Origin of the sequence: [Clostridium] aminophilum (assembly GCF_900101295.1) — a bacterium.
GTDB classification, from domain to species: Bacteria; Bacillota; Clostridia; order Lachnospirales; family Lachnospiraceae; genus Clostridium_R; species Clostridium_R aminophilum_A.
Genome location: NZ_FOIL01000015.1, coordinates 1 through 57,671, shown reverse-complemented (window position 1 = coordinate 57,671; position 57,671 = coordinate 1). Strand labels below are relative to the sequence as shown.

Here is a 57,671-nt window from a genome sequence, read left to right as displayed (position 1 = left end):
TAAAGAGTTTATCAAATTGCATCGTTTGATTGATTTTAAACTTGAGAATCTGCAAAGTGAAATCAGAAATGCTGTCAATAGATATATTAAAGATATCGTTATCAACGCACCTGCAAAGAATGATATTCCCCTGATTCAAATTGAAAGTAAAATTGCACAGATAAACGATGAGATTGAATATGTCATTACCGAAAGATTCAGGGAATCATTTGGAATCGAAGTATCCGATTTAGATATTAGTAATATTGAGATTGATAAAACAAGTCTCGGCTACAAACAGTTGATGGAAGTCACAAAGGATGTCACTATTGCTACCCTTAATGCTGAAAAAGAGGCAAAAGTTAAAAACATTCGTGATATGCAGCAAATAGAAATTGAAAACCTTGAGGAAACATTAAGAATACAGCGTGAAGAAGATCAATATGCTCGGCATAAACAAACTCAAAGCGCAAATATGGATGCTTTCCAGACTGAGAAACAGGCAGATGTTGGTATTGCAGGCGCAAATGCTTTAGGTCAGATGGGTTCGAACGGCGCCGGCGATATAAATCTTGGTGGAAGCTCATGCTCAGACAATGGTGTAAATATGGCCTCAATAATGGCAAGTATGACATTAGGCAGCGTTGTTGGTCAAAATCTTGCCAATACAATGAATAGTGCCATGTCTCAAATGAACAGTTCCAAAATGCCTGGAAATACAAATCCGTCCAATATTTCTTCAGTTTGTTACAATGTAGCAGTTAATGGACAGGCAACTGGCCCTTATGATTTAATCACACTTGCTAAAATGATTGGAGCAGGCGAAATAAATAAAGAAACACTGGTATGGAAATCAGGAATGGTAAATTGGATTAAAGCCGGGGACGTTCCTGCCCTGTTCGGTCTTTTTAATAATGGAACTAATACAGGTAACGGTACCGAAATGCCCCCGATTCCAACTGAGAACAAATAAAGCATTTGTTTCATATCAAGGCACCTACATCAAATATTTTTTTATTATATTAAGAGGTCAAAATGGCTGAAGAACGAGAAATACAATTCCTTGGGAAAATCTATAAATGTCCAAACTGTGGGGCTCATCTGGAATCGTTTTGTGCTTTCTGTCCTGCCTGCGGTTTTGAAATAAGAGAAAATAACACCACCAATTCAATAAATGACTTTATCAAAGAGTTAAACAAGAAATCCGAAATAGACGAAAAAACCTCATTCATAGAGAACTATCACATCCAAAATACCAAAGAAGATATTTTGGAATTTCTTATTCTTGCTAATAAGCAGATAGTAAACTATGACAAAAACGGTGATGGTGAATTGCAGGAAGATGAACTGAAACTTGCAAAAGCCTATAAAGTTTTAGCTGACGACTGTTATGAAAGGGCTAAAGCGCTCGGTATCTCTGATCAACGTATAGAAGAAGTATATGGAAGAATTACAGCGGTAGATAACTTTCTAACCAAAACTGTGGCGGCTGAAAAAATGAACACCTCAATAAAAGAGATACGTAAATCATTTCAAAAATCCCAAGTATTGGAAATAGACATTGCCTTAATAGTTATTCTTATAATAATCTTTGCGTTAGCGAAAATATTTGGAAGCCCCATTGCGATGGTCTTGAGCATCCTTGCCATTTTATTATGTCTTTCGTCAGTGTTGGCTGGATTCAGAATAGTAAGATTTTTTCGTTCGTCAGGGAGTATTCTTTTTCTTATTCTGAGCCTTTTTATGACTGCTGGTTCTGTATACTTCATGTGCAGAATCAACTATAAGGAAAAAATCACGGAGTTAAAATATGGAAAATATATTGAATGGGATAACCTTGGAGTATTATCGAAGTATGTTCCGAAATTTGACCCAATCAATGGTGTCCTGTACAGCGATACTAGCGACCTCTTGCAATTTGGATTCGAGTATGAGTCCGATAAAGACTATGGTTCTTGGATAGACAAAATAAAGAAAAAAGGCTTCACTATAGAAAGCGAAGATCATGGACGAAGTTATAAAGCATTTAACCAAGGTGGATATTTTGCCAAAATAGTCCAAGGAGACAAGTATATTGAAACCACTATAGTTCCCCCATTTGCATGGAATAGCCTGTTCTTATCAAATTGTATTCCCACCGGATATTTTTATTCCGGAATAACTCATATCAATACAGATGAAGCTTTTAATGTAACTCTTAAGTATTCCGAAGACAGTTACATAAACGAATACATTGATAGTTGCGTAGAATTCGGTTACAACAAAAATGTTATTCAAAGCAAAAACAGTTTTATTGGATACAACAAAGACGGAATGAGGTTATCTGTTTTCTGTGATGCAGATGAGGTGACCATAGATTTCCAGAAAAGCTTTGATTGGTCTGAATTATTACTTTCAGAGGTTTTTCCACAAATATATGAGAGCGGTGGCAAAGTATTAATAAACGAAGAAAATCGAAATACTGTTTCATTCGACAAAGTATCTTCAACACGTTTCGAGGCTTACACAAAACAATGCCAAGAATCAGGATATCGTTGCAATATATTTAGCAATACCGCTTTTTTTAGAGCCACAAATGAAAGCAACTTAATTGTGGCTCGGAATTCAAACTGTCTAGAAGCCTCGGTAATATGTAGCACATTTGAGTGGACAACCCCAAGCATGACTTCAGTGCTTCCTGAAATGGATGGAATAGGAGGAACAGTTTACGGCTTCTTAACAAAAGATGAAAATAAATCTTTTGAAGCAACGGTTTATGGCTTGACGAAGAGCGAAATTGAGGACTATATCATGAAATGCAAGGAAAAGGGATTTACTACAGATGTTGTTAGTAATGATAAACAGTTTAAAGCTACGTGGGAACGGAACTTTTTCCATGGCGGAGATGTATTCTTAACCATAAACTACGACAGCTTTGATCATATTATTATAAAAGTGGAGAAATAACCATAAATGGATCTCTCGGCATTTTTTTCGTAACACGAAGACCTTAAAAATGGGTATGCGCTTAATCTCTGGGAAAGCGTTCGTAGATCGCTCTCGATATTGAGTCACGCCTCAGGACGAACAAGCTAATTCCTAAGAATCCGAGATAATCAAGGACCACTACCATGTAATGACCTCCATGCGTTAGATTTTTGTTCTAACAATTATGGAAACGTTCATTGGTAGTGGTCCTTACTTTCTAAACTCCTATCAAATATTCAATTCTTTCCTGTCAAATCAGCTACTTTACAAAAGAAGATTGCTTCCCTTGCAAGGCAATACATGCAGTTCCTTTCAAGCAATTATTTTTGCTGAAATCGCCGTCATCACACAAAAAAACAGCAGCACGAAGCGTTATCGCCTCATGCCGCTGTTCATGGTTATGCTTATCTCTTTTTTACAGAAGCGTTACTTCGTCTCAAACCAGGACTGTCCCTCGGACATGCTGATCTCCAGCGATACCGGAAGATCAGCCGCATGCTTCATTTCCTCGGAAAGAATGTTCCGCACCGCTTCCGCCTCGTCTTTCCTGGTCTCAATCAGAAGTTCATCGTGGATCTGGAGAACCAGACGCGACTTCAGTCCCTCCCTGCGAAGTCTCCGGTCGACGCGGATCATTGCAATCTTGATGATATCGGCCGCCGTCCCCTGAATGGGGGCGTTCATCGCCACACGCTCACCGAACTGGCGCTGCATGAAATTGCCGCTCTCCAGCTCCGGAATCGGGCGTCTTCTGCCGAACAGCGTCTCCGAATAGTGTTTTTCCTTCGCATCGCTGACCAGACGGTCGATAAACTGCTTTACGCCCGGGTATGCCTCAAAATACCGCTCAATGTACCCGGCAGCCTCCTGTCTGGAGATGCTGAGGTTGTTGCTGAGGCCGAAATTGCTGATGCCGTAGACGATACCGAAATTTACGGCTTTCGCGTTGCGCCGGAGCTCCGGCGTCACCTCGGAAAGCGGAACATGGAAGACCTGGGATGCCGTGATGGCATGAATGTCTTCCGCATCACGGTACGCTGCGATCAGATTCTCATCCCCCGACATGCCCGCCAGAACGCGGAGCTCGATCTGGGAATAATCCGCATCGGTAAAAATGCAGCCTTCCTGCGGTACAAAGAGTTTTCGCAGTTCCCGTCCGAGTTCCATGCGAACCGGAATATTCTGGAGATTCGGCTCCGTGCTGCTGATTCGTCCGGTCGCCGTGATCGTCTGGTTAAACGTGCCGTGAATCCTGCCGTCCTCGCGGATGTACTGCTGGAGTCCTTCCGCATAGGTCGATTTCAGCTTGGTATACTGGCGGTAGTCCAGAACCTTCTGGACAAAGGGATAATCCGGCGCGAGTTTGTCGAGAACCGCCGCCGCGGTGGAATAACCGGTCTTCGTCTTCTTTCCGCCCGGGAGATTCATCTCGCCGAACAGAATCTCGCCAAGCTGTTTCGGTGAATTGATATTAAACTCGCGGCCGGTCTCGGCATAAATCTCCTTTTCCAGTTCATCGATCCGCACCTGAAGTTTTGCGGCATACGCTTTCAGTTCCTCCGGAAGAACGATAATTCCCTCTTCTTCCATATGATAAAGCGTATATACCGTCGGCATCTCGATATCATAGAAAAGATCGAGCATGCCGGTCTCCCGCATCTTGTCTTCGAGCACCTCTCTCGACTTCCAGGCGATATAAGCATCATAGCCGATTACCTCGAAAGCCTTCTTCCGAAGCTCCTCCGGGGCTGTATCCCCATCGCTTTCTTTCTTTGATTTTCTGCCGGTTTCCGCGATTCCGGAAAGCGCCTGCGCAAGGGTGCATTTTCCGAGAAGTTCCTCTTTTGCCGGAATGGTCATTCCAAGGTAATCTCTGGCGATATCGTCATAGCCGTATGTGTCCTTCAGCGGGTTCAGAAGATATCCCGCGATTCCGGCATCCATCACCGCGCGGTTTCCGCCGTCATTGCGTCCGCCGTCCACGACCGTCCGGTCCGTATTCTTCAGAAAAGGAAGCTGTCCCTTCAGATCCATCACGGTCAGTTTCGGATGAACGCGGAAGAGCTCCTCCGCTTTTTCCGCAAGATACCGTGCATTCAGCGCATTGTCCCGGCCATCCGATGCCGGTTTATCCGGATCGGCATTGCGTCCCGAAAGCTCCGGGAACATCTCGAGCTGGGTGCAGGTCTCCTCTTCCTGTTTTTCCTGCTCCGCGACCAGAACGAACGCCTCTTCCAGACCAAAGGCAAGTCCGCAGGCAAGAATCTGTCCGTCCGCAATCTCAAGCTGAATGCCGGCCGATGAAGCCTTTTTTGCCTTTGCAAAAAGATCATCCGCCTTCTTCCGTTCCGTCACTGCCGTAAATGTCACAGAAGGTTCCGTCTCCCCCGCATCCGCGCCCGCAAAACGCTGTGCAAGCGCGCGGAACTCGAGGTCTTTCATCCACTGATATCCTTCCGGGCTGAACATATTGCCCACATGCGCGTCTTCAAACGAGAACGGAATCTCCACATGAATGTTGATCGTGGCAAGCTGTTTGCTCATCACGGCCATATCCCAGTGTTCCCGCAGCGCCTTCTGTGCACGCGGCGGCTTCAGCTCATCCACATGCTCATACGCTTCTTCGATGGTATGATAGGCGCTGATAATTGCCGTCGCCGTCTTCTCGCCCACCGACGGCACACCCGGGATATTATCGGACGAATCACCCATAAGAGCCTTCAGGTCAATGACCTCGATCGGGGCGATTCCGTACTCTCTCTTTACATCCTCCGGATAGTAGTAATGCACTTCCGTCACACGCTTTACGGTCTTCGGCAGGCAGATCTTGATGTGCTCGTCGGAGAGCTGCAGAAGATCCCGGTCTCCCGAGAGGATGGAAACTTCTTTTCCTTCCGCCTGCATTCGCTTCGCGACCGTTCCGAGAATATCATCCGCCTCAAACCCTTCCATCGAAAGAATCGGAATATTCATCGCCTTCAGGACATCCTTGATCACCGGGATCTGCTCCCGAAGTTCCTCCGGCATCGGCTTTCTGGTCCCCTTATATTCGGAGAACATTTTATGGCGAAATGTCGGCGCGGACAGATCAAACGCCACCGCCAGGTGATCCGCCTGTTCCTCCTCGATCACCTTCAGCATGATATTCAGGAAACCGTACACCGCATTGGTATGCAGCCCCTTGGAATTGGTCAGTTCCGGAACGCCGTAGAACGCGCGGTTCATAATACTATGTCCGTCGATCAGAAGTATTTTATCCAAAGTACACCTCACTTAAAGATCCAAACCCGAATCTGCAGAAGCATCGTCATCACGATCGCCATCACCGTCAGTGTGTAGACGGCGACGCTTCCGATATACAGATTCCTGAGAAAATGCATTTTCGCATGGGACGCAGCCACTTTCTGTTTCAGGCTCCCGGCGATATTCATCGGTCCGAGATCGCCGGAGCGGTCCAGCTGTTTCAGACCGGTATCGATCATATAATATATTTCCAGTTCCTCCCGACAGGACTCACAGGAGTCGAGATGTTTGAGAAATGCGGAAAGCTTTGCGCCCCGGAGCTGATCGCGGATGTAAGGTTCCACAAGGCGTTCCTCCTCCGCGCAGCTGAGTTTTTCCACAGAATCTCTTGTCATAATATGAGTCATCCGATACCTCCGCCGAAAAAGGCCAGTTCATCCGTTGTACAGTTTTTTGCCGGGAACGGTTCCATCCGCTCTCCCCTTTTGGTTTTGTCCCGGCACTGACTGCCTGAATTTATGCAAACAGCACCCGGAAATAATCCTGCAATTCTTCCAGAGAAGTCAGGATAATCTCACTTTTTTCTTCCATCTCTTCCGTCGGCGGCATCATGTCCGGAACCATGACCGGATGCATCCCGGCCGCATACGCTGAACGGATTCCGTTATAGGAATCCTCCACCGCATATGCCTCCTTCGGATCAACGCCGATCCGCTCGCAGGCCATGAGATAAATATCCGGCTCCGGTTTGCTGCGCTGCAGCATGTCGCCGCATACCACCTCATCGAAGAACTCCAGCAGTCCCGCATCGCGAAGTTCCGCGACAACCACCTCTTCTCTGGTGGAGGATGCCAGCGCAATCTTCCGCTTTTCCTCCCTCAGAAACCCAAGGAGTTCTCTCACACCGCGCATGAGCGGAAGCTTTCCGCCGTCGGCCATCCGGTGGTAGATCCCGGCCGCCTCCTGTTTCAGTGTATCATATGGAAAGTCTTCTCCATAGGCTTCGAGAAAAATTCTTCGGGACACTTCCCGGTTCGTGCCGAGACACTTCCGGACAGTTTCCTCAATCTCCGGGATGTTTTCGCGATCCGCCACCATTTTCCAGCTATTCAGAACAAGACGCTCCGAATCAAAGATCACGCCGTCCATATCGAACACCACGGCTTTGACAAGCCGATATGGCTTCAGTCGTGCGGCCTTGGCCCGGGGAGTTTCTTCCGCGCGAAGGGCCAGATACCGCGCGTGCTCGTTCAGCGACATGCACATCGGTCCGATGTCGGTCCGATAGGTTTTCCGGTTCAAAAGTTCGTCTGTCATCGTTTCTCCGTTTTCCGAATGTCTGGAATGTATCAATCAAACATCATTCTGAGGAAGCGCATTGATCCGCTTTTCCCTGATGCAAGATTTTATTTTACCTTCTTCCGGAGCATTTGTCCATCGCGGCGGGACAACCCTGACTGATACTCCGACCTCGGTTTTGTCTTTCACTTCTCCCCGGTCTGACGGCAACTCCACGGCTCTGACGGCAGCTCCCCGCTTCTGACGGCAGCTCCAATCACAGCTTTGACTGCCGCGCCGGACACAAATCAGGCCTTCTATGATTTGAAATCATAGAAGGCCCGAGACAATTCCTCGCGTGTTTCATTCCGACACGGATCCGGCAGACTCCTTTTTCTGCCTTCTTCCGTTCATCCTCCGGACAATAATCCTGTGGTCTTATTCGTCCTTTTTGATGTGCTTGGCAACGGAGATGGTATATCCGGTTGGGGAAACCATCATGGTTGCCACCGAAGATCCGGTATCGGTGATCTTGTCACCCTGCACGTTCGTAAATCCCTTTGCTTTCAGCATTTCATATGTTTCATCGAAGTCACTGACATTCATGCGGATCGATGTTATCGTCTGCGGAACGTCTGCCGACGTCACATCGACGTGAAATACCTTTCCTTCTTCATTGGTGTATCTCATTCGAACGCTGGTAAAGGCCTTGTCGTCAATACCGGTTTTTGTGTGACGTTTCTCAAAGCCCAGTGCTTCAAACAACGCGATCACTTCATCAGCCTTATCGGTAATAATCAGCGGGTTAAACGATGTGATGTTCATGGTATTGCTCCTTTCCTGATTTCAGTCAGCAGATTCTCTCCATTCAGCGTTTTTCCTGCGGAACATTTCCCGGTGATTCCGAAAAATGAACACGCAACTTCATTGGTGATATTTCCTTCGTGAACTGCGTGAAGTTTTCTGTCTTCTTTTAGTATTATATTTTAAATTTTGTACTATTTCAAGAACAATCGAACAAATTCCGTTTCACTTAATGAAAGGCCGAAATTACTGCTATAGACATTGCAATCACGCACTTCTTGATATGCTAACGTCAGTTGCTGTTGTAATGACAGCTCATATAAGGAAAAACCGCCCAGCCATGAGAATATCTCACAGCTGAGCGGTCCGTATTGCCCCTGCCAAGGATGCCGGCGGCGGGACTCGAACCCGCACGTTGTTTCCAACAAGAGATTTTGAGTCTCCCTCGTCTGCCATTCCGACACGCCGGCGCTTCGTGTCACGAGAAACATTTTACTAAAATTGTGTATAAATTGCAACCAATAATTCTTACAGCACAGACAAGGAACGTATGTACCGTATTGGGCGGTGCCCGGTTCTTCGAATAATCGTCGCTTCCCCGAGCGGGCCCGACCTCCGACCGGCGCGGCTTACTTTTTCTCCGTCTGCCGAAAAAAAACAGAAGGCGCCGTCTGCTTCCCGGCTCCCAGGCTCTTAGAGAGATCCGTCAACCGCACCTTCTGATTTCATTTTTTTCTCCGTCGGTCACGATCCGTCAGCCGTCAGAACGGACGGTCATAACCTCGGCTCAGTGATGGAACAGTCTCATTCCGGTGAACGCGATCACCATTCCATACTTGTCCGCCGTCTCGATGACATGATCGTCACGGATCGAGCCGCCCGGTTCCGCCACATACTGAACGCCGGACTTGTGTGCTCTCTCGATATTGTCTCCGAACGGGAAGAACGCGTCGGATCCGAGGGTGACATCCTTCAGCTGATCCAGCCATGCTCTCTGCTCTTCCTTTGTGAACACCTCCGGCTTTACCTTGAAGATCTTCTCCCATGCGCCGTCTGCAAGCACATCCTCGTACTCATCCCCGATGTAGAGGTCGATCGCATTGTCGCGGTCGGCACGCTTGATGCCGTCCACAAACTGAAGGCCCAGCACCTGCGGAGACTGACGCTTCCACCAGTTGTCCGCCTTCTGTCCAGCCAGTCTCGTGCAGTGAATTCTCGACTGCTGACCCGCGCCGATGCCGATGGCCTGTCCGTCCTTCACATAGCACACCGAGTTGGACTGGGTGTATTTCAGAACAATCAGGGAAATGATCATATCGGTCTTTGCGCTGTCCGGAATCTCATGGTTCTTCGTGACGATATTTTCCAGCAGTTCCTCGCCGATATGGAAATTCTGGCGTCCCTGTTCAAAGGTCACGCCGAACACCTGCTTCCGCTCGATTGCCTCCGGGACATAGGAAGAATCAATCTGAATCACGTTATAATTGCCGTTCTTCTTCGCATTCAGGATCTCCAGCGCCTCCGGCTCATATCCCGGGGCAATGACACCGTCCGAAACCTCACGCTTGATCAGTTTTGCCGTGGCGGCATCACACGGGTCCGAAAGCGCGATAAAATCGCCAAAAGAAGACATGCGGTCCGCTCCTCTCGCACGTGCATAGGCACAGGCAAGCGGAGAAAGGTCGCCCTGATCATCCACCCAGTAAATCTTTTTCAGCGTATCCGAGAGCGGAAGTCCGACTGCCGCGCCGGCCGGAGAAACATGTTTAAAGGATGTCGCTGCCGGAAGACCGGTCGCCTCTTTCAGCTCTTTGACCAGCTGCCAGCCGTTCAGCGCATCCAGAAAATTGATATATCCCGGTCTGCCGCTGAGAACGGTAACCGGAAGATCGCCGCCATTTTCCATAAAGATGCGGGACGGTTTCTGATTCGGGTTGCATCCGTATTTTAAAGCAATTTCATTCATCGTTTGTGCCCTCATTTATTCTTATTTATAATGCGTGTCTCATAAGTTCCGTTTTCGATGTTAATATAGCGGACAAACAGGGAGACTTTGTTCTCCTCGTTGAGACTCTTCCACAGAAGCTCCGCAAAGGCATCGATATCATCCGGAACGGCGATGCGCTTCGGCTCGCCCTCAAAACTCGGAAGCGGATTCCCGTCATGCTGATAGGTGCTGATAAAATGTCCCTCGCCGTCCTCAACAAATACACGGTTGCGGCTGTTGGAGCTTCTGCCCATGATGAAATATGCCGCTGCCGCATGTCTGCCATCCGGCGTCATTCCGAGGATGATTCCTCTGCCCGGGTAAGAGTTATTCCGCAGTTCCTGCTCAATCGAAATCATTTCCATGATTTTCTCCTTTTCTGTGTTCTGTGATGTTCTTTTGTCATCAAAGACTTGCATGTAATCTCACACTGCCTATTCATACCACGATTTCGCCCGAAATCTCTTGATCGAAATCAATTTTTGATTCACTGTTGTGACAACAGAACCGCCTATAACTCATTATATACAAAATTCTTATACAAAGAATACAAGGATTGCAAATTTTTCGTTCCGATTCCCTACCACTGTTATTTCACGAAGAATTATTGTATAATGTGTAAGGTTATGGGATATTATCCGGCCGATGCCGGTTTTACACTGCCAATGATCAATATAGAAAAAGGAGTAAATCAATGACTAACGTAACAATTCTGGATCACCCGCTGCTGCAGCACAAAATCTCCCTTCTTCGCGATAAGGCTACCGGAACACAGGAGTTCCGTTCTCTGATTGAGGAAATTGCAATGCTGATGGGCTACGAGGCTCTCCGCGATCTTCCGGTTGAAGATAAGGAGATCGAGACTCCGATCGAGACATGCATGACTCCGATGCTTGCCGGCAAGAAGCTGGCGGTTGTACCGATCCTGCGCGCTGGTCTCGGAATGACCGGCGGTATCCTCGCTCTCGTTCCGTCCGCAAAGGTTGGCCACATCGGTCTTTACCGCGATCCGGAGACTCATGAGCCGCACGAGTATTACTGCAAGCTGCCGAATCCGATTGAGCAGCGTACCATCGTAGTCACCGATCCGATGCTTGCAACCGGCGGTTCCGCTGCCGATGCGATCACCATGATCAAGAACCACGGCGGAAAGAAGATCAAGTTCATGGCTATCATTGCTGCTCCGGAAGGTCTGAAGAGACTTCACGAGGCTCATCCGGATGTTCAGATCTACGTTGGTCATGTAGACAGATGCCTGAACGAGAACGCTTACATCTGCCCGGGTCTGGGCGATGCCGGCGACCGTATCTTTGGCACAAAGTAATTTACCGGCAACCTGGCAATTCACCGGCAACCGGCGGCTGTCCCTCGGATTTCCGCCGGAGAGCCGAAATGATATGTGAATACGGATAGAAAAACGGGAGGAAAGCAAACGTCTTTCCTCCCGTTTTTTTAGAACAAAGTCCGCGGAGCGTTTTTGTTTCATAGGGAATTTCGGAGAAATGTCCTATGAAACGAAAACAGTATACCGGCAGTCCTGCCGGGATTCTCCGGAATTCATTCGGCACTCTCTCCCCTTCTTCCATGCCGGATCCAGAAATACAGCACCTCCAGAATGCAGCAGGTAATCCAGCCGAAGGGATAACCGAATGCCACCAGAGACGGGATATTGGCAATATATCTCGTCACCACAAACAGATAGATCTGACGGAACAGGACAAAGGTGATCAGCATGATCATCATCGGTCCCGTCGAATCACCGCGCCCTCTCATGGCCGCCGCAAGCACCTGATTGACGGAGTTGAACATCAGAAAGAACACATTCTGCCGAAGCGCAAACGTGCCGAAGGCGATGACGCCCTCGTCCTGCGTAAACATGCTGATGGTTCTCTCCGCAAAGATCCAGATCATAAGCGCGATCATGCCGGTGATGGACAGGGTGAGCATAATCGAAGTCCGTGTGCCTTCATCGGCTCTCCGGAATTTTTTTGCGCCCACATTCTGGCTGACAAAGGTGGTCGCCGCCATCGCGACGCTGGCCATCGGCAGCATGATAAACTGATCGATTTTATTGTAGCAGCCCCATCCGGCCATGGCGATGGATCCGAAGAAATTGATATACGACTGCACAAACACGTTGGAAAATGCCGTAATCACCGACTGAATCCCGTTGGGAAGGCCGATGGAAAAGATCTCTCTCAGACGGGCGCGGTCAAGCGTCAGATCGCGGATCACGAGCCGGTAAATGTCATGTGTGCGGATCAGCAGAAGAAGGGTCAGAGCCGCGGAGATAAACTGGGAGAGAATGGTCGCGTACGCCACCCCTGCGATACCCATGTGAAGCGGAATGACAAACAAAAGGTCCAGAATGATATTCATCACGCTCGTCAGGATCAGAAACATCAGCGGCCGGGTCGTATCTCCCACCGCACGGAGAATGCCGCTTCCGATATTATAAATCAGAAGTCCCGAGATTCCTCCGAAGTAGATTCTCAGGTAAACAGCCGCCTCATGAAAGACGTCCGCCGGCGTGTCCATGAACTTCAGCATAAAATCCACCGCTGAGATAAAGCCGACGGTAAACAGGACGCATAAAAGAAAGGTCGACGCCATCGTCGTTTCAATGGCGAGATGAAGTTTTTTCATATCTTTTGCGCCGAAATACCGTCCGATGACAACCCCCGCTCCCACCGAAAATCCGTTGAAGAAAAAGACGGCCATGTTGGTAATCATCGTCGTTGAACCGACGGCGGCAAGCGCCTCCGTGCCGACAAACTGTCCGACTACAATCGAATCCACTGTATTGTACAGCATCTGAAAAATATTGCCGAACATCAGCGGAAGCGCAAACATCAGTATCTGTTTCAGAATATTTCCTTCAGTCAGGTCCCTGGCTGTCGATCTCATAATTATTTCCTCCACCCATTCAGTATAATGCATTTTTATACAAAACAGCCAAACCCGATGCTGACTTCCGCATTTTTTGCATCATTTGAATAAATAAATGCCCAACTATATATAATAGCACCTTTTCCGGCACATAATCATGAAAAAATTTCATACCATCATGAGAGTTTCCTTTGCTATAATAAGTTCGATAAATTTTCAACAATCTTTTAGGAGGAAGTATGAGAAAGAACTTCATGACAAAGTCCGGTCTTGCACTTGCAGCTGCCGGCACCTTACTGTTTGCCTCTCTGACCGGCTGCAGTAAGTCCGGAGCAGCAGCTACTACCGCTGCCGCTGCAGAAGCATCCGCAGCAGGTGTTTCCGGCACATTTGAGGGCTCCGCGGCAGGTATGGCCGGCGAGAGCAACCCGGTAAAGGTAAGCTTAACGCTGAAAGACGGTGTTATCACCGATGTCAAAGTAGAAGGCCCGGGCGAGACACAGGGAATCGGAACAAAGGCGATCGACGAACTGCCGGGTGCCATGGTTTCCGCAAACTCTGTTGAGGTCGACGGCATTTCCGGCGCTACGATCACTTCCGATGCGATCAAGGCTGCTGCGGTTGCCGCTCTCGCATCAGCAGGCATGAAGCCGGAAGATCTCCAGTCCAAGGCAGCAGGCGAAGCAGCTCCGGCTCAGGATGAGACGGTTGATGCAGACGTTGCCATCATCGGTATGGGCGGTGCCGGTATGACTGCTGCCATCACTGCTGCCGATGCAGGAAAGAGCGTTGTCATCCTTGAGTCCCAGGCCATGGGCGGCGGAAACTCTGTTCGCGCTACCGGCGGTATGAATGCCGCTGCGACTCCGGAGCAGACTAAGAACAAGTTCACCGAGGAGGCAGGCGTAAACGCAACTCTCGAGAAGGCAAAGAAGGATTTTGCCGATAACGAGGCAATCACAAAACTCGCTGCTACAGTTCAGGAACAGTGGGATGCTTATCAGGCAAAACCGGAAGGTTACTTCGATACCGCTGAGCTGATGGCTCTCGATACCATGATCGGCGGACACGGCACCAACGATCCGGAACTTGTCATGACTCTGACCAAAAACTCTGCGGATTCCATCCAGTGGCTCCACGATCACGGCGCTGATCTCAGCTCCGTAGGTGCAGCAGGCGGCGCTTCCGTCAAGAGAATCCACCGTCCGGTCAATGCAGAGGGCAAGACCACTGCAGTCGGAGCTTACATCGTTCCGATCCTTACCAAGAACGTAGAAGACCGCGGCGTAAAAGTATTCTACAACACCACTGCTGAGAAGATCCTCATGAAAGACGGCGCTGCTGTCGGCGTTGAGGGTAAGGGAACCAGCGGCAACACCATCACCGTAAACGCAAAGGCAGTTATTCTCGCTTCCGGCGGCTTCGGTGCAAATGCAGAGATGGTTGAGAAATATCGTCCGGACCTGAAGGGCTTTGTTACCACCAATGCGGATGGTGCTCTCGGACAGGGTATCAAGATGGCTGAGGATGCCGGTGCTGCTCTTGTCGATATGGATCAGATCCAGATTCACCCGACCGTTCACGTGGACGAAAAGGGCAATGCTCACCTGATCACCGAGGGCGTTCGCGGCGACGGTGCGATCCTTGTAAATAAGGACGGAAACCGTTTCTACGATGAAGTTTCCACCAGAGACAAGGTATCTGCTGCCGAGATGGAGCAGAAAGACGGTTCTGTATGGCTGATCCTTGACCAGGCAATGATGGACGGCTCCGCTGTATATCAGGGTTATGTGGATGCAGGCTATGCGGTCACCGGCCAGACCTTTGAGGAGCTCGCAAAGGCAATGAACGTTCCGGCTGAGAACTTCACAAAGACCATGGAGAGCTGGGCAAAGATCTATGCAGACCGCAAGGACGAAGAGTTCGGACGTACTTCCTTCTCCAACGAGAATGATCTGTCCAAGGCTCCGTTCTACGCAATCCTTGTTGCTCCGGGAATCCACCACACCATGGGCGGTGTAAAAATCAACACCAACACGGAGGTTCTGGATACCAACAGCAAGACCATCTCCGGTCTCTTCGCTGCTGGTGAGGTAACCGGCGGAATCCACGGCGGCAACCGTCTCGGCGGAACCGCAGTATCCGACTTCACCGTTATGGGACGTATCGCAGGCCAGGCTGCTGTAGATTACATCAAGTAATTGAGCAACGGTTTGTTGTGAGATTTCGAGGCGGATGATTCGTTCATCCGTCTCAAAAAAAGAACGAAAAACAGGCACAACGCAGATTTCTGTGATGTGCCTGTTTTTTTATTACTGTTATTTCATTGTATACCGCTCCGGAATTGCGCCGCTCCGGTATGCCGCAAGCAGTTCTTCCAGATCTTTTATCTTGTCCTTCAGATCCCGTCCTATATCGGTATCGCTCACGCGCTGACGGTGATCCACCCTCGCCACGATCCGGCGGTCCGAATGGATGTCGCTCTCATTGGCGATCGCCGCCTCCGTCGATTCAAACGGATCGTGCGCCGCAAGGATCAGTCCGTAGGAATTGTAGATCAGTGTATATCCGGCAATTCCGGTCTCCTTCTGATATGCCTTGGAGAATCCGCCGTCGATGACGAGAAGCTTTCCGCCGCACTTGATCGGACTCTCCCCCTTCATCGTCTTGACCGGAACATGGCCGTTGATGATATGCGCTCCCGCCGGATCCAGTCCGAATTCGCGCAGGATCATATCCACCACTTCTTCCTTCTCGTAGAGCTTATAATACGGGTTCTTCTTCTCCTCGTGCGTGTCCTTCTCCGCGAGATAATACCGCTCAAAGGTAGCCATCTTTGTCTTTCCGAACAGCGGAGATCCCGGATTCAGCCAGATCCACCACATCAGATCCCGGCCAAGCTCCCGCTCTTCCTTCGTGCCGGCGACAAAACCCTTGCGGATATAATTTTCCAGCACATCATAGAGTGCTTTTCCCTTATACCGCTGTCCGGCAATCTCCACCACCATAAAGGAACCGTCCGGATTCAGCGGAACGCATCCGTGATACAGGAGATTGCCGTTGTAAACCTTGTAGAGGGAACCCTTTGCCAGAAGGAACTTCATGTGCTGCTGAAGTTTATCGCAGCCGCGGAACGCATGCACCAGACGATCGATGATGTCCTTCTCCTCATCGGTAAATGCGTACGGATCCTTCGGATCCACGGTCGGAAAACGGCAGTCCAGCATTTTCAGCTTCCTGCCCTCATACTCGATGGTTCCGTCCTCAAAATTCACGCGGTGAAGAAGGTTCCGGTCATCCATATGGAATTCCGGATGGCGTTTGATGATCTGTCCCTCCGCCTTCCACTGCAGAATGGATACCGCCTTGTGAATCCGCTGATTGAGATCATGTTCCTGCGGATTATTCGTATTGTCCGCCTTCAGGGCAAAACACTTGCACGGATCATCCGAATAATAAGTATTCGCGTACGTCGCCAGCGGCAGCATATTGATGCCGTAGCCGTCCTCAAGGATGTCCATGTTGCCGTAACGCGCGCAGATTCGAATGACGTTGCAGATGCATCCGACCTGACCGGCCGCCGCCCCCATCCAGAGCACATCGTGGTTTCCCCACTGAATGTCGACGGAGTGATAGTTCATCAGTTTGTCCATGATGATATGCGGGCCCGGGCCTCGGTCATAGATATCTCCCACAAGATGAAGATGATCGATGACCAGACGCTGGATCAGCTCGCTCAGCGCGATGATGAACTCTCTCGCTCTCTTGACCTTGATGATCGTGGAAATGATCGCGTCATAGTAATCTTCTTTATCCATAACGCCGCTCTGCTCGGAAAGAAGCTCTTCCATGATATAGGCAAATTCCTTCGGGAGAGCCTTTCTCACCTTGCTTCTGGTGTATTTGCTGGTGGATCGTCTGGCGATGGCGATCAGCCGGTAGAGCGTGATCTTGAACCAGTCATCCGGATTCGGCTCATTCTGAAGAATCAGGCGCATTTTCTCCGCAGGATAATAGATCAGCGTCGCCAGCGACTGTTTATCGTTCTTGCTGAGTGTGTTGCCGAACACGTCGTCGATCTTGCGCCGAACCGATCCGGAGCCGTTCTTCAGCACATGATTGAACGCCTCATATTCTCCGTGAACATCCGTCAGGAAGTTCTCGGTTCCCTTCGGAAGGTTCAGTATCGAATTCAGATTGATGATTTCCGTCGAGACGGACGCAATCGTCGGATACAATTCCGCAAGACGGTACAGATATCTCTCTTCCAGAGATTTCATGGTTTTCCCCCTTTTCATTCCGGAAACATGCCGTTCCGCATTTCACGAAACAGATCATTCCATATTTCACGATATTTCAGCCGGCAGCATTTCCGCCACCGTCCACTGTTTCCGATTCTCTCCCGTCACAACACGTCCGGATGCGGTTTTCTCAATCAGCGGCGTCACCGTGTGATTTCCCTTTTCCAGCGCCACCGTATATTCGGCCCGATACCGGTAGGATGACTCTTGGCCCGTCTCCGTGCCGTCAGAAGACGGATCCTCCTCCAGTTCCACCCCGCGGACGAACACTCGCTGAGCGCCTTCCTCCCCGCGGAGAAAATCCGGAACGGGCTTTTCCGCAGAATAGGTGTAATACTCCCGGACCGCCCTCTCCGCCTGCTGCTTCGGAGAAAAGATCCATGAACCGTAAAGAGCCGCAGAAAGCGCAAAAAGACAGGCCGCCGCTGCCACCGGGATATATCTCCTGTTCGGTTTTCGCATTGGCGCCTGTCTGTACATCTCATGCCCTCCGGTTCATCAGAAAAGAATCTGATAACTTAAGTGAAAATTCTTTTTTCATTGTAAATTAAAGGGGCGTTAATTGCAAGTATGCAAAGCGGTACAAAACCCGGCCGTCAACACCGCGGTTATACCGCAAGAATGATGTCGGCCGCCACTGCCGTCCAGGTCATGAGTATGGCATTGATCACCGCTCCGGTGTGATAACCGCCGGTCTTTTTATAGCAAAAGGTCGTGACTTTACAGGTGATAAAATAGGTTAAAATCGTGTTCAGCAGAGTTCCGTTGGCCCGGGACATCTGAACATTGGTGATGGCGGTGTAACCTGTAATCCACAGTTTCCCGTATGCATAGATCAGAAATGCCGCCGATGGAATGGTGCTGGTCAGCCATACGAGGAAGGTAAACCGGCCTTCCGACTGTCCCTTTATCTTAAGGCCGATGGTCTGGCTGAAATTAAACACGCCGAAAAACAGCAGATACAGCGGAAAATACGTCAGGAATACACCGATCCGTCTCGCATCCAGCGTGTTCAGCTGAACCTTCCAGATTCTTGGATCAAGTCCGAACAAAACCTCTGCAAGATAAGTAAGTCCAAACACCACTCCGACCGCCATCACTCCCAGAAGCAGCGACTTGAAGAAATTGGGCCATGTGGTTTTTGCGTGCGTCAGGATCCTTTCTCTGTCAATGGTTCCGTCCCATCGAAATCGGATCGCGAGAATTACTACCGTCAGCATTGCGCTGCAGGCAAACCAGAATACAAATCCGTTGGTGTTGTTGATACGAAGAACTCTGTTGAATCCTCCAAGAAAATTCTGCCCGTTGTATATTGCCCACTTGCACAGAAGGGTGTTAATGACCGCCGGCATGATACAGTAAAACAGGAACGGTGCATTCACTCCGGACACCGGTTCCGGCATCGGTCTTTTCACGCTCTCGAAAAACGGCATATCAAAGAGAATGGACAGCACCGGAAACATCATCATCAGAATACCGATGATTCCCAGCGCGGTTCCGAACTCCTTCCACGGATAGATCAGTCCTTTTGCCTCCAGAAGCGGCGCATGAAGGGCCTGGGAGAAGAAGTCCGTCATGATCAGGATCGGCTGAGGCAAAACCAGAGCGCTGGGATGTCCGGAATTACCGGTGTAGAACACTCTCGCATTGCCCTCGGTCAGGTCTCCGTACCATTTTCCAAATTCGATTCGATCTACACCGAGTGCCGTCGTAAAACTCTCCGCCGTATCCAGCTCTCTTGCTGAAAGATGCGCGCCTCCCGCCGGATACGTATTATCCCAACTGCCGATATATATTCCGTGATTGACGCCCTCCAGGTCAAATTGTCCCGCTGCCAGATAGAACACTGCCTTTATTCCTTCTGCGACGTGTTTCTGCTCCCCGTCGTCGGTAACCGCCCATCTGGCTCTCCCGGTGCCGGCGGAATGACCGAATGCACCGATATTTTCATTGTCGACAAACGCAAGCGACCTCATATACTTCATCGCTTCTCTGGCTCCGTTGTCGGGAGCGCTCACCGAATCGGAACGGCCGATGGTATATGGATCAAAAGCCATAACCACAAAGCCTCTTCTCGACAGCTCAATGCATGGATCACTCAGGTTTTCCAGATTGGCGTTTCCGCCCGGCGCAGCCAGAATGGCAGGAGCCGGATCATCCGCCGTGGCATTCTCTGGTATATACAGTTTTGCGCTCATTCTGTGCCCATCGGACGTCATGAATTCCGTTCGTCTGACGTCCACCATACCCGCTCCGGATTCCGCGTACTTTGCCATACAGAATCCGACCGTAATCAGGACTGCGGCGATGATCGCCGCAAGTCCCCTTCTGCTCAACTTAGACATGATTTCTCATCCTCCGTTCCGTTTCTTTTACTGCTCAGCCGGAATCAGTGCCCAGTCATGGAACAGATCATCATAAATTTTATACTCATATCCCTTCTTACTGCTGTCGGCGGCCTTGCCTCTAGCCGGGAGTACATACGTGTCGCCGTCTTTCAGCTTCGTGTTGTACTGAATTTCTCCGTTCTCATCGATGGTAAGATCCGGCCCGTAGTATGCCTGATCATCAAAATACCAGCCGTTCATTCTGGTTACGGAGTGATCGGTCTCGCCCCATGCATAGAAAATGTCGGAGGTATAGCCGGTGAGACGGACATTTTCTTCAATCCAGGCGTCGGATCGGCCCGCTTTTTTCAGTTCTTCCTTATATCGGGCAACAGTCTCTATGTTGTTGGTGTCCTGCTCGCCGTCAAATGCCCATACTTTCAGTCCGGTAGCCGCAACCTTCTCCCATGCGTCATCGTTAAACTGGGGAAGTCCCGTGTTGCCGATATTGCCGCCGAATGTGCCGTTCTGACAGATATAGCAGTCAATGTCAAAGTCATATACCGACTTATCCAGTTCGTAAGTCAGCTCACCTTCCCATCCTGCGCCCTGCTGTGCCGGATTATACTTTGCGCCGGCCAGTGCCTTGATCACCGCATCGCTCGCCATGGTACCGCGCGAATTCCCCTGAATGGCAATATTTCCGGTAATCTTATAGGTATCTATAAAGTACTTCATTACGTTGACGTCATCCGTCACAAAATCGTATTTCTCCTCATAACCGCCGTGACTGGCTGTGGACCGGTCATGAATATTCACCACAATCGCGCCCGTATCCGCCCAGGATGTCGTTGCGGTATCATACTTGATGCCGGTTCCTTTGTCGTCACATCCGTCGGCCAGCTTCCAATACGAAATCCCCTGACCCTGAAGGGTAAAAATGATGCCGTTTTCCGGTTTATAGTTCTCCGGAACATAATAGTATCCCTGAACATACGGATCTCCGGTTCCGTCGGACGCATCCGCACCCGTAGAAGGAATCTTCAGATCATAGAGATCTTTAAATCCTTTTTCTCCAAACTGGCGGTCAACGGTCCTGAGCCACTTTGATCCGGAATTGTACTCACCCTTTTCATCTGCCAGGCACTCCGCCTCTTCCGCCGGCTCTCCCGCATGGCGAAGTTTCAGTTCCAGCGAATGTCTTGCCTGATACCCCATCTTTGTTTCATTCGCAAGATACTCTCCGGAGTTTTCCTTACCGTAGTGAATCGCACCGTTTTCATCGCGGTACCAGTCTCCCGTGCAGTAGATTCCGAACGCATTGCGTTCGCGGTTTCCTTCTTTTGCGTCACCTGAATAAACGAGTTTATTCGCTGCCGTCGCCTGACTTGCACCGGATACCTTCAATGTGACAACCTGACCGTTTACCGCCACATTGTCAATCAAAATCTGTCCATATTCCGGATTGAGCGATCCTCTGTCCTCCAGCACATAACTGTCCGGCGTAATCTTTGAGAGATCAACGCCATCGTCATATGTGATTTCCACTTCCACAAGACCGGTTCCGTACAACGTACCGTCGGTGTATGCCTGAATGCTCCTGACATGATCCATGTCCGGTGCCGCATTCGCTGCTGCGGTTTCCTGAACACTCTCCGTTGACTTTGCCTCCTCTGTGTTCCGGACTCCGCTGCCGGAGCCGCAGGCTGCAAGTCCGAGTACCATCGCTGCCGTCGTTGCTGTCAGAAAAACTTTTCGCTTCCCGTCTTTCCCTTTTTCGTTAAACATAAAAAATGTCCTCCTTTGATGGTTAATCTCAACGAGGACATCTTAACGGCAATTTTATTCTTTTCACAGACAAAGATTTTGCCCGAAATTAGCGTTTTTTCGCAATATGTAAAAAAATGTTCAGGATTCCAAAAATTATTCTCTGCCCGCATTTTCCTTCAGAAATGCTTCTTTCAGTTCCTCATCCACAAGATCCAGAATCTCCTTTCGGATCGGCTCCGCCGCCTCTTTCAGCGTTTCCATGTCTTCCCGGCCAAACGAGACAAATTCCATGCCATCCGGAACGGTTTCGGCCATTCTTTCCTCCTCTTTCGTCATCAGTTCCAGAAGTGTGTTTTTTAACACCTTCCGGTATTCATCGGGGAGCGATTCATACGCCTCAAGGTTCATCGTAATCGAACTGCTCATATGAAAAAACGGGACATTAAGTCCGTAGGGCTGCTTCTCAACCAGTCCCTGTGTGCGCAGAATCTCATAGGTCGTCTCAATCCCATCCACTTTCCCGTCATCCAGCAGATACGTCAGTCCGCCAAGGCTGATATCCTCAACCCGTTTCATCCCCAGCGCATCATAGAGACGGTTGTGCCACCGGCTTCCCGAAGTACGGACCGTCATCCCGCGAAGTTCCGACAGACGCTCCGTCTTCCTGCCGGAAGAGATGATCCACGGTTCTCCCGTCCGCAGTCCCAGCAGTTCAAGTCCCTGTGCCTCATAGAATTCATTCAGTTTTTCAAAGAACTCTCCCGAATAGACCCTGTGCGGAACACTGTACGCCGGAAAGCAGCCGGGAATATCCATAATCGCCGCCTCCGGAACAATATCCGTCGTGGCCGATGTGCTGGATGCGACAACCGTGAGCGTTCCCTTTTGCACTGCACGGCACATCGCAGAACCGGCCCCCAGAATATTACCGCCAAAAAGTTCCAGTTCGACATCCCCTCCGGTTTCCTGAAACACTTTCTCTTTCCAGTCTTTCAAAAAGACGGCGTATCCATCACCGGAGAAACCGATGCCAAAGCGGAAAACCGGTTCTTTTGCTCCGGTTTCCTGCTTTTCCGGAGCCGATGTCTGAGCCGTGTCGAAACGGTCACTTTTGCCACAGCCGCCTGTCGCGGTTAAAACAAGGCAAATAAGCCATGCAAATAATCTGTTTCTCATATTCTCCTCCTGGCTCCGGCAGACGCCGGATGATTCCTCGCCGATATCGCAGCTGCCGGTAAAAAACAGATTTCCTCTCCGGCTTAAACCCTCACGCCGGGTCCGCCTCCGTCATTTGTTTCCGGTAAGCCCCCGGAGTCATTCCGTTTATCTTTTTGAAGACCCTTGTATAGTTCTGAACCGAATTAAAACCGCACCGGAATCCGATCTCCTCGACCGACACGCTGGATTCCGACAGCATTTTCATACTCTCACTGACACGGCAGCCGTTCAGATAATTCACAAAGCTTGTGTCGTTGTATTCCTTGAAAAGCCGGCTCAGATATGCACTGTTAATGCCAAGATTCTGGGCAACCGCGTCCTGGGAAAGTGTCCGGTCGCTGTAGTGTTCCTGCAGATATTCCTTTGCCCGGATCACATACTTGTTCTGATTTTTCTGCCTTCCGTCCGAGAGAATCTGAATAGCAAACATCCCCGCTTCTTCGAGAATTCTCCGGATCTGCTCCGCCCCCGTCTCCGTGTCCTGACGTTCCATCCGGTGGTAGCAGACATTCAGTTTCTCCATATCGTCGGACTTTACTCCATTGGCCAGAAGTTCACCCATCAGCGTATCGACAAACATCATTCCCTCATCCGGGTCCGACACGTCGGAAATATATCCCCCCAGCATGGTTTTTGCACTTTCCACATCGCCTTCCGCCGCTGCCTTCGCCACTCTCACGCTGCGCAGCCGGATTGAATCATCGCAGCGGTCCGCACAGTCGGAATCGGTCTTGTTATAGATTCTGTAGTTTAATTCTTCCCGGGCATCCGCGTAAGAATAATTCAAATTCTCGATGCCGACGTAACTTCCCCCGTGGCTCACAATAAGTTTTGCCTTTGTCTTCTCTCCCGCGTAAGCCTCCAAAAGCGATTCCGTGAGACGGTTTTCCTCCTTTTTGACAGCCGAAACCGATACGGTCTTCGGACAGCCCATGATGATCACCAGAATATAATCATCGGTTAAAAATCCCTCCCTGCAGATTGTGCCGTCGTCGCTTCTTCCGCTTCCAAAGTATCGGTAAAGAGAGCTCATCTTCTCCTCTGCGGTTGGTTCATCCCGGTTTTCCGGTGCCGCCATGATGACCCGGAAAACATATTCCATACGGAACGGACTCTCCAGAAATGCCAGCCGCTCTCTCAGATATTCCGCATCATACTCACGGCCCCGAAGCAGTCCTCCGTAAAGTCTTTCCCGGACAAACGGCGCCATCTCCGAAACCTTGTCGGCCAGATTCCGTTTTTCTTTCACCGTATCCTCATAGACGGTCCGGACAAGATCCAGCTCATTTCCCTTATCCGGTTCTTTCAGCACCGCCCTGCTGAGTGTTCCGATCGGCCGGTAGATCCAGCCGGATATGACCGGCACCACCGTCATGCCGATCACCGCAAAAAGGATGATCCAAAAACCGATCATCCGGATCACATATTCTGCGGAAATCCCGGATGTGTCGCTGCTCTGCCGTATACTGTAGATCCACCCGGTCTGTCCGGTCAGGGTCTGTCTCTCGGGAAGTGTTCCGTCAATTGCTCCCAGAACACTCAGTATGTGCCCGCTGCCGTCCCACACCTCCAGAAAATCCTCACTCTCTTCGATCGCCGCGCGAACCGGTTCCAGCAAGGCCTCCTCGTTCAGCTCCACCACCAGTGCCCCGTTTCTCTCGGGCGTTGGAAAATCCTGCCATAACGCTGCGCGCCCGTTGTTTGTGCAGACTGTGGTGGCGATTCCTTTTCCCCTCAAGGTTTTTCCCATAGCAGAATCATTGTATTCCGGAAAAAACTGCGCCGCCGGTGACTCTCCGATGGCGCAGACGGTTCCGTCGGATCCGTAGCACATATCATTGGGATAGGTAAAGAGCCAGGTTCTTGCTGCGATCGTGTGTTCTCTTTCATAATTCGAGAGAATTTTCGCGATCTCCTGTTTTTGATACGGACTCATTTCATCCGCAAGCAGAATGGCCTCGGTCATGGTATCGTTCCACATGGTCTGCTGCATGGCCTGCCCCTCCGACAGAAGATTCTGGGCGATGAATTCGTCCGCAGTGACCAGAATGTCGTTCAGTGCATCTTCGGTCCTCTCATTGTATTCTTTTGCAAGAAGAGACTTTAAAAAGAAAAAGTTGATTCCAAACATGATGACTGTCATCGCGGACAGCAAAAGAAGGATCCGGCGGAATACCGGACTGGTCCTGATTTTTTTAATGAATCCACGCATCGTTCTCTACCTGATTGATCGCCGTCTGATCCGGCACACTGTGCATAATTATTCGCAATATTTTAACAATAACGAATATTTACAATATTTTCAAGTCAAAATTGGGAGTTTCCTCCATGGCAAAGCTTATCTCAGAATTTGTTCTTTCACAGCAAAAGCCCCGCGTACCGTTACCGGCACACGGGGCTCTCTCTCTGTTTTTTTCATTGCAGACCATCTCACGCAAACAGCGCGATCATGGCAATGCTCATCGCGGCAAACACCACCGCATTGATAACGAGAAGCAGGATGAGGACGATCTTCACCGCCATGGCAAAGAATCGCTTCAGCTCGTCCTCATCATTTCGATACTTCTCAAAATACCCTTTCTTTTTCAAAAAGTAAAGAGCGGCTGCACAGCCGATCGTCATCACGAGGGACGCAGCCATCGTGCCGAATGCGATGGCAAACACCGCAAACAAGATCGGCATAACAACACACAGCACCAGAATAATACTGCAGCCGGCCAATGTACTTTCCTCCTTACTCGCACGGAATCTCCAGCTTCTTCAGATGCCAGATATCCTGTACATATTCTTCAATGGTCCGGTCCGAAGAGAACTTTCCGGAATGAGCGATGTTGAGAATCGCGGCTCTCGCCCACCAGTCCCTGTCCTTATACTTTTCCGCCGCAAACCGTCTCGCCTGATCATAGGACCGGAAATCCTTCAGAATGAAGAACCGGTCTGCCGGATTGCCGCCGTTGGAACTCAACAGCGAGTTGTAGATTCTGCGGAACTGTTCCGGATTTCTCGGCGAGAATGTTCCGTTGATCAGCTGCATCAGAACGCGGCGGATATCGGCATTGTCGTTAAAGATCAGCTTCGGATCATAGGAACCGTTGTGTTCAAGTTCGATGACTTCCTGTGCGGAAAGTCCGAAGATAAATGCATTCTCACTGCCCACTTCTTCGACAATCTCAACATTTGCTCCGTCCATGGTTCCGAGTGTCAGCGCACCGTTCAGCATGAATTTCATATTGCCGGTGCCCGACGCCTCCTTGCTTGCGGTGGAAATCTGCTCGGAGATATCCGCCGCCGCAAAGAGAAGTTCCGCATTACTCACACGGTAATCCTCGATGAAGACAACCCTGATCCGTCCCGCGATGGCCGGGTCATTGTTCACAATATCCGCCACCGAGTTGATCAGTTTGATCGTCTCCTTGGCAATGGCATATCCCGCAGCCGCCTTCGCTCCGAAGATAAAGGTTCTCGGAACAAATTCCATCTCCGGGTTGTCCTTCAGCTGATTGTACAGATAAATGACATTCAGGATGTTCAGAAGCTGTCTCTTGTATTCATGGAGGCGTTTCACCTGAACATCAAAGATCGAATTCGGATCCACCTCGATGCCGTTGTGTTTCCGGATATACTCCGCAAGGCGAACCTTGTTCTCATACTTGATCTTCAGGAACTCCTCCCGCGCCGCCGGATCGTCGGCGTACGGAATCAGTCCTTTCAGTTTGGAGAGATCGGTGATCCACCCGTCTCCCACTTTCTTTGTGCACCAGTCAGCAAGAAGCGGGTTTGCGTGAAGAAGGAATCTCCTCTGGGTAATGCCATTGGTCTTGTTGTTGAACTTCTCCGGGAACATCTCATAGAAATCATGCAGTTCCTGATTCTTCAGAATCTCGGTATGAAGTCTCGCCACACCGTTCACCGAAAAGCCTGCCACGATGGCCAGATGCGCCATCTTGACCTGTCCGTCATTGATGATTGCCATCTTCCGGACTTTATCCATATCCCCCGGGAATTTCTGCATCACCTGCAGAAGGAAACGGCGGTTGATCTCCTCCACGATCTGGTATACACGCGGAAGAAGGCGCGCAAACAGCTCCAGCGGCCATTTTTCCAATGCTTCGTTCATGATCGTGTGATTTGTATATGCGCAGCAGTGCGAGGTAATCTCCCACGCCTCGTCCCAACCAAGTCCCTCATCATCAAGAAGGATTCGCATCAGCTCCGCCACCGCAACCGTCGGATGGGTGTCGTTCATCTGAAAGACCGCCTTGTCCGGAAGTCTGTGAATGTCGTCGTTGTGCTCCTTAAACTTCTTCACAGCCGTCTGGAGAGAAGCCGACACGAAGAAATACTGCTGTTTCAGCCGAAGTTCCTTGCCGGCATAGTGGTTGTCGTTCGGATAGAGGACCTCCACCAGATTCTTGGCCAGATCCTGCTGTTCCACCGCGCCGACGTAATCCCCCCGGTCAAACGCCTCCAGATTGAACTTGGCAAGCGGCTCTGCGTCCCAGATCCGGAGCGTATCCACCACATGGTTTCCGTAACCGACGATCGGCATGTCATACGGAACCGCGCGCACTGCCTGATAACCCTCGTGCACAAAGATGCTCTTGCCGCCGACCCACTCAGTGTTGACATAACCGCCGAAACGAACCTCCACCGCATATTCCGGCCGGCGAAGTTCAAACGGATATCCGTCTTTCAGCCAGTCATCCGGCGCCTCAACCTGATATCCGTCGACGATTTTCTGACGGAACATACCGTAACGGTAGCGGATGCCGCAGCCGTACGCCGGATATCCGAGGGTCGCCAGAGAATCCAGGAAGCAAGCGGCAAGACGGCCGAGGCCGCCGTTACCGAGAGCCGGATCCGGCTCCTTGTCCTCGATAGAATTCAGATCGAAGCCGATCTCATCCAGCACCTCACGAATCTCTTTCTGCGCACCGAGATTCAGAATGTTGTTTCCGAGTGCGCGGCCCATCAGGAATTCCATGGACAGATAGTAGACGCGCTTGGCGTTTTCTTTTCGAAGTTCCTCCTGTGTCTCCATCCAGTCGTCTGCGATCAGAGCGTTTACGGCATACGCCACCGCGTGATAGATCATTTGCGGTGTCGCCTCATCGATCCTGCGGCGGAATTTCACTTTCAGAGCTTCCTCAATGTTGGCACGAAATGCTTCTTTGCTGATTTTACGCATAACCCTACGTCGTCTCCTTCCTGATAAGGCTGATCCCCTTCCCTACCCGGCAACTCGAAACTACTCCCCGGGCAAATCCGGTTCTCATGATCCGATGCACCAAAGGAGGCGCATGAAAACGCCCCCCTGATACGAATTATCCGTTAACTTTCGCAACGCCGAGCATGGTCTTCTCGCCGTTGATATCCCACTCTTTCGCGACGCCCTTCATCTCACCGAGAACGATAAGGTCCGCCATAACGTCATGTTTGATCTCATCAGAATACTTCTGGAAGATCTGCGCAATCCTCTCATTGGCATCCTGATATACACAGATGTGATCGGTCACCTCAAATCCGGCTTCCTTACGCATCGTCTGAATCTTGCTGACAAGCTCACGCATGAAGCCTTCCTCGATCAGCTCCGGTGTCAGTTTCGTGGAGAGGATGACGACAACCTTGCTGTCGGCCTCGGTCACAAAACCTTCTACCTGCGCGGTTGCGATCAGGAGATCCTCCTTGGTCAGCTCCACCGTCTCGCCGTCATAGTCAAAGGTCAGCTTTCCTTCGCTGTTCAGCTGATCCATCGCCGCACTTCCGTCGAGCTCCTCAAGGCTCTTTTTGATCTTTCCGAGGAGTTTTCCGTACTTCGGGCCAACCGTCTTCAGCTGCGGCTTGAAGGTATAATTCGTGTACTCGCGCACATCATCGCGGAACTCGATCTTCTTGACATTCAGCTCCTCACGGATGATCTCGCAGAAATACTCCGGAAGCTCACGCTCCGCCTTGACATACATCTCGGCAAGCGGCTGACGGTTCTTCATGTTGGACTCATTTCTGCCCGCACGGCCGAGCACAACGATCTTCAGAGCCTCATCCATCTGTGCTTCGAGCTCCGTGTCGATCATCTTCTCGTCCACAGCCGGGAAATCGCACAGATGTACGCTGATCGGCGCGGTCGGATCCTGATTCTTCACGAGGTTCAGGTAAATGTCATCTGCCATGAACGGAACCATCGGAGCCGCCGCTTTTGCGGTGGTCACAAGCGCGGTATACAGCGTCATGTAAGCATTGATCTTGTCCTGCTCCATGCCCTTGCCCCAGAATCTTGAGCGGCATCTTCTGACATACCAGTTGGACATGTCATCGACAAAGTCCTCCAGTGCCTTTCCTGCCTCCGGAATCCTGTACTGCTCCAGATTCTTGTCCACAGCGCCGACCATGGAGTTCAGCTTGGAGAGGAGCCAGCGGTCCATGACCGGAAGTTTGTCGTATTCCAGCTTGTAATCCTGCGCGCTGAAGCCGTCAATATTTGCATACAGAACGAAGAATGCATAGGTATTCCACAGCGTTCCGAGGAACTTTCTCTGACCCTCGGTAACCGCCTTGTCGTGGAAACGGTTCGGCAGCCACGGAGAGGAGTTGGTATAGAAGTACCAGCGGATCGCGTCAGCGCCGAATTTGCCCAGCGCCTCCATCGGATCGACTGCATTTCCCTTGGACTTGGACATCTTGTTGCCGTCCTTGTCGAGAACGTGTCCGAGTACCAGAACGTTCTTGTAAGCCGGCTTATTGAAGAGAAGGGTCGACTCCGCATGCAGGGAGTAGAACCATCCTCTGGTCTGGTCCACCGCCTCGGAAATGAACTCAGCCGGGAACTGCTTCTCAAAGAGTTCCTTGTTCTCAAACGGGTAGTGAAGCTGTGCGTACGGCATCGCGCCGGAGTCAAACCAGCAGTCGATTACTTCCGGTACGCGGTGCATCATTTTGCCGCACTCCGGGCACTTGATCTCATACTGATCGACATACGGACGGTGAAGTTCGGTCTTCTCCGCATCGGCGATTCCGGTCAGCTCGGCAAGTTCCTTTCTGGAGCCGACCGACAGCTGATGTCCGCAGTCCGGGCATTCCCAGATGTTGAGCGGAGTACCCCAGTAACGGTTTCTCGAGATACCCCAGTCCTGAATGTTCTCCAGCCAGTTTCCGAATCTTCCCTCTCCCATGGTTTTCGGGATCCAGTTGATCTTCTTGTTGTTGGCTACCAGGTCATCCTTGACCGCCGTCATCTTGATGAACCAGGATTCGCGTGCATAATAGATCAGCGGAGTATCACATCTCCAGCAGTGCGGATAATCATGCTCGAACTTCGGAGCATCGAAGAGAATTCCTCTCTCCGCGAGATCCTTGAGAACCGCCGGGTCGGCGCTGACTGCGCCCTTCTCCATCTCTGCCTTGGTCGGCTTGCAGCGCATGCCGGCAAATTTTCCCGTCTCCGGTCTCATGCAGCCGTGGTCATCCACCATCTGTACAAACGGAGCATCATATTTTCTTCCGACACGGGCATCGTCTTCACCGAATGCCGGTGCGATATGAACGATACCGGTACCGTCGGTCATGGTTACATAATCGTCGCAGTATACAAAGAACGCCTTCTTGTGCTGCTTCTCCACGGAATCCGCAGCGCACTGATAGAGCGGCTCGTATTCCTTGTGTTCCAGCTCGATACCCTTCATCTCTTCCAGGATCTCATACGCCTTCTCGCCCTCTTCCTTTGCCAGAGAACCGAGAACCTTGTCCAGAAGCGCCTTTGCCATATAATAGGTAAATCCGTCGGCTGCCTTAACCTTCGCGTAGGTCTCCTCCGGGTTTACGCAGAGCGCGATGTTGGACGGAAGAGTCCACGGTGTGGTCGTCCACGCAAGGAAGTAAGCGTCTTCGCCGGACACCTTAAAGCGGACGATGGCGGATTTTTCTTTTAATGTCTTATATCCCTGTGCCACCTCATGGGAGGAAAGCGGGGTTCCGCAGCTCGGGCAGTACGGAACAACCTTGAATCCCTTGTAGAGAAGGCCCTTGTCCCAGATCGTCTTGAGTGCCCACCACTCGGACTCGATGAAATCATCATAATAGGTTACATACGGGTTGTCCATGTCCGCCCAGAAACCAACGGTTCCGGAGAACTGCTCCCACATCCCCTTGTACTTCCATACGGAATCCTTGCACTTTTTGATGAACGGCTCAATTCCGTACTTCTCGATCTCGTCTTTTCCCTCGATGCCGATCTCTTTCTCGACTTCCAGCTCAACCGGAAGTCCGTGTGTGTCCCAGCCGGCCTTTCTCGGAACCATATATCCCTTCATGGTGCGGTATCTCGGAATCATATCCTTGATTACGCGGGTCAGAACGTGACCGATATGCGGTTTGCCGTTTGCGGTCGGCGGTCCGTCGTAGAACATGTAGGTCGGATTTCCTTCCCGCTCTTCAATGCTCTTCTCGAAAACATGATTCTCCTGCCAGTACTCGAGAACCTTTTTCTCTTCCTCGACGAAATTTCTGTTCGCAGAGACTTTGCTGTACATAGTGTCCTCCTAAAAATTGATCATGTACCCAGTCATCGATGGAAAGGATCTTTTATGTTATGGAACCGAATGGAATGGTTTTTCTCACTCTCACATCCATAATATAAAAAAAACTCTCATCCGTAACAGGACAAGAGTTCTTGCTATACCACCTATTACTGCATACAAACATATGCGCACCGTTTAACGGGGGTAACCGTCCAGGCTTACGCGTCACACAGTTTCGGAATCTTTCCGAATCATCTGAAAAATGAAACATGCGTGATTTCAGCAGGCAACTCCGGAGTGATCTTCGCGATCCGGCTTACTTGCGGCAGGTTTCCACCATCCCCGTCTCTCTCTTGCGTTCCGCCGGTGCTACTGTCTCCTTCACAGTCTTTCTCTCTTATTTTATAAACCGCTCTCTGAATTGTCAAGACAATTGGAACTTCTTGTTTGATATTTATTTAACAGGCAATTGTGTTTTTTGCCGCATTTTGTTATACTGACACAAGCACTTTCTGTGAGAAAATGCTAAAACTTCAAGGAAGTGATAAGTAGAAGGAGAACAGCTGTTATGGATAAACGGCACTTTACTCTGCTCACCGATCTCTATGAGCTGACGATGATGCAGGGTTACCACGAGATCAAAGACGCAAACCGCACCGTTGTGTTTGACGCCTTTTATCGCGTCAATCCGCACGGCAACGGATTTGCCATTGCTGCGGGACTGGATCAGGTCATTGAGTATGTCAAAGGCCTGACATTCAATGAGGAGGACATCGAGTACCTCCGGAGCACACACATTTTCAACGATGCATTTGTCGACAGTCTTCGCGATTTCCGCTTTACCGGCGACATCTACGCGATCCCGGAAGGATCCGTTGTATTTCCGCGTGAACCGCTGGTAAAAGTCATTGCCCCGATCATGCAGGCGCAGCTGATGGAGACTGCCATCTTAAATATTATCAACCACCAGTCTCTGATCGCGACCAAAACCGCCCGCATCGTCCATGCTGCCCAGGGGGACGGCATCATGGAATTCGGACTCCGCAGAGCCCAGGGACCGGACGCCGGCACATACGGCGCAAGAGCGGCCATGATCGGCGGCTGTGTCGGAACATCGAATGTTCTGACCGGACAGCTCTTTGACGTTCCGGTCAAGGGAACCCATGCGCACAGTTGGATCATGAGTTTCCCGGATGAACTGACCGCGTTCCGCAACTATGCGAAAATGTATCCCAATGCCTGTATTCTGCTGGTCGACACTTACGACACCCTCGAATCCGGCGTTCCGAACGCGATTCAGGTATTCCGCGAGATGCGCGAGCAGGGCATTCCGTTAAAGGGCTACGGCATCCGTCTCGACTCCGGCGACCTTGCCTACCTCTCCAAAAAGGCAAGAAAAATGCTGGATGCGGCAGGTTTTCCGGATGCAATCATCTCCGCTTCCAACGACCTCGATGAGTATCTGATCAACTCGCTGAAGATGCAGGGTGCGGCGATCACCTCCTGGGGTGTCGGAACCAACCTGATCACCTCCAAGGACTGCCCGTCCTTCGGCGGCGTATACAAACTGGCCGGCGTCCGCGATGACGAGACCGGCGAGTGGATGCCGAAGATCAAGCTGTCCGAGAACACCGAGAAGGTGACCAACCCGGGCAACAAGACCGTTCAGCGAATCTATGACAAATTCACCGGAAAGATCGTGGCGGACCTCATCTGCTTTGCCGATGAGACCTTCCCGGATACCGAACCGCTGACGCTCTTCGATCCGCAGGAGACCTGGAAAAAGACCAGACTTGCACCGGGCACCTACACCACACGTGAAATGCTGGTTCCGGTATTTAAAAACGGCGAGTGCATCTATGAGAGTCCGAAAGTCATGGACATCCGTGAATACTGCAAGCGTGAACAGGAAACTCTCTGGGATGAGTCCCGCCGACTGGTCAATCCGCAGGAAGTTCACGTTGACCTCTCCAAAAAACTGTGGGAGTGCAAGCGCGATCTGCTCGCCGAGTTCCACAAAGAATAAAACGAGAAGAATCCAAAAAAGAGAACTTCCGGCCACGGCCGGAAGTTCTCTTTTTTTAGCTTTCCTTTTCTTTGCGCTCTTTTTCTTATGCGCTCTTTTTTCCAGGAAGTAATCCGCGTTTCCGAATGAAACAAAAGACACTCCCCAGGGATGCGTGTCGACGCGAATCACCTTGCGGTGACCAGCTTCGACGCGCATATTTCTTTTCCCGCTCCTCGCATCACATCGGAGCGAAACGTCGCAATGTTTACGCCTCAAATTCCTGAGCAAGTTCCAGAGTATGCTCTCTGTTCAGTCTCTTGCAGACTTCCACAAAGGTCGTCAGCGGAACATCATGAACCTGCTTGTTGTTTCCGCGGATGTTGATGGAAACGGTATTCTCTTCCGCCTCCTTGTCACCGAGAACGAGGATGTACGGATCCTTGTAGTTCTTGAAGCCCTTGATCTTGGTCTTCATGTTGTTGTCGGAATAGTCCGCCTCCACGCGGATACCGGCATCTTCCAGAGCCTTCACAACCTTCTTGGCGTACTCGTTGTGCTCCTCACGGATCGGAACAACGGCAACCTGATACGGGTTCAGCCAGAACGGGAACATGCCCTTGAAGTTCTCGATGACGATTCCGAGGAAACGCTCCAGCGAACCGTAGATTGCGCGGTGAAGAACAACCGGCATCTCCTGCTCACCCTTCTCGTTGATGTAAGTCAGACCGAAGTTGTGCGGAAGCTGGAAGTCGAGCTGAACGGTACCGCACTGCCACTCTCTTCCAAGTGCATCCTTGATCTGAAGGTCGATCTTCGGGCCGTAGAACGCACCGTCGCCCTCATTGATCTCATAGCCGCCCTCGCCATACTTCTCGTCGAGAATGGACTTCAGGTCAGCCTCTGCCTTGTTCCAAACTTCGATGTCACCCATGAAATCATCCGGACGGGTGGAAAGCTCGGCGCGGTAGGTTACACCGAAGGTGGAGTAGATCTCATCTGCGATGGAAATGATGTCTGCGATCTCATCCTTGATCTGGGAATCCATGACAAAGGTGTGATCATCATCCTGACGGAACTCCTGTACGCGGAAGAGACCGTTCATCTGACCGGACTTCTCCTTGCGGTGAAGCACATCATACTCGCTGTAGCGGATCGGAAGCTCCTTGTAGGAATGGGTGGTTCTCTTGAAGGTCATCATCGCATTCGGACAGTTCATCGGCTTCGCCGCCATGGTGTCGATCTCGTCACGGTTGTAGATGGCGGAACCTGCTCTCATCTTAACGGTCTTGGTCGGTGCATTCTCATCGGTTGCGCTCTCAGCGATCTCCGCCATATCCGCGTCGGCTCTCAGATAACCGGAAACGCCCGGTACCATGAACATGTTGTTGATGTAGTGAGCCCAGTGGCCGGAAATGAGCCAGAGTTTCTTGTTGTTGATGAGCGGAGCGGAGATCTCGGTGTAACCGTGTCTCTCCTGAATCTCACGGGAGTATTTCAGCAGCGCCTGATACATTTTCCAGCCGCGCGGCAGCCAGTACGGCATACCCGGAGCAGTCTCGTCGAACATGAAGAGATCGAGAGCCGCGCCGATCTTCTTGTGATCGCGCTCAAGCGCTTCCTTGATCATATCGAGGTGAGCCTTGAGTTCCTCTTTGGTCGGGAATGCGTATACATAGACACGCTGAAGAACGATGCCTCTCTTCTCATCGCCTCTCCAGTATGCGGAGGATACGGATTTTACCTTGAATGCAGCGCTGGAGAGATCCGCGGAATTGTCAACGTGCGGGCCTCTGCACAGGTCAATGTAGTCGTCACCGGTATTGTAGACGGTGATCATCTCGTCTTCCGGAAGGTCCTGGATCAGCTCAGTCTTGAACTTCTGATCCTTGAAGATCTCCAGTGCCTCGGCTCTGGAAACCTCTTTTCTTACCCAGTCCTCTTTTCTCTTGATGATCTCGTGCATCTTCTGCTCGATCTGCGCGAAATCATCCGTGGAAACGGTTCTCGGAAGAACAAAATCATAGTAGAAACCATCGTCAATCTGCGGTCCGATGGCATACTGAACTTCCTTGCCGAAAATCTCGATCATCGCCTTTGCCAGAATGTGGCTCAGGGAGTGACGATAGCGGTCCATAAACTCTTCTTTAATCATGGCTTTTCTCCTTTTTAAAAATTATAAAATCGATGTCCGCAGGCGGACTTCGATTCATCCATCTTTGTATTCCCGGGGGAGCCCCGCGGACTTCGGCTCCCCCATCCCCTCAGTCCTGAGGGGAGCCCCGCGGACTTTGCGCGCCGCCGCTGGTCACCGTTAGGTGACAGCTTCCTTGCAGCGGCGTGCGCATCCTCGCGGAGCGTTTTGTTTCATAGGGAATTTCGGAGAAATTTCCTATGAAACAAAAAAATCCCCGATCCGATCTCCCGATCGGACCAGGGACGTAAGATACGCGGTTCCACCCTGATTACCGCAAAAATGCGGTCTCTCATTGTGATGATAACGGAATCACCGGACTTTATTGGAGTCTCTCCGAGGTGGCCGTGAACCTGTCCCGGCAGAGCGCTTTCAGCACCGGAATCCGGGCGCTCCTCTCTTTGCCGTTCGTATGAACACTAATCCTCATCTGCAATTTCAGTGATATATTGAAATGCGTTTTCCGCATTTCCTTCAGGCATTCGGTATTATATACCGCCTCCGGAAAAAAATCAATCCTCGTCTGCGTTCTCCCAGTTGTTGTGAACGGCCTGAACGTCGTCGTCCTCATCCAGAAGATCCAGAATACGATTGAGTTTCTTCTTTGCATCCTCGTCGGAGACATTGACCCAGGTCTGCGGAATCATGGTGATGTCTGCTTCCACCATCGCGATGCCTTCCTTCTCAAGTGCCTCGCGAACCTCGGAGAAATTCTCCGGATCGGTGATCACTTCGAAATCATCCTCATTCTCGGTGAAGTCCTCTGCACCTGCGTCGAGCGCGAGCATCATGAGCTCGTCCGCATCCATCTCGCACTCTTCCTTGTCGATGATGATCTGACCCTTGCGGTCAAACATGAAAGAAACGCTTCCCTGTGCGCCGACATTGCCGTCGCCCTTGGAGAATGCCGCGCGAACGTTTGCCGCGGTACGGTTCTTGTTGTCGGTCAGAGTCTCAACGATGATCGCAACGCCTGCCGGACCGTAACCCTCATATACCAGGTTCTCGTAGTTTACGGATGCCGCATCACCGGCCGCTTTCTTGATACCGCGGTCAATGGTGTCGTTCGGCATGTTTGCCGCCTTTGCCTTCGCGATGACATCACGGAGCTTGCTGTTGTTTGCCGGGTCTGCTCCGCCTTCTTTTACTGCAACGGCGATCTCACGTCCGATGACAGTGAAGATTTTTCCCTTAGCCGCATCGTTTTTCTCTTTTTTGTGTTTGATATTCGCAAATTTTGAATGTCCTGACATAACAGCACTCCTCTGTATTTTTTCTTTGTTCCATGTTAGGAAACTTAACAATCAATTATTCTAACACTCGGTTCCGGTCCTGACAAGCGGTTATTTTAACGGTCTTTGCCGACTGTTTTTCAGCAGTCTGCCCAATCATCCGAATCGTGATCCGATGGTCCGGCCGCATCGCCGCTGCTCTCCCCGAAGGATTTTCCGTCACTCCCCGGCCTGCGCGTTTTCCGGGATCCGATCCGCGGCCGCCTCCGCCGCCTGCGCACCGCCTGCGGCCGCATTTGCCCCCGGCTTCAGGGCGTAAATCAGATGAAGCGTTCTGCGGCGCACATCGCGGACACGGAAGGTCCATCCGCAGGAGCGGATGATGGGCTTTTCATGTTCCTCCGGGATGCGTCCAAGCTGACCGATCAGGTAACCGCTGATCGTCTCGAAAGACTCCAGTGTTTTCTCGTCAAACTCAATGTCCAGCGCACGGGCCACATCCTCCAACGGCGTATCGCCGGCGAGAAGAAAGCTTCCGTCTCCTCTCCGGGTAATTCTCTCCTCATCCTCATCGTACTCATCTTCGATGTTGCCGACGATCTCTTCGAGGATATCTTCCATCGTGATCAGGCCGGCCGTCTGTCCGTACTCATCGATCACAACCGCCATGTGCACCTTCTTGGTCTGCATCTGATGGAACAGCTGGTCAATGCTGGCAATCTCGGGAATAAAATAGGGTTCCCGGATCAGTCCCTTGAGTTCCTTCAGCTTCCTCTGCCGGTTTTTATTCTCCTCCGAAAACTGCAGCACATCGCGGATATGGATCACGCCGATGATGCGGTCGATGGTATCCAGATACACCGGGAAGCGGGAGTTTGCCGCCTCATTCAGGATAAAATCCACGGCGTCGTGAAGAATCATTTCCCCGTCCAGCGCGACGATGCCGGACCGGTGCGTCATGATATCTCCGGCGGATTTCTTGCCGAGTTCGAACACATTGTTCACCATCTCGGCTTCCTGCGCCTTGAGAACACCGTTTTCATGTCCCTCTGTCACCAGATATTTCAGATCGTCACGGGTTACCTGCTCATGGTCCACCGCCGGATCCGTGCCGATCAGACGAAGCAGCGGATAGGACAGCCAACGAATCACCGCGCGGAACGGCGAGAGAATCGCAATCACCGCGGAAACGGGATGCAGAAGGCGTTTCGCCCAGATCTCCGGATAATCCGCTCCCCTTTTCCGCGGAATGACAATGCCGAACACCACCGTGAACAGCGCTGTACCGAGGATCGCCGCCGGAATCGCCGCCCAGGGAAGGTCCCGAAGCAGCAGATAGCCGGTCACGCCCTCCGTCATGCAAAGTACCTGTTCAATCAGATGCAGGGAGGAAATGAAACCTTTCGGCTCATCGATGAGTTCCATGAGTGCTTTCGCGTCCGGATCCCCGTCCTCGCTCTGGTCTTCCAGTTCCGTCTGATTCAGATTCTGGATTGCCGATCCGAAGCCGTAGAATACGGCAAGAATAACGCTCACCGCAAGAATCGTCAGAATCCCCGCCGGCCAATATTGGTGTATGTCCATTTCCATATCCCGTCCTTTGTCTGTCATCCCCCGCCGTCTTCACTGCCTGAAAACGCGGCGTTTCTTTGAAATCAGTTCTTTCAGATGATCTTCATCATTTCATCAGCCGGTCCGCAATCTCCGACGCAAGCACCGAGTGCTCTCCTTTTTCGATTCCGGCGAGAGTTCCGGCTTTTCCGTGTATATATACTCCAAGGCAGGCGGCATCGTCAAGTTCCAGATCAAGAGCCGTAAGCCCCGCAATGGTTCCCGCAAGCACGTCGCCGCTGCCGCCCTTTGCCATGGCCCCGCTGCCGCTGTCCCCGAGGAAAACGGTTCCGTCATGCCGGGCAACCACCGTCACGGAATCCTTCAGCACACAGATCACCCCGTGCTCCTCGCTGTACTCTTTCGCGCATTTAACCGGATCCCGCTTGATCTCCGCGGCGTCCAGATCGGTGAGGCGCGTCATCTCGCCGATATGGGGCGTGATGATGACATTTTCCGTAAAATAGCCGGCCAGATGCGGATATTCCGCCACCGCATTCAGACCGTCGGCGTCAAGAATAATCGGAACATATGCGCTCAGAAGAATATGCTGAAGAAGTTTCTCCACATGTCTTCCGGTTCCGAGTCCCGGGCCAAGAACGATCACGGTTGCCCACTCGCAGGCTTCTTCCGCCATCTCCTTGAAATTCTCCGGCTCCTCCATCGCCTCTTCCGGATCATAAGCGGTAATGATCGCCTCCGGAAGAAGGGTCTGCAGAACCGGGACATTGGCCCGCACCGTAAAGAGGCGGACGAGCCCCGCGCCGGTCCGATAGGCCGCAAGGGCCGCAAAATATGCTGCCCCGCACATTCCCTCCGATCCGGCCGCAATCAAAACCTTTCCGTATGTTCCCTTGTGGGAATCCGCTTTTCTCGGCGGAATCCGTTTCAGATCCTCCGCATCGTACGCAAAGAAGCATTCTCCGGAATAACCGTTATATTCCGGAAATCCGATGTCCGCAATCTCGATCCGGCCGCAGAGTTCGTGTCCCGGATAGAATACCATTCCGGTCTTCTCAAGTCCGAACGTGACGGTAAGATCGGCGCGGACCGCGCTGCCGAGTACGGCTCCGGTTCTGCTGTCCACGCCGCTCGGCAGGTCCACGGCGACAACCGTCCCGCCGCTTCGCGCGTTCAGATATGAAACCGCATCCGCAAAGTCTCCCTCCACATCCCGTGAAAGACCGACACCGAAAAGCGCGTCCACGGCAAGAACAAATTCTCCGCCCTCAAAATCATTCCATGCAGTAACCGGAATGCCGAGCCGGTCCGCAATGTCCAGCTGTTCCTGCATCTCCCCGGTATACCGGGCCGGATCGCCCACTGTGACGATGATGGTCTCGTACCCCCGAAGCGACCAGATCCGTGCCATCGCCGCGCCGTCCGCGCCGTTATTGCCGGTTCCCGCAAGGATCACAATCGGCTGTTTTTGCTCTCTCCGGAAGCATTCCGGAAAGATCCTCTCCGCGCAGTCACAGCAGGAAAGGGCGGCCCGCTCCATCAGAACCAGCGAAGGGATTCCGATGGTGCGGATCGCATGCGCGTCAATTTCTTTCATCTGAGCACCGGTAACAAGATGTCTCATGGCTGATCCTGCCTTTCTGCAACCGCAAATGCAGTCGCCTCCGTCTTTGTATTGGTAATAGAAACATGAATCCGGACAATACCGAGACTGTCCGCCCGCTCTTTCGCTTTGCCGTAGAGAACGCAGTACGGTGCGCCGAGTTCGTCGCGAAGCGCTTCGATGTCCGTCGGACCGAAATCCCGAAATCCGGTTCCCAGCGCCTTGGAAACCGCTTCTTTAACCGCAAAATCGCCGGCAAGCCGCGAGCTGCTGCCCCCGGCCTGTCGGCGCTCATTCTCCGTAAAGACACGCAAAACAAAGGTCTCCCTCCGGCAGGCATGTTCCATACGTTCTATCTCTGTTGTATCGATTCCGATTCCAGCAATCATTGATTTTCCATCTCTCGAAGCTTTTCGGCTTCCTGCTTCATCCTGTCCTGAAGCGAACAGACACGATAGGACAGACGCATCAGGCTCTCTGACAAGTGAACATTCTCCACAACAACATCATCCGGAACCTGAAGATCCACATGGGCAAAATTCCAGATTGCCTTAATGCCCGAATTCACCAGTCTCTGTGCAATCTCCGCCGCTTTTGATTTCGGAATCGTGAGCGCTGCAATCTGCACGTTATTCTCATGAATAAAGTTTTCCAGATCATCGATTCCGCGAATTTCCACGCCGCGGACCACAAGACCCACCAGACGGGGGTTTACGTCAAACATTCCCTTCAGCACAAAACCCCGTTTTTCAAAGTTCGCGTAATTGGCAATTGCCTGACCGAGATTCCCGGCACCGATAATGATCAGATTGTGCTGACGGTCAATTCCCAGAATCTTGGCAATCTCCGAGTACAGATATTTTACATTGTACCCGTATCCCTGCTGCCCGAATCCGCCGAAATTGTTAAGATCCTGACGGATCTGGGAAGCCGTAACTTTCATCCGCACACTGAGATCATTGGAAGAAATCCGCTCAACGCCTTCTTCAATCAGTTCTCCAAGATACCGGTAATACCGCGGAAGTCTAGTGATTACCGCCTTTGAAATTGTCTTCTGCTGCTCCACTTTTAAAACCTTCTCTCTGTCAAAATCCATCTATGACATACAGACTTTGATTTACGCGTACCGGCCTGCCGGCCCTCGTCCTTTACGATACAAGGCCCTGACGGCTGACGCCAAACGCCCGGCACCCCGCAAAGCGGGACCCGTCTCTGATTAGTCAGTTTTGATTATAACATACGTCAAATTCTTGTCAATCAGATATGATTTCAACAAATTTACACCGCAATATTCACTCCGCACCGTATTTTTGTACAGTTTGCAGCGGAAATATAACCTGTTTCGGTCAGAAACCGCCGTTGATCAGATAGTAGAGAATGAATGCCACGGCCAGACCGATCAGAATCGCGGCTGCGACGCGAAGAGCCGAAACCGGCGTATCGCCGCTGACGCGGCCCGTCTGTCCGTTGACCACAAAGCGGTATACTTTATCGCCGTAGCGGAAGGATGACATCCAGACCGGAAGCAGAATATAACGGTAGCCGATCCCGGAATAATCCGTCCGGATCGAGGTGACCTCCGCACGGTCACAGACATGCTGGCTCCGGATCCGCCCAGCCGCTTCACTCCGCATTCTTGATTCAAGGATATCCTTTGCCTCAGTCCATGCATCCTTCATGCGGACGGTATAACGCTCCGCCGTAAATCCCGCAAGATAATCCGGCTTGTAAACCACCGCCTCTTCCATCCGGAACGGTTCTACCCCGCGGATCATCGCCTGACTGTTTTTGGTCGATGCGCAGACGATCTGATCCCGGACCGGGAGGGAGAATTCGCCGCGTGTCGAATGCCAGTCCACCACAACCTGTGTCTTTTTTCCGTCCGAGCTATGCACGGTCCGCTCTCTCCCGTATCGGCCGGTATAAACTGAGTGAGAATCGGCGTCAAAAGACCAGTACGGAAGATAGACGCCCTGAAATGCGTCCGGCCGCGCGCTCTGCTTCGCCTGCGACGGGCAGAACAGTTTTCCGTTAATCCACCGCGTAAACCGTCCTGCCGCTTCCTTCCGGGCGACGGCGAAAGGAATCACGCCCCCCGGCGCCATGACGTTCTGCTCCGCATCGCCGGCTTCCACAATCTGCGTGCTTCCGCAGTACGGGCAGACCTGCGCGATGGCATTGACATCGTAGACGCTTCTGGCACCGCAGGAACGGCAGACAACCGTTCTTGTCTCCAGTCCCCAGTCCGTGGATGCCGTCTCCTCTGAATGCTCGTAATCCAGCACCTCCGGCCGGTCCGGTTCCCGGTCTTCCTCGATCTCTTCTTCATACCCGCAGAACTCACATTTCAGCCGGGAGCTCTTCGGATCAAAGATCAGAGGAGCTCCGCACTGCGGACACTTTTTATTCGACTCTTCGACCTGTCTGGCCTCCTTCGGCTCTTCCAATCCCGCATCCGGGTATCCGCCGGAGGTCTCCGTCGTCTTTGTGGTCTCGTCCATTGGTTTCCTCCTGTCTCAGACACGGAATGTATGATTCAAGGCACGTATCCGAAGTATCAAAGAGAGTTTGAACATAATTCTTCCCAGGTTTGCCTCATCCGATCATCTGACAATGTCTCCGTCATCAAACGGGTCGCCGCAGTTCGGGCAGAACTTCGGCGGTCTGGCCGGATCTTCCGGCTCCCAGCCGCATTTATCACAGCGGTACTGCGGTATTCCGGCCGGTTTCGCCTTTCCGCACTCGGAGCAGAATTTGCCCTTGTTTTTTGCGCCGCAGGAACAGGTCCAGAACAGGTCTCCCGTCTGCGGTCTCTCTTTTCCGCATTCCGAGCAGAATTTACCGGTGTTGCCCTTATGTCCGCAGGCACAGTCCCAGGCGGCCGAAGCGGATGCTGCCGGTGCACCGGCCATCCCCGCCGGCGCGCTCTGCGCTGCCTGCTGTGCCGCTGCCTGCTGTGCCGCCATTCCAAACAGATTTCCCGCGTTCATTCCGCCGGCCATATTGGCCATGTTCATCCCGGCAAAGGCCATCATCGGTCCCGCGGACGTGTTGGCGGCGGCTGCCTTCATGGCGTCTGCCTGTGCTGCCGTCAGATGTGCCGCCGCCATCGCCGGATTGGAGAGAACCGCGTTCTTCTGCAGTTCCTTGATGGTCTTCTCGTCCTCCTCGGAAGCCGTGATGGAATTGACGCCGATTGCCGTGATGGAGATTCCGTAATGTCCGCCCCAATTCTCCGTCAGTTCCTGATCCAGCGCCCTTCCAAGTTCCATGGAATGTGCCGGAACGGCACTGTAGCGGACGCCCATCTCCGAAATCTTTGCAAATGCCGGCTGAAGCGCAGTCAGGAGTTCGCTGCGCATCTGGGATTCAATCCGGTCTTTCGTATAATCATTCTCCACATTGCCGCAGATGTTCTTATAAAAGAGGATCGGGTCCGTAATGCGGAACGCGTATTCGCCGTGACAGCGGATCGCGATATCCATATCCAGTCCGATGTTGCGGTCCACCACGCGGAACGGGATCGGTGTCGCCGTGCCGTATTTGTTTCCGATAATATCTTTTGTGTTGAAATAATACACTCTCTGATCATTGCCCGTATCGCCGCCGAAGCCGACGCGGTGTGCAAAGCGCCGAAAGCTCTCCTTGACGCTCTCTTTCAGGTCCCCGTAAAAGATACTCGGCTCGGTGGACTGATCATACTGAAATGCGCCCGGCTCCGCGCAGATCTCCACGATCTCACCCTGATCGACGATGATCATGCACTGGCCGTCATTGACCGTGACAATGGATCCCTGTGAAATGATATTGTCGGTTCGTTTGGTGTTGAATGCCCTCTTCTGCTGTCTGACCTGTCCCTTTACCGCCAGTGTATCATTGTCCAGCGACGGGCAGTAGAAATACTCTTTCCACTGGTCAGCCAGCACTGTTCCGGCCGAAGCTGCCGCAACCTGAATCAGTCCCATAATGTCCTCCTTCTTCTGCGGATAAGCAGAAAAAAACTCCTCTTTTGCAGGCCGAAAAGCAGATGTCCCGTTTCGGACACCTGCCTCTCGCTTTACTCGAATTTTTCTTTTTTCATCGGTTCAATCCTGCCGGCGCCCCGGCCCATCAGAAGCACCATGGCGGCCTTTTGCACGTGAAGACGGTTTTCCGCCTCCTCAAAGATCTCTTCCGCATGTTTCTCAAAGGTCTCTTCCGTGATCTCAAATCCGCGGTTGGCCGGCAGACTGTGCAGAAGCAGCACATCCGGTTTTGCGGCGGAGAGCATATGCTCGCTGACCGTAAAACCGCGGAAGACTTTCTGCATCTGAACGGTGGACGCTTTTTCTCCCGGAGGAAGAAGCGAACCGGTCACCACCACATCCGCATCCTTCACCGCTTCGGTCGGGGAGTAGGAATACTCACAGTCCGGATTGCCCTTTGCAAAATCCTTTGCAATGTTGTCCGGACCGTATCCCGGCGGAGTCGCAACGCGAACCTTCATGCCCATCTTCAGTGCACCGACGATAAAGGAATTGCAGACGTTGTTGCCGGAGCCGACGTACGCCGCGTTCAGGCCGTTCAGCACGCCGTATTTCTCCCGGATTGTCATGAGATCGGCCAGAACCTGGCAGGGATGCGCGAGGTCCGTCATACCGTTGATGATCGGCACCGTGCTGTATCTGGCGAACGCTTCCAGTTCCTGCTGCCTTCTGGTACGAATGACCACTCCGCTCAGATAACGGGAAAGTGTCCTCGCCGTATCCTGAACCGGTTCTCCGTTGAAAATCTGCATGTCATCGGCGGACAGATACTGTGACTGGCCGCCCAGCTGATAAATGCCGGTCTCAAACGAAACTCTCGTTCTGGTGGACGCCGTGTGGAAGATCAGGCCCAGCGATTTTCCGGACAGTCTCGTGTGAGCAATACCGTGTCTGCTCTCATATTTCAGCTGATCCGCAAGATCGAGAATCTGTGTGATCTCTTCCGGAGTGCAGTCCACAAGTCTTAACAGATTGTTCATGATCCGAATACCTTTTTCATAACCGCTACCGCGCGGTCCATTTCCTCTCTGGTAATGACAAGCGGCGGAAGAAGACGGATGACATCCTCACCTGCTGTCAGAACCATTACTCCCTGGTTTAAAAGTTCTCCTACAATTTTAAGCCTGTTTTCCGGATTCTTCAACACAATTCCGAGCATAAGACCCATGCCGCGGACATCCGTAATCTCCGGAGAACCGATGGCCAGGATACTTTCTTTCAGGTATTCGCCCTTCTTTTCCACTTCCTCAAGAAATTCCGGCTTTGTGACCTCGTCCAGAACGGCACACGCCGCCGCACAGCTCATGGGGCTTCCTCCGAAGGTGCTTCCGTGGTCACCCTTGCCGAGAACATCCGCACACTTTTCGCCTACCATGACCGCGCCGATGGGAAGGCCGCCGCCGAGGCCCTTCGCCATGCTGACCACATCCGGTTTCACGCCGAATTTCTGGAAGGAGAACAGCGCTCCGCTTCTCCCGATTCCGGTCTGCACCTCATCCACCATGAACAGAATGTCGTTTTCACGGCAGAATTCGCAGGCCGCCTTCACGTAATCCGCATCCAGCGGGCGGACGCCGGATTCCCCCTGAATCAGCTCCATCATCACGCCGCAGGTATCCTTTCCGGCTTTCTTCTTCAGATCCTCGAGATCATTGGCCTCCGCATAATCGAATCCCTCGGTAAAGGGGAAGAAATCATGGTGGAAATGCTCCTGCCCGGTGGCCTTCAGTGTGGTGATGGTACGGCCGTGGAAGGAATTCACCAGCGTTACGATCTTGCTGCGGCCCTCGCCGTATTTGTCATGAGAATATTTGCGGGCGATCTTGATCATGCCCTCATTCGCCTCGGCGCCGGAGTTTCCGAAGAACACGCGGGACATGCCGGTCGCTTTCACCAGTTTTTCCGCCGCGTCGATCATCGGCTCGGTATAGTAAAGGTTGGAGACATGCATCAGCTTGTTCGCCTGCTCCGTCACCGCCGCCGTCACCTTCGGGTTGTGATAACCGAGACAGTTGACACCGATTCCGCTGGTCAGATCCACATACTCTTTTCCGTCAACATCCACAAGAACCGCTCCCTCGCCGTGATCGAAGCACACCGGAAAACGGCCGTAAGTCTGCATGACATAGGTTGCCTCGCGATCTTTGATTTCCTGAAAACTCATCGTTCTTCTCCCCCTTTTCTTCCGCACTTATGAGAACATGGTTCCGACACCCTCGGAGCTCAGAAGCTCGATCAGGATGGAATGCGGCACACGGCCGTCCTGAATGTTTGCTCTCTCGACGCCCTGACGTACCGCCTCGACACAGCAGTCCACTTTCGGAATCATTCCTCCGGAAATGATGCCCTGCGTGATCAGTGCCGGAACCTGTGAAACCTTCAGCTCCGGGATCAGGGTGCTGTCGTCCTTCGGATCGCGGAGAAGCCCCTTGACATCCGTGAGAAGAATGAGTTTCTTTGCGTGGAGTGCAACGGCAAGTTTCTCCGCTGCGGTATCGGCATTGATGTTAAAGTTCTCGTCATCATTCATGCCTGCTGCCACCGAAGACACAACCGGGATATATCCCTTTGCCAGAAGATCCGTCACAATCTCCGGATGAACCTCCACAATATCTCCGACCTGACCGTAATCGGTTCCGTCCGGATCCACCTTCTTCACTGCGCGGAAGAGACCGCCGTCCATACCGCCGAGGCCCACGCCGTGGCCGCCTGCCTTGTCCAGAAGGCTGACCAGATTCTTATTGACCTTTCCGCAGAGAATCTGCTGAACGATGTCCATGGTCACCTGATCGGTGTAACGGAGTCCGTTGATGAACTTCGATTCGTGTCCGATTTTCTTCAGCATCGCGCTGATCTCCGGGCCGCCTCCGTGCACCAGAACCACATGGATTCCCAGCATATTCAGAAGAACGATGTCCTTGATGACATCCTGCTTCAGTTCTTCGCTTGTCATGGCGTTTCCGCCGTATTTCACAACAATGATCTGTCCGGTATATTCCTGAATATACGGGAGCGCCTCAACCAGTATCTTTGCTCTCTCTTCCGGCATAATGGTCATATCTTTTCCTCCTGACTCTGTTTCGGTTCCTGTCCTGTCGGTTTCTCTGTGATCGTGGTCCCGGATATCATCCGGCGCCGTCACACATTCAGTCCGGCTGTCTCGTCGAAGCCGAGCATGATATTCATGTTCTGGACAGCGGAACCGCTGGCTCCCTTTCCAAGATTGTCAAACAGTGCGGTCACAATGGTCTGATCCTCGTGACCGTTCACGATCAGCTGCATTTTGTCGCTTCCGGCAAGGGTATTGGCCGCAATCATGCCGTCATAACCAAAACCGTGGACCTGCACCATCTTTGCGTCCGCATACCACTCCTCCAGTTTCTTCTGAACATCCTGCGCACTCTTTACGCCGGTGAGCTGGCTGTTGTGGAGCATCAGCGTAACTGCCATTCCCTTGTAGTAATCATCCACCACCGGAAGAAATACCGGCGCATGGGTCAGTCCGCAGATCTTCTGCATTTCCGGGATGTGCTTGTGCTTCAGGGTCAGTCCGTAGATTCTCGGGCTTGAGAGCTCCGCCGGACGGTTTTCGTCCTCATACTCCGCGATCATCTTCTTTCCGCCGCCGGAGTAACCGGTCAGGGAAAATGCGGTCAGCGGAAGATCCTTCGGGATCACGCCCATTTCCACCAGCGCGTAGACCGGAATCACAAAGCCGGAGGCGTGGCATCCCGGGTTTGCCACCCGCTTCGATGCCGCAATGGCTGCTCTTCTTTCCCCGGAGAGTTCCGGAATCCCGTAGTCCCAGCCCGGGGCAACACGGTGAACGGTCGCTGCGTCAATGATGCGAGTCTTGGGATTCACCACCAGCTCCGCGGCCTCCTTTGCCGCGTCATCCGGCAGACAGAAAAACACGATATCCGCCTCATTCATGATTCTCTTTCTCTCTTCCACATCCCGGTGCTTCTCGTCCGAAATCTTCAAAAGCTCAATATCGGTTCTGCTGCCAAGTCTGTCTGCAATCTGAAGTCCCGTTGTTCCGGACTGTCCGTCGATGTATACAAGAGGTTTTGCCATAGGATACCGCCTTTCTCTTCCGTGGTCTTCGGTTATGATTCAAATGCCCGGTGTGCCTCGATAAATCTGCCGATCACACCGATCTGCCGCTCAACTTCCTCCGGTGCCGGTCCGCCGAATGACTTTCTCTCCTTTACGCAGGTGGAAAGGTCAATGGCATGGTAGACATCCTCGCCGAATATTTCGGAGTGAGCCTTAAATTCTTCCAGTGTCAGATCGCCCAGTCCCTTCTCTTTCTTTACGCACTCGCCCACAAGCTGTCCGGTGATATGGTACGCATCGCGGAACGGAACGCCCTTTTTGGTGAGATAGTCCGCACAGTCCGTCGCATTGATAAATCCGCGGCTGGCTGCTCTCTTCATGTTCTCCGGGAGAACGGTCATGGTCTCAAACATCGGTTTCAGAACCTTCAGGCACATTTTTACCGTGTCAATGGCGTCGAACACCGCTTCCTTATCTTCCTGCATGTCCTTGTTGTAGGCAAGTGGGAGACCCTTCAGGAAGGTCAGGCACGTCATCAGTGCGCCGTACACTCTTCCGGTCTTTCCGCGGATCAGCTCACACACATCCGGGTTCTTTTTCTGGGGCATGATGGAGCTTCCGGTGGAAAATGCGTCATCCAGTTCGATAAACTTGAATTCCCAGGAGCACCAGAGGATGATCTCCTCCGACAGACGGGAAAGATGCATCATCAGAATCGACAGATCCGAGCATAGCTCAATGCAGTAGTCACGGTCCGACACCCCGTCCAGCGAGTTTTCGGTCACCGCCGCAAATCCCAGCTGCTCCCGAACATAGTCCCGGTCGATGGGATAGGTTGTGCCGGCCAGTGCGCCCGATCCCAGCGGCATTTCATCCATCAGCTCGTAGGTGTTTTCCAGCCGCTTTACATCCCGCTTCAGCATGTTTGCATAAGCCATCATGTAGTGGCCGAAGGTGACCGGCTGTGCTCTCTGAAGATGCGTGTATCCCGGCATCACCGTCTCCGTGTGCTCTGCGGCTGATTTGTTCAGCTCCTGCATCATGTCGAGGATCAGCGCGTGAATATTCCGGATCTCTTTTTTGACATACAGCCTCATGTCCAGCGCAACCTGATCGTTTCTTGATCTCGAGGTGTGAAGCCGTTTGCCCGCGTCGCCGATCCGCTCGGTCAGGATCTGCTCCACAAACATATGAATATCTTCCGCATCATCGGAAAATGCAATCTTTCCCTCTTCGATCTCTTTCAGAATCACGCCGAGTTCCTTCACGATGCGGTCCGCCTCGTCCTGCGGGATGATTCCCTGCTTTCCCAGCATCTTCGCATGTGCCGTCGAACCGGTGATATCCTCCCGATAAAGACGGTTGTCAAACGGAAGGGATGAATTGAAATCATCCACGGTCTTATCGGTTGTCTTGCTGAATCGTCCAGCCCACATTTTTGCCATCTGGTGTCCTCACTTCCTGAATTCCGTTCTGTTTTGTCCGTATGTCATCTGCAGCCCGGCGGTCTTCTCTGACGTTGCCGGGCTGCAGCATGACGGCGGCTTTCCTCCCTTTCGGAGTTCTTCTTATTCCACGTCCGGGAAATGCTTTCCGGTCTTTGCCGCAAGTTCCGCGTCATTCAGGGCGCGAACCTTCAGCGGAAGGCCGTAAAGGTTGATAAAGCCGGCGGAATCTGCCTGATTGTAGCAGTCATCCTCATCGAAGGTCGCCATTCCGGAGGAATACAGGCTGTACGGGCTTGTCACCGAAGCCGGGATAATGTTGCCCTTGTACAGTTTCAGCTTTACGTCGCCGGTTACAGTCTCCTGTGTGGAGTCCACGAAAGCGCTCAGTGCCTTGCGAAGCGGGGTGTACCACTGACCGTTGTAGACAAGCTCACCGAACTTCTGTGCCGCAATCGCCTTGAAGTGGGATGTCTCCTTGTCCAGTGTGATCTCTTCCAGTTTGCTGTGCGCCGCATAGAGGATGGTTCCGCCCGGAGTCTCGTATACACCGCGGCTCTTCATTCCGACCAGACGGTTCTCGACGATGTCCAGAATACCGATTCCGTTCGCTCCGCCGATCCCGTTCAGATACTCGATCAGGCTGAGTGCATCCATCTCCTTGCCGTCCGCTGCGGTCGGAACACCTTTTTCAAAATGGATCTCCACGTAAGTTGCCTTGTCCGGAGCATTTTCCGGAGATACGCCGAGTTCCAGGAATCCCTCCTTATTGATCGGAGCCTCATTCGCCGGGTCTTCCAGATCCAGACCTTCATGGCTCAGATGCCAGAGGTTCTTATCCTTGGAATAGTTGGTTTCCTTGCTGATCTTCAGCGGAATGTTGTGGGCTTCCGCATACTCGATCTCCTTTTCACGGGAATCCAGTTCCCAGAAACGCCACGGAGCAATCACATCCATAGCCGGAGCGAAATGCTTGATCGCAAGTTCAAAGCGAACCTGATCGTTGCCCTTTCCGGTGCATCCGTGAGCGATGGCGTCCGCGCCCTCTTTCTTTGCAATCTCGACGATTCTCTTTGCGATGATCGGGCGTGCAAAGGATGTTCCGAGAAGGTATTTCTCATACTCTCCGCCGGCCTTGATGGTGGGGACAATGTACTCTTCCGCAAACTCTTTCTTCAGATCGAGGATATAAAGCTTGGAAGCGCCTGTCTTCTTAGCCTTCTCTTCCAGTCCGTCCAGCTCCGCTCCCTGACCGACATCCGCCGACACCGCGATGATCTCCGCGCCGTAGTGTTCTTTCAGCCACGGAATGAGAACGGATGTGTCCAGTCCTCCGGAATATGCAAGCACGATTTTGTTATACTTTTTCTCTGCCATAGTCTATATCCTCCCTGTCATGATATTTGAGTTACGGTCGGCGGCCCCGCTTCGTCCTTATCCGAAGTTATCGGATTCCGCTGTACGATTCCTCCGGGTGATCTCTCCTGAAGTTGAACCGATTATATCTCTTCGCTGAATATTATGCAACCATATTTTGTATATTTATTGCATATTATTACATTTTTATGCAATTATTTGGGGTTTTCATCCACTTTCTTTGCATATATGGACATTTTTACAACATTGTTCCCGGAACGCAATATGCATTAAATGCTGTATAAATCAGTTGAACGTGCATTATTATGCACATTCCTCATATTGGACATAACCTGTTTTCATGGAGTCTCACATTCTGATTCTACACCCATTTTTATGATCCGAACCGCGAATTCCGGATTTTTTTGTCCCATGGTCCGCGATTTCAGGCATGAGCCGTGGCAGATCCAAAAATCCCCAGAGCCGGCCTTAGACAGCCGGCTCCGGGGATCCCTCTTTTGATTCACTGATTCAATCAGCGTTTCCTTATCTCTGTTTTTTCGTTATTCATTGCGGATTGCGCTGAGGGGACTGAGTTTCATCGCCCGCTGGGCCGGGAAGAATCCCGCTGCCATTCCCACAAGAACGGCGAAGACGAGAGCCGCTGCCGCAAGCCAGATCGGAATGACCGATATGGAAACGGAAGCCACCTCGCCTCCCATCTCACTCCCGGCGATGGCCCCGCCGAGAAGGCGGTTGATAATCACGGAGATTCCGTAACTGAACACCAGCCCGAATACGCCTCCCATAAGGCCAATGAGCCCCGCCTCGATCAGAAACATGCTGCGGATGTCCCGCATATCGCATCCGAGAACCTTCATGATGCCGATTTCCTTGGTCCGCTCATAGATCGACATCATCATCGTGTTGGCAATGCCGATGGCGGCAACCAGAAGCGAAACGGCTCCGATTCCGCCGAGGACAGCCTGAATCATGTTCGAGGTCTGCTGCGTCTGCTTCAGATATTCCATCTGACTTGTCGCCTGATACCCCATATCCTGCAGCGTCTTCTGTACGTTCTCGACTTCTTCCATGTCATCGACGTCGACTCTCGCCTCATTGTAGACAAAATAGCGGTAGGGTTTTCCCTTTTTGTTCGTCGGCTGGTCCGGAATCGCCCGTTTTCCGTATATTTTCCGAAGTTGCGCTTTCAGCTGATCCAGATCCGCAATCACACTGTAACTGTAGCGGTTCCAGGATCCGGGTTTTCCTTCAATATACCCCACTGTGTCCAGAATATACTTTTTGGGAGCGGTCGGTTTGGTTCCGTCGTCCCCCGATGCCGGATTTTTCGCCGCGTAATAGGCGGCCGTATCGAAAATGGTGAACATCGGCTGCCGGAAATCAACCTTCTGCTCCAGACCGTCCATTCCGTAATCATACCGGTTGGACGCCTTCGGATCATAGAAATTGGTGCCGACCATATTGCCGACCAGAAGTTTCAAACCGTTATCCGATTCCTTCGGGTACGTTCCCTCCTGAAGATTGATGGACCGCATGGCCCGGATCGGAATTCCGGTCAGGGTGATATTTGCCTCATAGGGGCCCTGCTTCATGAGAACGCTGGTCTCCAGAACAGGATATGCATCCTGCACATGTGGAATGGATCGGAAACTGTCCACCTTCTCGTCCGTCAAAAACTTCGTCTCCGCATTCTTGTCCTGCGCCGTGTCTCCGTAATTATATACCGTGACCTGCGTCAGACTTCCGAGCTGCTCGACGGAGGACATAAAGAACTGCTTCAGCCCGATTCCAAGGCTCAGCATGACCACAATGGACGTCACGCCGATGAATACGCCGAGCACAGTGAGAAATGTTCTCAGACGACGTCTGCTGAGACTCCCGAGACTGATTTTCAAAAGATCCCGAAAACTCATATCTCTGCGGCCTCCTTTCTTCCCTGTCACCGGCGAATCTCTCTGATTCCGGCGTGTTTCACTGTATCTGACGTTTTTCCCCGTCACCGGCGAATCTCTCTGATTCCGGCATTTTCCCGTATCCGGCGTGTTTCTCTGTTTCTATATTCTGTGATCCGGCCGCATTTTCCGCGGTGCCTCAGTTCACGCTTTTACTGACCGGAAGTATTGTCCTGACCGTCCTCGCCGTCAATGGCTTCCTCTTCCCGTCTCTTCCTCTCAGCTTCTTTCTTCTTCCGTTTTCTGTGCCAGAAGAAGATTCCCGCCGCAGCCGCCGCGCCGATGAGAGCCGCCACAACCAGCATCTTCCGGCCGGATCCGGTATCCTCCTGGACTTCCGGCTCCATCTCCGTGTAATCCATCTCCGGTGCCAGATCAGTGACCATCAGTGTCAGTTCCTTCTCCGACTCGGTGATCTCGCCGTTTTCGTCCTCATAGGAAACGATGATCCTGATCTTTCCGTCATCCTCCGTCGGAGCAATGCCCTTCAGCATAGCATCCACATTTCCGGTCTCGCCGGGCTTGATATTGCCGACATAAGCATCACGGGTTTCAATGGACGCCCCCTCAAAGCGCGCCGTCACATTGTAGAGAATCACCTTTCCCGTGTTATTGATTCCGAACATGACATTGGATTCATTGCCCACGGACACCGTATCCGGCATCACTTCAATGGTTCCGGTTGTAAAACGCGGTTCCTGTTTGACCGGGATGGCAATGCTGACTTCCGCGGAGGCATTCTTGAACTCCGGGCTGTCGTAGACTTCCTTGATCGTCATCTTATACGACTTCTGCGCCGCAATGGGCGACGGAGTATACTGCAGCACCAGCTCCGAAGACCCGTTTGGGCCGAGGCTGTTGATCACCTTGCTGGACCCGCCGCTGGACGATGTGAAGATCGGCGTGGATTCCACCTCTTCCGACACGAAATTCAGCATGATATTCGATGCACCGATGCTGCCGGACGCATTTTTCATCGTCACATGAAGTTCAAACGGCTGACCGGCATAGACCTCTTCCGGCTCGGTGCGGAAGGAATCCACCACAATTCGCGCCTTGCTGCGGTCCTGCTCGCCCGCGTCTTTATCCAGATCGTTGTCATCCTTTTTGCCCTTTACACGGACGTAGAACACCAGATCCTTCGGCTCGGAATATTCGCCGTTTTCCTCTTCCCGCCAGCGGATCTGATAATGGATCGGATAAAAACCTCCCATCACGTCGTCCCTGACCGCCATACTGTAATGGGCGGAGGTTCTCGCACCGGATTCCATATCGCCGAGTTTTCGCTCGTAATTTCCCTCATTGATATTGAAGGGGAATTTTGTGACGTCCCCGTCCACCTGCATGTCAACGATGACGTCATGGGCCTTTCGCTGACCGATATTGGTGAAGTTGACATCGAATTCCATGGTCTCGGAATACAGGGCATACGGCGTAAACTGATCATCGCCGATCCGGAAATCATAATCCAGCGTCGACTTGTCCTCATCATCCTTGTCCTTATCCGATGCCGGGGAAACCCAGATATTGACGCCGCTCGTCCAGTTGGGCACATGCGCGTCCCCGTCACTCTCAAAACGGAAAAAGGCCTGATAATATCCTTCCGAGAGATCTTTTCTCAGCCGGTAGGTCAATGTGACCGACTTCGCCTTTCCCTTTCCGATGTTTCCGATGGTCTTCTCCTTAAATGTATCGGAATCTGCCTCAAACGGATACTGGGAATCCACATAGCGGAAGTACGTGTCTTCCTCATCCTCATCATCTTTCTCACGGATAAGATTCTGATCCGACATAATGCTCTGGGACTCATCCGGCGTGCAGAGCGTCACCTTCAGATTCTTGATATCATAGGACTCATCGCCGTGAACAACCATCGAGATCTTGATCTTCTGTCCCGCTCTTGCCCGCGGAACCTTGCTGGTCGTGATTCTACCGTCGTTAAAGGCTGTCACATCCAGCATGGCCGCCTCGGCGCACATCGGCAATCCCCCGTCAAAGAGAGTTCCCAGTGCCGTATAATCTGCCGGTCCCGCATTCTGATCCGCCGCCGGCGCAAAACTGATCACCGCCGCGGCCAAAAGAACCTGTGCGGTCCGAACGACATACTTCCACCATTTCTTTTTCATGTTTCCATTCCCCGATTCATTCATCTTCGTTCACCGGCCGATTCGACCTTTTGGTTTCGAACCCGGCCGGAACCGTTCTTATCCGAAGGAGCTGCCAACAGCGCCCCCCGTACGGTCTTCCTAATCCGTTCCCGTCAGTCAATCCTGTGGATCTTTCCGTCCACGATATGAAAACGCCGGTCCGCGTATGACGCAATCTGATTGTCATGCGTTACCATGACCAGCGTCTGACGCTGTTCCCGGACAATACTCTGCATCAGTTTCAGCACGTCCATGGTCGTGCGGGAGTCCAGATTGCCGGTGGGCTCGTCCGCAAAGATAATTTCCGGCTTTACCGCCAGCGCCCGGGCGATGCCGACACGCTGCTGCTGACCGCCGGACATCTGTCCCGGCATATGGTCCATGACCTTTCCGAGACCGACGAGCTTCAGATACTCTTGCGCAATCCGCATACGCTCCTCCGGCCGCATGCGCCGGAACGAGAGCGGAAATGCCACATTTTCCTGCGCATTCATCGTCGGAAGAAGATTGTAGGACTGAAAAATGAACCCGACCCGCTCCCTGCGGAATGCGACCAGCTCGTTTTCGGTCATGTGCTCGATGTGCGTTCCCGCAATCACGATTTCTCCGCGGGACGGCGGTTCCAGCCCGGCCAGCATATTCAAAAGGGTGGACTTTCCCGATCCGGATGGCCCGACGATGGCACAGAATTCGCCCCGCCGGATGTCGAAAGAGAGTCCGTCCAGTGCATGAACCGCCGTCTCTCCGACGTGATAGATCTTATAAAGATTTTTCACCCGGATCACCGGTTTCTCTTCCATATGACCGCTCCTCTCTCTTTCCGAACCATTGGAAGCCTTGACCGCAAATCCGGTCTTCTCTCCGTCGTCTTTGGTTAACCTTAGGATAGTTTACCACAAAAACCATATTCCGCCTTATTACTTAATCCTTACAAAAACCACCCAATAATGTCTGTTTTTTGACCGAAGATCTCATCGGAATCCCATGTGGAATTTCCCGATCATTTGCTATATAATCATTCCGACAACTGAAGACTGGCACCAAAGGAGAATCACATGAGACACATGCTTAATCCGCTGGATTTTTCTGTGGAGGAGACCAATCAGCTTCTGGATCTCGCCACAGATATCATGTCGGACCCGGACAAATACGCTCACGTTTGTGACAGAAAGAAGATTGCAACGCTCTTCTACGAGCCGAGCACACGGACACGCCTCAGTTTTGAGACAGCGATGCTGAACCTCGGCGGAAGCGTCATCGGCTTTTCTTCATCTCAGTCCAGTTCCGCCTCAAAGGGCGAAAGCGTATCGGACACCATCCGCGTAATTTCCTGTTTCGCTGATATCGCAGCGATCCGTCACCCGAAAGAAGGTGCGGCCATCGTCGCAGCATCCAAATCCAGCATCCCGGTAATCAATGCCGGAGACGGCGGACATCAGCATCCGACCCAGACACTGACCGATCTCATGACCATCCGTACATTAAAGGGAAGACTGGACCATATGACCGTCGGCCTGTGCGGCGATTTGAAATTCGGCCGTACCGTTCATTCCCTGATCAATGCGCTCTCCCGCTATGAGGGAATCCGTTTTGTCCTGATCTCGCCGCCGGAACTGCGTGTGCCGGATTATATTAAAGAAGATGTTCTGGATCCGAAGGGCATCGAGTACAAGGAAGTCGTCAGTCTGGATGACGTCATCCCGGAACTGGATGTTCTCTATATGACCAGAGTACAGAGAGAGCGCTTCTTCAATGAGGAAGACTATCTCCGCATGAAAGGTTTCTATATTCTGGATGCACGGAAAATGAAACTGGCCAAAGATGACATGTATGTTCTCCACCCGCTTCCGCGCGTCAACGAGATCACCGTGGAAGTCGACGATGATCCTCGTGCCGCTTACTTCAAGCAGGTACAGTTCGGAGTTTACGTGAGAATGGCACTAATTATGACACTTCTGGGGGTAGAAAAACCATGCTGAACATAAGCGGACTGGGCGAAGGCATCGTCCTCGATCACATCAAACCGGGCAGGAGCCTTGACATCTATTTCATGCTCGGACTGGACAAACTGGAATGCCAGGTTGCCATCATCAAAAATGCAAAGAGCAAGGCCATGGGCCGCAAGGACATCATCAAGATTGAGGGCGGACTGGATCTCGTCGATCTGGACGCACTGGGATATATCGATCACACCATCACGGTCAATATCATCCGTGACGGGGTTGTCGCAGAGAAGAAGAAACTCTCTCTTCCGAAGATGGTCACCAACATCATCTCCTGTCACAACCCTCGCTGCATCACCACCATCGAGCAGGAGCTTCCGCAGGTCTTCTATCTCGCCGATGAAGAAAAGGGAACCTACCGCTGCAAATACTGCGACGAAAAGTACACGAAAAAAGGATGATAAAGCATCCCCGCGGAGTTTTTTCTTATGACACAGAAGATGACGATCGGATAGGGGAGATTTGACACTCCCCTTCCACACCACCGTACGTACCGTTCGGTATACGGCGGTTCAATAGTTTACACGAACTTTTAGATAGTGGGCTGATAAGGATGGATATCCGAGTCTGACCACTATTATCGTTTTGGTAAGCGCTGTGTTTAGCATCATCGCCGCTCTCCATGTGCCTTTTCTACAGTTAGCCAGTTCATGTACCTTCCATTCTGGCAAGTGTAGCGCCCTCAGCATCTTGTACCTCGTTCGCACCTTTTTCCATTGTTTCCAATACACTGCCCGGATTCTGTGGCGAAGCCACTCGTCCAGTTCCTCCATCAGGC

Annotated in this window: 40 protein-coding genes, 1 tRNA gene and 1 pseudogene (1 of these 42 running past the window's edge); 7 read left to right on the top strand and 35 right to left on the bottom strand. The window is 51.8% G+C overall.

Annotation, left to right across the window (positions count from 1 at the left end; genetic code table 11):
• Together BMW41_RS05775 and BMW41_RS05770 are read left to right on the top strand one after the other, a co-directional pair.
• On the top strand, positions 1-952 hold the 3' portion of the coding sequence (locus BMW41_RS05775) for an SPFH domain-containing protein (protein WP_074649261.1). Its footprint begins 455 nt before the window's first position; only the last 952 of its 1,407 coding nucleotides appear in the window; the start codon falls outside the window, past its left edge; the stop codon is at positions 950-952.
• Positions 953-1,014: 62 nt separating this feature from the next.
• Positions 1,015-2,925, top strand: a complete 1,911-nt coding sequence (locus BMW41_RS05770; protein ID WP_074649260.1) for a zinc ribbon domain-containing protein — start codon at positions 1,015-1,017, stop codon at positions 2,923-2,925.
• A gap of 447 nt (positions 2,926-3,372) precedes the next feature.
• On the opposite strand, the gene polA is transcribed toward BMW41_RS05770, so the two are convergent.
• From polA to BMW41_RS05735, 7 genes are all read right to left on the bottom strand, one after another.
• A complete protein-coding gene (polA, locus tag BMW41_RS05765) occupies positions 3,373-6,207 on the bottom strand; it encodes a DNA polymerase I (RefSeq protein WP_074649259.1) in 2,835 nt (944 codons plus the stop codon).
• Between the two features lie 8 nt (positions 6,208-6,215).
• The gene (locus BMW41_RS05760; RefSeq protein WP_081844192.1) at positions 6,216-6,596 is read right to left on the bottom strand and encodes an anti-sigma factor; all 381 of its coding nucleotides are present in this window, start codon (positions 6,594-6,596) and stop codon (positions 6,216-6,218) included.
• A 109-nt stretch (positions 6,597-6,705) separates the two neighbouring features.
• On the bottom strand, positions 6,706-7,506 hold the full coding sequence (locus BMW41_RS05755) for an HAD family hydrolase (RefSeq protein ID WP_242870299.1): 801 nt from the start codon (positions 7,504-7,506) through the stop codon (positions 6,706-6,708).
• A 399-nt stretch (positions 7,507-7,905) separates the two neighbouring features.
• The gene (locus BMW41_RS05750; protein ID WP_031472859.1) at positions 7,906-8,292 is read right to left on the bottom strand and encodes a VOC family protein; all 387 of its coding nucleotides are present in this window, start codon (positions 8,290-8,292) and stop codon (positions 7,906-7,908) included.
• Positions 8,293-8,658: 366 nt separating this feature from the next.
• Positions 8,659-8,741: transfer RNA gene (locus BMW41_RS05745), tRNA-Leu, on the bottom strand.
• 317 nt (positions 8,742-9,058) lie between these two features.
• Positions 9,059-10,237 (bottom strand): phosphoribosylaminoimidazolecarboxamide formyltransferase, encoded by a 1,179-nt coding sequence (locus tag BMW41_RS05740; protein WP_074649258.1) that lies wholly within the window; start codon positions 10,235-10,237, stop codon positions 9,059-9,061.
• Between the two features lie 11 nt (positions 10,238-10,248).
• Positions 10,249-10,623 (bottom strand): IMP cyclohydrolase, encoded by a 375-nt coding sequence (locus tag BMW41_RS05735; RefSeq protein ID WP_074649257.1) that lies wholly within the window; start codon positions 10,621-10,623, stop codon positions 10,249-10,251.
• A gap of 329 nt (positions 10,624-10,952) precedes the next feature.
• On the opposite strand from BMW41_RS05735, the gene upp reads away from it, so the two are divergent.
• Complete coding sequence (gene upp, locus BMW41_RS05730; RefSeq protein ID WP_031472865.1) at positions 10,953-11,582, top strand: uracil phosphoribosyltransferase; 630 nt, start codon at positions 10,953-10,955, stop codon at positions 11,580-11,582.
• Positions 11,583-11,815: 233 nt separating this feature from the next.
• On the opposite strand, the gene BMW41_RS05720 is transcribed toward upp, so the two are convergent.
• Positions 11,816-13,165, bottom strand: coding sequence for an MATE family efflux transporter (locus tag BMW41_RS05720; RefSeq protein WP_074649255.1), 1,350 nt, complete (start codon positions 13,163-13,165; stop codon positions 11,816-11,818).
• 221 nt (positions 13,166-13,386) lie between these two features.
• Between BMW41_RS05720 and BMW41_RS05715 the strand changes: the two genes are divergently transcribed.
• Complete coding sequence (locus tag BMW41_RS05715) at positions 13,387-15,348, top strand: flavocytochrome c (RefSeq protein ID WP_074649254.1); 1,962 nt, start codon at positions 13,387-13,389, stop codon at positions 15,346-15,348.
• Positions 15,349-15,465: 117 nt separating this feature from the next.
• Here the strand turns inward: BMW41_RS05715 and BMW41_RS05710 are convergent, their stop codons facing one another.
• From BMW41_RS05710 to ileS, 9 genes are all read right to left on the bottom strand, one after another.
• A complete protein-coding gene (locus tag BMW41_RS05710; RefSeq protein WP_074649253.1) occupies positions 15,466-17,427 on the bottom strand; it encodes a fructose-1,6-bisphosphatase in 1,962 nt (653 codons plus the stop codon).
• Between the two features lie 66 nt (positions 17,428-17,493).
• Positions 17,494-17,928 (bottom strand): hypothetical protein, encoded by a 435-nt coding sequence (locus BMW41_RS05705; protein WP_074649252.1) that lies wholly within the window; start codon positions 17,926-17,928, stop codon positions 17,494-17,496.
• A gap of 128 nt (positions 17,929-18,056) precedes the next feature.
• A complete protein-coding gene (locus BMW41_RS05700; RefSeq protein ID WP_074649251.1) occupies positions 18,057-19,793 on the bottom strand; it encodes an alpha/beta hydrolase in 1,737 nt (578 codons plus the stop codon).
• Between the two features lie 27 nt (positions 19,794-19,820).
• On the bottom strand, positions 19,821-21,563 hold the full coding sequence (locus tag BMW41_RS05695) for a hypothetical protein (RefSeq protein ID WP_074649250.1): 1,743 nt from the start codon (positions 21,561-21,563) through the stop codon (positions 19,821-19,823).
• A 135-nt stretch (positions 21,564-21,698) separates the two neighbouring features.
• Positions 21,699-22,721 (bottom strand): TRAP transporter substrate-binding protein, encoded by a 1,023-nt coding sequence (locus tag BMW41_RS05690; protein ID WP_074649249.1) that lies wholly within the window; start codon positions 22,719-22,721, stop codon positions 21,699-21,701.
• 91 nt (positions 22,722-22,812) lie between these two features.
• Entirely contained in the window at positions 22,813-24,894 is a 2,082-nt protein-coding gene (locus BMW41_RS05685) for a helix-turn-helix domain-containing protein (protein ID WP_207646869.1), read from the bottom strand.
• 299 nt (positions 24,895-25,193) lie between these two features.
• Positions 25,194-25,484, bottom strand: coding sequence for a hypothetical protein (locus BMW41_RS05680; RefSeq protein ID WP_031474619.1), 291 nt, complete (start codon positions 25,482-25,484; stop codon positions 25,194-25,196).
• Positions 25,485-25,497: 13 nt separating this feature from the next.
• Positions 25,498-27,951: a glycogen/starch/alpha-glucan phosphorylase gene (locus BMW41_RS05675; protein ID WP_074649247.1), complete on the bottom strand. Its 2,454-nt coding sequence runs from the start codon at positions 27,949-27,951 to the stop codon at positions 25,498-25,500.
• 136 nt (positions 27,952-28,087) lie between these two features.
• Complete coding sequence (ileS, locus tag BMW41_RS05670; RefSeq protein ID WP_074649246.1) at positions 28,088-31,288, bottom strand: isoleucine--tRNA ligase; 3,201 nt, start codon at positions 31,286-31,288, stop codon at positions 28,088-28,090.
• Positions 31,289-31,844: 556 nt separating this feature from the next.
• Here ileS and BMW41_RS05665 point away from each other — a divergent pair.
• Complete coding sequence (locus BMW41_RS05665) at positions 31,845-33,302, top strand: nicotinate phosphoribosyltransferase (RefSeq protein WP_074649245.1); 1,458 nt, start codon at positions 31,845-31,847, stop codon at positions 33,300-33,302.
• A 247-nt stretch (positions 33,303-33,549) separates the two neighbouring features.
• Here the strand turns inward: BMW41_RS05665 and BMW41_RS05660 are convergent, their stop codons facing one another.
• From BMW41_RS05660 to BMW41_RS05580, 17 genes are all read right to left on the bottom strand, one after another.
• Complete coding sequence (locus tag BMW41_RS05660) at positions 33,550-35,436, bottom strand: threonine--tRNA ligase (protein ID WP_074649244.1); 1,887 nt, start codon at positions 35,434-35,436, stop codon at positions 33,550-33,552.
• A 551-nt stretch (positions 35,437-35,987) separates the two neighbouring features.
• Entirely contained in the window at positions 35,988-36,728 is a 741-nt protein-coding gene (locus tag BMW41_RS05655; protein ID WP_031473865.1) for a YebC/PmpR family DNA-binding transcriptional regulator, read from the bottom strand.
• A gap of 198 nt (positions 36,729-36,926) precedes the next feature.
• The gene (locus BMW41_RS05650) at positions 36,927-38,297 is read right to left on the bottom strand and encodes a hemolysin family protein (RefSeq protein ID WP_177171171.1); all 1,371 of its coding nucleotides are present in this window, start codon (positions 38,295-38,297) and stop codon (positions 36,927-36,929) included.
• Between the two features lie 88 nt (positions 38,298-38,385).
• Positions 38,386-39,903 carry a bifunctional ADP-dependent NAD(P)H-hydrate dehydratase/NAD(P)H-hydrate epimerase gene (locus BMW41_RS05645; RefSeq protein ID WP_074649243.1) on the bottom strand — a complete coding sequence of 506 codons (1,518 nt, stop codon included), beginning with the start codon at positions 39,901-39,903 and terminating at the stop codon, positions 38,386-38,388.
• Positions 39,900-40,271, bottom strand: coding sequence for a holo-ACP synthase (acpS, locus tag BMW41_RS05640; protein WP_074649242.1), 372 nt, complete (start codon positions 40,269-40,271; stop codon positions 39,900-39,902). Before acpS ends, BMW41_RS05645 begins: the two co-directional genes overlap by 4 nt.
• Positions 40,268-40,978, bottom strand: a complete 711-nt coding sequence (locus BMW41_RS05635) for a redox-sensing transcriptional repressor Rex (RefSeq protein ID WP_074649241.1) — start codon at positions 40,976-40,978, stop codon at positions 40,268-40,270. The genes acpS and BMW41_RS05635 overlap by 4 nt, the downstream gene beginning before the upstream one ends.
• 250 nt (positions 40,979-41,228) lie before the next feature.
• Entirely contained in the window at positions 41,229-42,383 is a 1,155-nt protein-coding gene (locus BMW41_RS05630; protein ID WP_074649240.1) for a hypothetical protein, read from the bottom strand.
• A 102-nt stretch (positions 42,384-42,485) separates the two neighbouring features.
• Positions 42,486-43,847 carry an SPFH domain-containing protein gene (locus BMW41_RS05625; RefSeq protein ID WP_074649239.1) on the bottom strand — a complete coding sequence of 454 codons (1,362 nt, stop codon included), beginning with the start codon at positions 43,845-43,847 and terminating at the stop codon, positions 42,486-42,488.
• A 92-nt stretch (positions 43,848-43,939) separates the two neighbouring features.
• Positions 43,940-44,887 (bottom strand): ornithine carbamoyltransferase, encoded by a 948-nt coding sequence (argF, locus tag BMW41_RS05620; RefSeq protein ID WP_074649238.1) that lies wholly within the window; start codon positions 44,885-44,887, stop codon positions 43,940-43,942.
• Positions 44,884-46,071 carry an aspartate aminotransferase family protein gene (locus tag BMW41_RS05615; protein ID WP_074649237.1) on the bottom strand — a complete coding sequence of 396 codons (1,188 nt, stop codon included), beginning with the start codon at positions 46,069-46,071 and terminating at the stop codon, positions 44,884-44,886. The genes argF and BMW41_RS05615 overlap by 4 nt, the downstream gene beginning before the upstream one ends.
• A 27-nt stretch (positions 46,072-46,098) precedes the next feature.
• Entirely contained in the window at positions 46,099-46,965 is an 867-nt protein-coding gene (gene argB, locus BMW41_RS05610) for an acetylglutamate kinase (RefSeq protein ID WP_031473849.1), read from the bottom strand.
• Positions 46,966-47,045: 80 nt separating this feature from the next.
• A complete protein-coding gene (gene argC, locus BMW41_RS05605; RefSeq protein WP_074649236.1) occupies positions 47,046-47,984 on the bottom strand; it encodes an N-acetyl-gamma-glutamyl-phosphate reductase in 939 nt (312 codons plus the stop codon).
• A gap of 32 nt (positions 47,985-48,016) precedes the next feature.
• A complete protein-coding gene (gene argH / locus BMW41_RS05600; RefSeq protein ID WP_074649235.1) occupies positions 48,017-49,411 on the bottom strand; it encodes an argininosuccinate lyase in 1,395 nt (464 codons plus the stop codon).
• A 123-nt stretch (positions 49,412-49,534) separates the two neighbouring features.
• Positions 49,535-50,788 carry an argininosuccinate synthase gene (locus BMW41_RS05595; RefSeq protein ID WP_031473843.1) on the bottom strand — a complete coding sequence of 418 codons (1,254 nt, stop codon included), beginning with the start codon at positions 50,786-50,788 and terminating at the stop codon, positions 49,535-49,537.
• A gap of 542 nt (positions 50,789-51,330) precedes the next feature.
• Positions 51,331-52,704, bottom strand: coding sequence for an ABC transporter permease (locus tag BMW41_RS05590; protein WP_074649263.1), 1,374 nt, complete (start codon positions 52,702-52,704; stop codon positions 51,331-51,333).
• A 191-nt stretch (positions 52,705-52,895) separates the two neighbouring features.
• Positions 52,896-54,869, bottom strand: a complete 1,974-nt coding sequence (locus BMW41_RS05585) for a COG1361 S-layer family protein (protein ID WP_143050816.1) — start codon at positions 54,867-54,869, stop codon at positions 52,896-52,898.
• 134 nt (positions 54,870-55,003) lie between these two features.
• Positions 55,004-55,690 carry an ABC transporter ATP-binding protein gene (locus BMW41_RS05580; RefSeq protein WP_074649233.1) on the bottom strand — a complete coding sequence of 229 codons (687 nt, stop codon included), beginning with the start codon at positions 55,688-55,690 and terminating at the stop codon, positions 55,004-55,006.
• 255 nt (positions 55,691-55,945) lie between these two features.
• Between BMW41_RS05580 and pyrB the strand changes: the two genes are divergently transcribed.
• Both pyrB and BMW41_RS05570 read left to right on the top strand, forming a co-directional pair.
• On the top strand, positions 55,946-56,869 hold the full coding sequence (gene pyrB, locus BMW41_RS05575; RefSeq protein ID WP_074649232.1) for an aspartate carbamoyltransferase: 924 nt from the start codon (positions 55,946-55,948) through the stop codon (positions 56,867-56,869).
• Entirely contained in the window at positions 56,863-57,294 is a 432-nt protein-coding gene (locus BMW41_RS05570; protein WP_074649231.1) for an aspartate carbamoyltransferase regulatory subunit, read from the top strand. The genes pyrB and BMW41_RS05570 overlap by 7 nt, the downstream gene beginning before the upstream one ends.
• 111 nt (positions 57,295-57,405) lie before the next feature.
• Here the strand turns inward: BMW41_RS05570 and BMW41_RS14750 are convergent.
• Positions 57,406-57,671: pseudogene (locus tag BMW41_RS14750) on the bottom strand (maturase); the annotation flags it as partial.

What these genes read in the sequence shown, in the direction of transcription:
- BMW41_RS05660 (WP_074649244.1), bottom strand. Translation starts at nt 35,436, where the DNA reads ATGATTAAAGAAGAGTTTATGGACCGCTATCGTCACTCCCTGAGCCAC.
- BMW41_RS05770 (WP_074649260.1), top strand. Translation starts at nt 1,015, where the DNA reads ATGGCTGAAGAACGAGAAATACAATTCCTTGGGAAAATCTATAAATGT.
- BMW41_RS05625 (WP_074649239.1), bottom strand. Translation starts at nt 43,847, where the DNA reads ATGGGACTGATTCAGGTTGCGGCAGCTTCGGCCGGAACAGTGCTGGCT.
- BMW41_RS05755 (WP_242870299.1), bottom strand. Translation starts at nt 7,506, where the DNA reads ATGACAGACGAACTTTTGAACCGGAAAACCTATCGGACCGACATCGGA.
- acpS (WP_074649242.1), bottom strand. Translation starts at nt 40,271, where the DNA reads ATGATTGCTGGAATCGGAATCGATACAACAGAGATAGAACGTATGGAA.
- BMW41_RS05595 (WP_031473843.1), bottom strand. Translation starts at nt 50,788, where the DNA reads ATGGCAGAGAAAAAGTATAACAAAATCGTGCTTGCATATTCCGGAGGA.
- BMW41_RS05630 (WP_074649240.1), bottom strand. Translation starts at nt 42,383, where the DNA reads ATGGACGAGACCACAAAGACGACGGAGACCTCCGGCGGATACCCGGAT.
- BMW41_RS05675 (WP_074649247.1), bottom strand. Translation starts at nt 27,951, where the DNA reads ATGCGTAAAATCAGCAAAGAAGCATTTCGTGCCAACATTGAGGAAGCT.
- ileS (WP_074649246.1), bottom strand. Translation starts at nt 31,288, where the DNA reads ATGTACAGCAAAGTCTCTGCGAACAGAAATTTCGTCGAGGAAGAGAAA.
- BMW41_RS05705 (WP_074649252.1), bottom strand. Translation starts at nt 17,928, where the DNA reads ATGTACAGACAGGCGCCAATGCGAAAACCGAACAGGAGATATATCCCG.
- pyrB (WP_074649232.1), top strand. Translation starts at nt 55,946, where the DNA reads ATGAGACACATGCTTAATCCGCTGGATTTTTCTGTGGAGGAGACCAAT.
- upp (WP_031472865.1), top strand. Translation starts at nt 10,953, where the DNA reads ATGACTAACGTAACAATTCTGGATCACCCGCTGCTGCAGCACAAAATC.
- BMW41_RS05650 (WP_177171171.1), bottom strand. Translation starts at nt 38,297, where the DNA reads ATGGAAATGGACATACACCAATATTGGCCGGCGGGGATTCTGACGATT.
- BMW41_RS05740 (WP_074649258.1), bottom strand. Translation starts at nt 10,237, where the DNA reads ATGAATGAAATTGCTTTAAAATACGGATGCAACCCGAATCAGAAACCG.
- BMW41_RS05750 (WP_031472859.1), bottom strand. Translation starts at nt 8,292, where the DNA reads ATGAACATCACATCGTTTAACCCGCTGATTATTACCGATAAGGCTGAT.
- BMW41_RS05710 (WP_074649253.1), bottom strand. Translation starts at nt 17,427, where the DNA reads ATGAAATCTCTGGAAGAGAGATATCTGTACCGTCTTGCGGAATTGTAT.
- argH (WP_074649235.1), bottom strand. Translation starts at nt 49,411, where the DNA reads ATGGCAAAAATGTGGGCTGGACGATTCAGCAAGACAACCGATAAGACC.
- argF (WP_074649238.1), bottom strand. Translation starts at nt 44,887, where the DNA reads ATGAACAATCTGTTAAGACTTGTGGACTGCACTCCGGAAGAGATCACA.
- BMW41_RS05735 (WP_074649257.1), bottom strand. Translation starts at nt 10,623, where the DNA reads ATGGAAATGATTTCGATTGAGCAGGAACTGCGGAATAACTCTTACCCG.
- BMW41_RS05585 (WP_143050816.1), bottom strand. Translation starts at nt 54,869, where the DNA reads ATGAAAAAGAAATGGTGGAAGTATGTCGTTCGGACCGCACAGGTTCTT.
- argC (WP_074649236.1), bottom strand. Translation starts at nt 47,984, where the DNA reads ATGGCAAAACCTCTTGTATACATCGACGGACAGTCCGGAACAACGGGA.
- BMW41_RS05570 (WP_074649231.1), top strand. Translation starts at nt 56,863, where the DNA reads ATGCTGAACATAAGCGGACTGGGCGAAGGCATCGTCCTCGATCACATC.
- BMW41_RS05665 (WP_074649245.1), top strand. Translation starts at nt 31,845, where the DNA reads ATGGATAAACGGCACTTTACTCTGCTCACCGATCTCTATGAGCTGACG.
- BMW41_RS05590 (WP_074649263.1), bottom strand. Translation starts at nt 52,704, where the DNA reads ATGAGTTTTCGGGATCTTTTGAAAATCAGTCTCGGGAGTCTCAGCAGA.
- BMW41_RS05685 (WP_207646869.1), bottom strand. Translation starts at nt 24,894, where the DNA reads ATGTTTGGAATCAACTTTTTCTTTTTAAAGTCTCTTCTTGCAAAAGAA.
- BMW41_RS05615 (WP_074649237.1), bottom strand. Translation starts at nt 46,071, where the DNA reads ATGAGTTTTCAGGAAATCAAAGATCGCGAGGCAACCTATGTCATGCAG.
- BMW41_RS05645 (WP_074649243.1), bottom strand. Translation starts at nt 39,903, where the DNA reads ATGAGACATCTTGTTACCGGTGCTCAGATGAAAGAAATTGACGCGCAT.
- BMW41_RS05655 (WP_031473865.1), bottom strand. Translation starts at nt 36,728, where the DNA reads ATGTCAGGACATTCAAAATTTGCGAATATCAAACACAAAAAAGAGAAA.
- BMW41_RS05635 (WP_074649241.1), bottom strand. Translation starts at nt 40,978, where the DNA reads ATGGATTTTGACAGAGAGAAGGTTTTAAAAGTGGAGCAGCAGAAGACA.
- BMW41_RS05695 (WP_074649250.1), bottom strand. Translation starts at nt 21,563, where the DNA reads ATGTTTAACGAAAAAGGGAAAGACGGGAAGCGAAAAGTTTTTCTGACA.
- BMW41_RS05690 (WP_074649249.1), bottom strand. Translation starts at nt 22,721, where the DNA reads ATGAGAAACAGATTATTTGCATGGCTTATTTGCCTTGTTTTAACCGCG.
- BMW41_RS05700 (WP_074649251.1), bottom strand. Translation starts at nt 19,793, where the DNA reads ATGTCTAAGTTGAGCAGAAGGGGACTTGCGGCGATCATCGCCGCAGTC.
- BMW41_RS05760 (WP_081844192.1), bottom strand. Translation starts at nt 6,596, where the DNA reads ATGACTCATATTATGACAAGAGATTCTGTGGAAAAACTCAGCTGCGCG.
- BMW41_RS05580 (WP_074649233.1), bottom strand. Translation starts at nt 55,690, where the DNA reads ATGGAAGAGAAACCGGTGATCCGGGTGAAAAATCTTTATAAGATCTAT.
- BMW41_RS05720 (WP_074649255.1), bottom strand. Translation starts at nt 13,165, where the DNA reads ATGAGATCGACAGCCAGGGACCTGACTGAAGGAAATATTCTGAAACAG.
- argB (WP_031473849.1), bottom strand. Translation starts at nt 46,965, where the DNA reads ATGACCATTATGCCGGAAGAGAGAGCAAAGATACTGGTTGAGGCGCTC.
- BMW41_RS05715 (WP_074649254.1), top strand. Translation starts at nt 13,387, where the DNA reads ATGAGAAAGAACTTCATGACAAAGTCCGGTCTTGCACTTGCAGCTGCC.